Origin of the sequence: Cedecea sp. P7760, from assembly GCF_013386425.1 — a bacterium.
In the GTDB taxonomy this organism is placed as follows: Bacteria; Pseudomonadota; Gammaproteobacteria; order Enterobacterales; family Enterobacteriaceae; genus Cedecea; species Cedecea selenatireducens.
Window position 1 is genome coordinate 1 of record NZ_JACARU010000003.1, and the last position, 57,671, is coordinate 57,671.

General features: G+C 55.5%; 45 protein-coding genes (1 of these 45 running past the window's edge). 34 read left to right on the plus strand and 11 right to left on the minus strand.

The window, feature by feature from the left end; all coding sequences use genetic code 11:
• The first annotated feature begins 905 nt into the window (after positions 1-905).
• From lrhA to nuoN, 14 genes are all read left to right on the plus strand, one after another.
• Positions 906-1,841: a transcriptional regulator LrhA gene (gene lrhA, locus HX778_RS00515; RefSeq protein WP_038480858.1), complete on the plus strand. Its 936-nt coding sequence runs from the start codon at positions 906-908 to the stop codon at positions 1,839-1,841.
• A gap of 631 nt (positions 1,842-2,472) precedes the next feature.
• Positions 2,473-2,919 (plus strand): NADH-quinone oxidoreductase subunit NuoA, encoded by a 447-nt coding sequence (gene nuoA, locus HX778_RS00520; RefSeq protein ID WP_038480861.1) that lies wholly within the window; start codon positions 2,473-2,475, stop codon positions 2,917-2,919.
• 15 nt (positions 2,920-2,934) lie between these two features.
• Positions 2,935-3,609: an NADH-quinone oxidoreductase subunit NuoB gene (gene nuoB / locus HX778_RS00525; RefSeq protein WP_008459774.1), complete on the plus strand. Its 675-nt coding sequence runs from the start codon at positions 2,935-2,937 to the stop codon at positions 3,607-3,609.
• Positions 3,610-3,695: 86 nt separating this feature from the next.
• The gene (nuoC, locus tag HX778_RS00530; protein WP_144244065.1) at positions 3,696-5,507 is read left to right on the plus strand and encodes an NADH-quinone oxidoreductase subunit C/D; all 1,812 of its coding nucleotides are present in this window, start codon (positions 3,696-3,698) and stop codon (positions 5,505-5,507) included.
• A gap of 2 nt (positions 5,508-5,509) precedes the next feature.
• A complete protein-coding gene (gene nuoE, locus HX778_RS00535; protein WP_008459776.1) occupies positions 5,510-6,010 on the plus strand; it encodes an NADH-quinone oxidoreductase subunit NuoE in 501 nt (166 codons plus the stop codon).
• Positions 6,007-7,353 carry an NADH-quinone oxidoreductase subunit NuoF gene (nuoF, locus tag HX778_RS00540; RefSeq protein ID WP_038480868.1) on the plus strand — a complete coding sequence of 449 codons (1,347 nt, stop codon included), beginning with the start codon at positions 6,007-6,009 and terminating at the stop codon, positions 7,351-7,353. Before nuoE ends, nuoF begins: the two co-directional genes overlap by 4 nt.
• A 128-nt stretch (positions 7,354-7,481) precedes the next feature.
• Entirely contained in the window at positions 7,482-10,205 is a 2,724-nt protein-coding gene (gene nuoG, locus HX778_RS00545) for an NADH-quinone oxidoreductase subunit NuoG (protein ID WP_176981051.1), read from the plus strand.
• Entirely contained in the window at positions 10,202-11,179 is a 978-nt protein-coding gene (nuoH, locus tag HX778_RS00550) for an NADH-quinone oxidoreductase subunit NuoH (protein WP_038480872.1), read from the plus strand. The genes nuoG and nuoH overlap by 4 nt, the downstream gene beginning before the upstream one ends.
• 14 nt (positions 11,180-11,193) lie before the next feature.
• On the plus strand, positions 11,194-11,736 hold the full coding sequence (nuoI, locus tag HX778_RS00555; RefSeq protein WP_016537431.1) for an NADH-quinone oxidoreductase subunit NuoI: 543 nt from the start codon (positions 11,194-11,196) through the stop codon (positions 11,734-11,736).
• Between the two features lie 10 nt (positions 11,737-11,746).
• On the plus strand, positions 11,747-12,304 hold the full coding sequence (gene nuoJ / locus HX778_RS00560; RefSeq protein WP_176981052.1) for an NADH-quinone oxidoreductase subunit J: 558 nt from the start codon (positions 11,747-11,749) through the stop codon (positions 12,302-12,304).
• The gene (nuoK, locus tag HX778_RS00565; RefSeq protein WP_008459783.1) at positions 12,301-12,603 is read left to right on the plus strand and encodes an NADH-quinone oxidoreductase subunit NuoK; all 303 of its coding nucleotides are present in this window, start codon (positions 12,301-12,303) and stop codon (positions 12,601-12,603) included. Before nuoJ ends, nuoK begins: the two co-directional genes overlap by 4 nt.
• Positions 12,600-14,441, plus strand: a complete 1,842-nt coding sequence (gene nuoL / locus HX778_RS00570) for an NADH-quinone oxidoreductase subunit L (RefSeq protein ID WP_154188118.1) — start codon at positions 12,600-12,602, stop codon at positions 14,439-14,441. The genes nuoK and nuoL overlap by 4 nt, the downstream gene beginning before the upstream one ends.
• Positions 14,442-14,561: 120 nt before the next feature.
• Positions 14,562-16,091, plus strand: coding sequence for an NADH-quinone oxidoreductase subunit M (nuoM, locus tag HX778_RS00575; protein WP_038480887.1), 1,530 nt, complete (start codon positions 14,562-14,564; stop codon positions 16,089-16,091).
• Between the two features lie 6 nt (positions 16,092-16,097).
• Positions 16,098-17,555, plus strand: a complete 1,458-nt coding sequence (gene nuoN, locus HX778_RS00580; RefSeq protein WP_038480890.1) for an NADH-quinone oxidoreductase subunit NuoN — start codon at positions 16,098-16,100, stop codon at positions 17,553-17,555.
• Between the two features lie 55 nt (positions 17,556-17,610).
• Here nuoN and HX778_RS00585 read toward each other — a convergent pair whose 3' ends face one another.
• Entirely contained in the window at positions 17,611-18,513 is a 903-nt protein-coding gene (locus HX778_RS00585; RefSeq protein WP_038480892.1) for a LysR family transcriptional regulator, read from the minus strand.
• A gap of 113 nt (positions 18,514-18,626) precedes the next feature.
• On the opposite strand from HX778_RS00585, the gene HX778_RS00590 reads away from it, so the two are divergent.
• The 9 genes from HX778_RS00590 (at position 18,627) to menE (ending at position 27,455) form a co-directional block, all read left to right on the plus strand.
• The gene (locus HX778_RS00590) at positions 18,627-19,484 is read left to right on the plus strand and encodes an NmrA family NAD(P)-binding protein (protein ID WP_176981053.1); all 858 of its coding nucleotides are present in this window, start codon (positions 18,627-18,629) and stop codon (positions 19,482-19,484) included.
• Positions 19,485-19,521: 37 nt separating this feature from the next.
• Positions 19,522-19,971 (plus strand): GNAT family N-acetyltransferase, encoded by a 450-nt coding sequence (locus tag HX778_RS00595; protein ID WP_154188114.1) that lies wholly within the window; start codon positions 19,522-19,524, stop codon positions 19,969-19,971.
• 67 nt (positions 19,972-20,038) lie between these two features.
• A complete protein-coding gene (gene elaB, locus HX778_RS00600) occupies positions 20,039-20,335 on the plus strand; it encodes a stress response protein ElaB (protein ID WP_176981054.1) in 297 nt (98 codons plus the stop codon).
• 111 nt (positions 20,336-20,446) lie between these two features.
• Complete coding sequence (gene menF, locus HX778_RS00605; RefSeq protein WP_038480904.1) at positions 20,447-21,748, plus strand: isochorismate synthase MenF; 1,302 nt, start codon at positions 20,447-20,449, stop codon at positions 21,746-21,748.
• Positions 21,749-21,830: 82 nt separating this feature from the next.
• Positions 21,831-23,501 (plus strand): 2-succinyl-5-enolpyruvyl-6-hydroxy-3-cyclohexene-1-carboxylic-acid synthase, encoded by a 1,671-nt coding sequence (gene menD / locus HX778_RS00610; protein WP_176981055.1) that lies wholly within the window; start codon positions 21,831-21,833, stop codon positions 23,499-23,501.
• Positions 23,498-24,271 (plus strand): 2-succinyl-6-hydroxy-2,4-cyclohexadiene-1-carboxylate synthase, encoded by a 774-nt coding sequence (gene menH, locus HX778_RS00615; protein WP_176981056.1) that lies wholly within the window; start codon positions 23,498-23,500, stop codon positions 24,269-24,271. Before menD ends, menH begins: the two co-directional genes overlap by 4 nt.
• A gap of 9 nt (positions 24,272-24,280) precedes the next feature.
• Positions 24,281-25,138, plus strand: coding sequence for a 1,4-dihydroxy-2-naphthoyl-CoA synthase (gene menB, locus HX778_RS00620; protein ID WP_038480914.1), 858 nt, complete (start codon positions 24,281-24,283; stop codon positions 25,136-25,138).
• Positions 25,138-26,103, plus strand: coding sequence for an o-succinylbenzoate synthase (gene menC, locus HX778_RS00625; RefSeq protein ID WP_176981057.1), 966 nt, complete (start codon positions 25,138-25,140; stop codon positions 26,101-26,103). The genes menB and menC overlap by 1 nt, the downstream gene beginning before the upstream one ends.
• Positions 26,100-27,455: an o-succinylbenzoate--CoA ligase gene (gene menE, locus HX778_RS00630; protein WP_176981058.1), complete on the plus strand. Its 1,356-nt coding sequence runs from the start codon at positions 26,100-26,102 to the stop codon at positions 27,453-27,455. Before menC ends, menE begins: the two co-directional genes overlap by 4 nt.
• A gap of 13 nt (positions 27,456-27,468) precedes the next feature.
• On the opposite strand, the gene katA is transcribed toward menE, so the two are convergent.
• Positions 27,469-28,917: a catalase KatA gene (katA, locus tag HX778_RS00635; protein ID WP_038480923.1), complete on the minus strand. Its 1,449-nt coding sequence runs from the start codon at positions 28,915-28,917 to the stop codon at positions 27,469-27,471.
• Between the two features lie 264 nt (positions 28,918-29,181).
• Between katA and HX778_RS00640 the strand changes: the two genes are divergently transcribed.
• Together HX778_RS00640 and HX778_RS00645 are read left to right on the plus strand one after the other, a co-directional pair.
• Entirely contained in the window at positions 29,182-29,724 is a 543-nt protein-coding gene (locus tag HX778_RS00640; RefSeq protein WP_176981059.1) for a YfaZ family outer membrane protein, read from the plus strand.
• A gap of 95 nt (positions 29,725-29,819) precedes the next feature.
• Positions 29,820-31,016 (plus strand): nicotinamide mononucleotide deamidase-related protein YfaY, encoded by a 1,197-nt coding sequence (locus tag HX778_RS00645; RefSeq protein ID WP_176981060.1) that lies wholly within the window; start codon positions 29,820-29,822, stop codon positions 31,014-31,016.
• A gap of 3 nt (positions 31,017-31,019) precedes the next feature.
• Here HX778_RS00645 and glpC read toward each other — a convergent pair whose 3' ends face one another.
• From glpC to glpA, 3 genes are read right to left on the minus strand one after another with little or no spacing between them, the layout of a single operon-like run.
• Positions 31,020-32,222 carry an anaerobic glycerol-3-phosphate dehydrogenase subunit GlpC gene (gene glpC, locus HX778_RS00650; protein ID WP_038480932.1) on the minus strand — a complete coding sequence of 401 codons (1,203 nt, stop codon included), beginning with the start codon at positions 32,220-32,222 and terminating at the stop codon, positions 31,020-31,022.
• Complete coding sequence (gene glpB / locus HX778_RS00655; protein ID WP_176981061.1) at positions 32,209-33,474, minus strand: glycerol-3-phosphate dehydrogenase subunit GlpB; 1,266 nt, start codon at positions 33,472-33,474, stop codon at positions 32,209-32,211. The genes glpC and glpB overlap by 14 nt, the downstream gene beginning before the upstream one ends.
• Complete coding sequence (gene glpA / locus HX778_RS00660; protein WP_176981062.1) at positions 33,471-35,081, minus strand: anaerobic glycerol-3-phosphate dehydrogenase subunit A; 1,611 nt, start codon at positions 35,079-35,081, stop codon at positions 33,471-33,473. The genes glpB and glpA overlap by 4 nt, the downstream gene beginning before the upstream one ends.
• 262 nt (positions 35,082-35,343) lie before the next feature.
• On the opposite strand from glpA, the gene glpT reads away from it, so the two are divergent.
• Both glpT and glpQ read left to right on the plus strand, forming a co-directional pair.
• Positions 35,344-36,696, plus strand: a complete 1,353-nt coding sequence (gene glpT / locus HX778_RS00665; protein ID WP_038480941.1) for a glycerol-3-phosphate transporter — start codon at positions 35,344-35,346, stop codon at positions 36,694-36,696.
• A gap of 10 nt (positions 36,697-36,706) precedes the next feature.
• Entirely contained in the window at positions 36,707-37,771 is a 1,065-nt protein-coding gene (gene glpQ / locus HX778_RS00670) for a glycerophosphodiester phosphodiesterase (RefSeq protein ID WP_038480944.1), read from the plus strand.
• A gap of 40 nt (positions 37,772-37,811) precedes the next feature.
• Here the strand turns inward: glpQ and yfaE are convergent, their stop codons facing one another.
• From yfaE to ubiG, 4 genes are all read right to left on the minus strand, one after another.
• Positions 37,812-38,066: a class I ribonucleotide reductase maintenance protein YfaE gene (yfaE, locus tag HX778_RS00675; RefSeq protein ID WP_038480947.1), complete on the minus strand. Its 255-nt coding sequence runs from the start codon at positions 38,064-38,066 to the stop codon at positions 37,812-37,814.
• 3 nt (positions 38,067-38,069) lie between these two features.
• On the minus strand, positions 38,070-39,200 hold the full coding sequence (gene nrdB, locus HX778_RS00680) for a class Ia ribonucleoside-diphosphate reductase subunit beta (protein ID WP_038480950.1): 1,131 nt from the start codon (positions 39,198-39,200) through the stop codon (positions 38,070-38,072).
• A 103-nt stretch (positions 39,201-39,303) separates the two neighbouring features.
• Positions 39,304-41,589 carry a class 1a ribonucleoside-diphosphate reductase subunit alpha gene (gene nrdA / locus HX778_RS00685; RefSeq protein WP_038480953.1) on the minus strand — a complete coding sequence of 762 codons (2,286 nt, stop codon included), beginning with the start codon at positions 41,587-41,589 and terminating at the stop codon, positions 39,304-39,306.
• A gap of 355 nt (positions 41,590-41,944) precedes the next feature.
• Positions 41,945-42,664 (minus strand): bifunctional 2-polyprenyl-6-hydroxyphenol methylase/3-demethylubiquinol 3-O-methyltransferase UbiG, encoded by a 720-nt coding sequence (gene ubiG / locus HX778_RS00690; RefSeq protein ID WP_176981063.1) that lies wholly within the window; start codon positions 42,662-42,664, stop codon positions 41,945-41,947.
• Between the two features lie 160 nt (positions 42,665-42,824).
• On the opposite strand from ubiG, the gene gyrA reads away from it, so the two are divergent.
• On the plus strand, positions 42,825-45,461 hold the full coding sequence (gyrA, locus tag HX778_RS00695) for a DNA topoisomerase (ATP-hydrolyzing) subunit A (RefSeq protein WP_038480959.1): 2,637 nt from the start codon (positions 42,825-42,827) through the stop codon (positions 45,459-45,461).
• Between the two features lie 288 nt (positions 45,462-45,749).
• Entirely contained in the window at positions 45,750-48,602 is a 2,853-nt protein-coding gene (gene rcsC, locus HX778_RS00700; RefSeq protein ID WP_176981064.1) for a two-component system sensor histidine kinase RcsC, read from the plus strand.
• 66 nt (positions 48,603-48,668) lie between these two features.
• Here the strand turns inward: rcsC and rcsB are convergent, their stop codons facing one another.
• Both rcsB and rcsD read right to left on the minus strand, forming a co-directional pair.
• On the minus strand, positions 48,669-49,319 hold the full coding sequence (rcsB, locus tag HX778_RS00705) for a response regulator transcription factor RcsB (protein ID WP_038480967.1): 651 nt from the start codon (positions 49,317-49,319) through the stop codon (positions 48,669-48,671).
• A 16-nt stretch (positions 49,320-49,335) separates the two neighbouring features.
• Positions 49,336-51,996, minus strand: coding sequence for a phosphotransferase RcsD (rcsD, locus tag HX778_RS00710; protein ID WP_176981065.1), 2,661 nt, complete (start codon positions 51,994-51,996; stop codon positions 49,336-49,338).
• A gap of 837 nt (positions 51,997-52,833) precedes the next feature.
• On the opposite strand from rcsD, the gene HX778_RS00715 reads away from it, so the two are divergent.
• The 5 genes from HX778_RS00715 to HX778_RS00735 form a co-directional block, all read left to right on the plus strand.
• On the plus strand, positions 52,834-53,928 hold the full coding sequence (locus HX778_RS00715; protein ID WP_038480972.1) for a porin OmpC: 1,095 nt from the start codon (positions 52,834-52,836) through the stop codon (positions 53,926-53,928).
• Between the two features lie 281 nt (positions 53,929-54,209).
• Positions 54,210-55,256 (plus strand): FAD:protein FMN transferase ApbE, encoded by a 1,047-nt coding sequence (gene apbE, locus HX778_RS00720; RefSeq protein ID WP_176981066.1) that lies wholly within the window; start codon positions 54,210-54,212, stop codon positions 55,254-55,256.
• Positions 55,257-55,329: 73 nt separating this feature from the next.
• Complete coding sequence (gene ada, locus HX778_RS00725) at positions 55,330-56,403, plus strand: bifunctional DNA-binding transcriptional regulator/O6-methylguanine-DNA methyltransferase Ada (protein ID WP_081948201.1); 1,074 nt, start codon at positions 55,330-55,332, stop codon at positions 56,401-56,403.
• Positions 56,403-57,044 carry a DNA oxidative demethylase AlkB gene (gene alkB / locus HX778_RS00730; RefSeq protein WP_038480981.1) on the plus strand — a complete coding sequence of 214 codons (642 nt, stop codon included), beginning with the start codon at positions 56,403-56,405 and terminating at the stop codon, positions 57,042-57,044. Before ada ends, alkB begins: the two co-directional genes overlap by 1 nt.
• Positions 57,045-57,127: 83 nt before the next feature.
• Positions 57,128-57,671: the beginning of a multidrug ABC transporter permease/ATP-binding protein gene (locus tag HX778_RS00735; protein ID WP_176981067.1), read on the plus strand. It continues 1,103 nt past the right edge of the window; the window shows 544 of its 1,647 coding nt (coding positions 1-544); its start codon is at positions 57,128-57,130; its stop codon lies beyond the right edge, outside the window.

Genomic DNA, 57,671 nt, shown 5'->3' on the forward strand with positions numbered 1-57,671 from the left:
AAGAAATGCAATTTATCTTTACAGAACAATGTATAAGCGATATGGCATTTTATAAAAATAGAAAAACAAAATAACTTATAATTTGATTTTTGTTAGCATTATTAACTGCCTTGTTCTTTGTGAATGATGCTATTCACTGCCTCTGGCGCTTTCCTGAGTGAGAGGTGCTGCTGGCGTAAGTCGGTTGTCGACAAACATAAGGAAAAATTAATATTCATGGCTGAAACATTAAGAGATTAATGACAGGTTAGTTAAAGAGATGTATATCAAAAGGCTGGCTGGTGTAATAGATAAATACCTGGGCAATTATTAAGGGTCTTTTATTATAGCTTGTGGGTGACTTCAAAAAACGTTGTGAATAATCAACAAGCGGGGAACCACAAAAAGAGAATGAGATCAGATAATCAGCAATAAGTGTTATAAAACATAGTGTTTTAATGTAAGATAGACTACGAAAAATGGTAGGTTTTTGATGCCGATGAGGCACGTCAGTCCTGTGTCTTAGCCGGCGTTGTTAAATATTACTATTATTATTCAACTGGTTGTGTGGTCAGGCCGGTTTATGCCTCCCGTCGTGTTTCAACCCGTTAAATAATCATATAAAAGCTTATTAAAAGTCGTTTCTTGAACCTGATTTACAATTATTACCCAGTTTTAAAATACTGAACTGGTACGATGAGTCGGTGATTTGTATCTTATCCTGACCTGAATAATATCCCATTGGGTCATGTTTCAGATAATTGAGCATGTCCGGGAATAAAAAAATAACAAACAGAAGCGCCGCTAACGTATGGCGGCCAGGACTACCGGAGACATTCGGTAAAAGGAATTGCTTTATCTCTTTGATAAATCATAGCAATACAACCAGGGCAGACTCGAAAGAGCAACCTATTAGTGAATAAATTATGATTAACGCAAATCGTCCGATACTGAACCTCGACCTCGATCTGCTGAGGACATTCGTTGCGGTCGCCGATCTCAATACCTTTGCCGCCGCGGCGGCTGCGGTGTGCCGCACTCAATCCGCTGTAAGCCAACAAATGCAGCGCCTTGAGCAATTAGTCGGGAAAGAGCTTTTTGCACGACATGGCCGTAATAAACTGCTAACCGAGCACGGTATTCAACTGCTGGGTTACGCGCGTAAAATCCTTCGCTTCAATGATGAAGCCTGCTCTTCGCTGATGTTTAACAACCTGCAGGGGTCGTTAACGCTCGGCGCGTCCGATGAAACGGCGGATACCATTTTGCCGTTCCTGTTAAACCGCATCAGCTCGGTGTATCCGAAGCTGGCGCTGGACGTGAGGGTAAAGCGCAATCCGTTCATGATCGAAATGCTTAATCAGCATGAGGTCGATCTGGTGGTGACGACGTCCAATCCTTCTAACTTCGATTCGGTTGTGCTGCGAACCTCGCCAACGCTTTGGTACTGTGCAGCCGATTACGTTTTCCAGAGTGGGGAATCTTTGCCTCTGGTGATGTTGGACGATCCGAGCCCGTACCGCGATATGATGATAGAGCATCTTGATGCCAGCCAGACACCGTGGCGCATTTCATATGTTGCTTCCACGCTGGCGGCCGTACGTGCGGCAGTGAAAGCCGGGCTGGGCGTTACGGCAAGGCCTGTGGAAATGATGAGTCCTGAGCTTCGCGTTCTGGGGGCTTCGGAAGGGCTGCCGGTGCTTCCTGAAACCCAATATCTGCTGTGTAAAAACCCGGAAAGCGGCAATGAGCTGGCGCAGGCTATTTTCAGTGCGCTTGCGACGCCGACGAATCCATACCGGTTTGCGGCAGTGGGAAGTGAAGGCGACGATACGCTGCTGGTAGAAGGGGATTTTGAGTAGCCCCAGGTCGTTTAGTTAGTAACAAAATATTAAATGTAGAAAATGGGTCATTGGTGGTTTTTTTTGCGCCAATGGCCCATTTTTTATGCCTGATTTTTGCTATAGCACACAGCTCTTCATATTCTCTAATAAATTCAATGTATTAGTGAATTTCTGAATTTTGCGTATTTTATGTACAAAAACTTCGCGCAAAGGCCAGGTAATGTTAAAAAACGCATAACAATGTTGCTTCTTTTTGAAGTGGATTAACAAAAGCGTGTCTCAGATCAAGAAAATACTCCCTCTTGGGGGGAGGAATAGTTGAGATTTCCTGCCAAAATATAGGGGCTGTTTATTTTTTCACACGGAACGGACACGATTCACCCTCATCAAAATCTGGTCTTTACGCGAGTGCTGATGAGTTTTAACGCATTAAATGTTAATGAGTTGCTGTCGGTGTAAATTAATGTGTGGATACTTTTGTTAAAGTTGACAAAAGGTTATAGAAAGGAGTAAAAAACCCCATCAATTGGCTGCCTAAGCATTATTTCCGGTAGTTATTGTACGGTTGATTGTTCCTCCCCATGAATCGATGTGGCGTTCATCTGCCAACAAGAGCAGAGACTTTGGCGCCACTTTTGATGAGTAAGCAATGAGTATGTCAACATCCACTGAAGTTATCGCTCATCACTGGGCGTTCGCTGTCTTTCTTATTGTCGCCGTTGGCCTGTGCTGTCTGATGCTTGTCGGGGGCTGGTTCCTTGGCGGAAGAGCTAAGGCACGGCACAAAAACACCCCCTTCGAGTCGGGTATCGACTCCGTTGGTACGGCACGTCTTCGTCTCTCCGCCAAGTTTTACCTGGTCGCCATGTTCTTCGTTATCTTTGACGTGGAAGCCTTGTATCTCTACGCGTGGTCAACTTCTATCCGTGAAAGCGGCTGGATTGGCTTCGTCGAGGCCGCAATTTTCATTTTAGTGTTACTGGCTGGTCTGGTTTATCTGGTGCGCATCGGTGCGCTGGATTGGACTCCTGCGCGTTCGCGTCGTGAGAAAATGAACCCGGAAACCGACAGTCTCACTAACCGTCATACGCAGTAACAGCGAGGCAATAAGATGGACTATACGCTCACCCGCATAGACCCCAACGGTGAGAATGACCGTTATCCCCTGCAAAAGCAGGAGATCGTAACCGATCCCCTCGAACAAGAGATTAACCGCAGCGTTTACATGGGCAAGCTTGAGCATGCCATGCACGATGTGGTGAACTGGGGTCGTAAAAACTCAATCTGGCCATACAACTTTGGCCTTTCCTGCTGCTACGTAGAGATGGTGACGTCGTTTACCGCTGTGCATGACGTGGCGCGTTTCGGTGCAGAAGTTTTACGTGCTTCTCCTCGTCAGGCTGACCTGATGGTTGTGGCCGGTACCTGCTTCACCAAAATGGCTCCGGTAATCCAGCGCCTTTACGATCAGATGCTCGAACCTAAATGGGTTATTTCCATGGGTGCCTGCGCGAACTCTGGCGGCATGTACGACATCTATTCTGTTGTTCAGGGCGTCGACAAATTTATCCCGGTTGATGTTTACATTCCTGGCTGTCCACCGCGCCCGGAAGCGTACATGCAGGCGCTGATGCTGTTGCAGGAATCGATCGGTAAAGAGCGTCGCCCGCTATCGTGGGTTGTTGGCGATCAGGGTGTTTACCGCGCCAACATGCAGTCCGAGCGCGAGCGTAAGCGCGGCGAACGTATTGCCGTCACTAACCTGCGGACGCCAGACGAGATTTAATTAGCGCCTGCGGTCAGTGAGCGTCTTTGTATATCAATACTATAAAAGCAAAGGCACTGAACGCAGTCACCACAGAACCATTTGCAATGGTGAGAACTATGACCGATTTAACCGCGCAAGACGCCGCTATGCCAGCCTGGCAGACAAGGGATCACCTGGATGATCCGGTCATTGGCGAATTGCGTAACCGTTTTGGGCCGGATGCCTTCACCGTTCAGCCAACCCGCACCGGGGTACCCGTAGTCTGGGTTAAGCGCGAACAGTTACTGGAAGTGGTCGATTTCCTTAAGAAATCACCAAAACCCTACGTTATGCTGTTCGACCTGCATGGCATGGATGAGCGTCTACGCACACACCGCAACGGTTTACCGGCTGCGGATTTTTCCGTTTTCTACCACCTGATGTCCATTGAACGCAATCGCGACATCATGCTCAAGGTGGCGTTATCTGAAAACGATCTGAACCTGCCGACGCTGACGAAAATCTTCCCGAACGCCAACTGGTACGAGCGTGAAACCTGGGAGATGTTTGGCATCACCTTCAACGGCCACCCGCACCTGACGCGCATCATGATGCCGCCGACCTGGGAAGGCCACCCGCTGCGTAAAGACTACCCGGCGCGCGCCACCGAATTCGATCCGTTTATCCTGACTAAACAGAAAGAAGATCTGGAAATGGAAGCGCTGACCTTCAAGCCTGAAGAGTGGGGCATGAAGCGCAGCAGCGAGCATGAAGACTTCATGTTCCTGAACCTGGGGCCAAACCACCCCTCCGCACACGGTGCTTTCCGTATCATCCTGCAGCTGGACGGCGAAGAGATCGTCGACTGCGTACCGGATATCGGCTACCACCACCGTGGCGCAGAGAAAATGGGTGAGCGTCAGTCCTGGCACAGCTACATTCCGTATACCGACCGTATCGAATACCTCGGCGGCTGCGTCAACGAAATGCCTTACGTGCTGGCGGTAGAAAAGCTGGCCGGCATTGTGGTGCCGGAACGCGTTGAAGTTATCCGCGTTATGCTCTCCGAGCTTTTCCGCATCAACAGCCACCTGCTGTACATCTCTACCTTTATTCAGGACGTCGGCGCCATGACCCCGGTGTTCTTCGCCTTTACCGATCGTCAGAAAATCTACGATCTGGTGGAAGCGATTACCGGTTTCCGTATGCACCCGGCCTGGTTCCGTATCGGCGGCGTTGCACACGACCTGCCGAAGGGCTGGGAGCGGCTGCTGAAAGAGTTCCTCGAGTGGATGCCGAAGCGCCTGGATTCCTATGAGAAAGCCGCGCTGCGCAACACCATTCTGAAGGGCCGTTCTCAGGGCGTTGCTGCCTATACCGCGAAAGAAGCGCTGGAGTGGGGCACCACCGGTGCTGGCCTGCGTGCCACCGGTATCGACTTCGACGTGCGTAAGGCTCGTCCTTACTCTGGCTACCAGAACTTCGACTTCGAAGTGCCGGTCGGCGGCGGCATCAGCGACTGCTACACCCGCGTCATGCTGAAAGTTGAAGAGCTTCGCCAGAGCCTGCGCATCCTTGAGCAGTGCCTGAAAAATATGCCAGCCGGCCCGTTCAAAGCGGATCACCCGCTGACCACGCCGCCGCCGAAAGAGCGCACGCTGCAGCATATCGAAACCCTGATCACTCACTTCCTGCAGGTTTCGTGGGGCCCGGTTATGCCGGCCAACGAATCCTTCCAGATGATTGAGGCAACGAAAGGGATTAACAGTTACTACCTGACCAGTGACGCTAGCACCATGAGCTACCGTACCCGTATTCGTACCCCGAGCTTTGCGCACCTGCAGCAAATTCCGGCGGCGATCCGAGGCAGCCTGGTTTCTGACCTGATTGTCTATCTGGGTAGTATCGATTTTGTAATGTCTGATGTGGATCGCTAACTATGCACGATAACCAACAAAACCAGGCTGAGGCTTTTGAGCTGAGTGCGGCAGAGCGTGAGGCGATTGAGCACGAAAAACACCATTACGAAGATGCCCGTGCGGCCTCTATCGAAGCGCTGAAAATCGTTCAGAAACAGCGCGGCTGGGTGCCGGATGGTGCTATTTACGCTATCGCTGACGTGCTGGGTATTCCGGCAAGCGACGTAGAAGGCGTGGCGACATTCTATAGCCAAATCTTCCGCCAGCCGGTCGGCCGTCACGTGATTCGCTACTGCGACAGCGTGGTGTGCCATATCACCGGCTACCAGGGCATTCAGTCGGCGATTGAAGCCAAACTGAACATCAAACCGGGCCAGACCACGTTTGACGGCCGCTTCACCCTGCTGCCAACCTGCTGTCTGGGCAACTGCGACAAGGGGCCGACCATGATGATTGATGAGGACACTCACAGCCATCTGACGCCGGAAGCCATCCCTGACTTGCTGGAGCAGTATAAATGAAGACGATTATTCGTACTGCCGAAACGCATCCGCTGACCTGGCGTCTGCGTGATGACAAACAGCCTGTCTGGCTCGACGAATACCGCAGCAAAAACGGCTATGAAGGCGCGCGTAAGGCGCTGACCGCCATGGCACCGGATGAAATCGTTAATGCGGTAAAAGACGCCGGCCTGAAAGGGCGCGGCGGCGCGGGCTTTTCCACCGGTTTGAAGTGGAGCCTGATGCCAAAAGACGAGTCCATGAACATCCGTTACCTGCTGTGTAACGCCGATGAAATGGAGCCGGGCACCTATAAAGACCGCCTGCTGATGGAGCAACTGCCGCACCTGCTGGTGGAAGGCATGCTGATCTCCGCCTTTGCGCTTAAGGCTTACCGTGGCTACATCTTCCTGCGCGGTGAGTACATTGAAGCGGCCGTTCATTTGCGCCGCGCAATCGCTGAAGCCACCGAAGCGGGCCTACTTGGCAAAAATATTCTGGGTTCCGGGTTCGACTTCGAGCTTATCGTGCACACCGGGGCAGGGCGTTATATCTGCGGTGAAGAAACTGCGCTGATTAACTCCCTCGAAGGTCGCCGTGCGAACCCTCGTTCTAAGCCACCGTTCCCGGCATCAAGCGGCGTATGGGGTAAACCGACCTGTGTAAACAACGTCGAAACCCTGTGTAACGTGCCTGCGATTCTGGCTAACGGCGTTGAGTGGTACCAGGGCATTGGTGGCGGCATGAGTAAAGATGCCGGTACCAAGCTGATGGGCTTCTCCGGCCGCGTTAAAAACCCTGGCGTCTGGGAATTACCTTTCGGGACAACCGCCCGCGAGATCCTGGAAGAATACGCCGGCGGCATGCGTGATGGCCTGAAGTTTAAAGCCTGGCAGCCGGGTGGCGCGGGGACAGACTTCCTGACGGAAGCGCACCTCGATCTGCCGATGGAGTTTGAAAGTATTGGTAAAGCAGGCAGCCGTCTCGGTACGGCGCTGGCAATGGCGGTTGACCATGAAATCGGTATGGTGCCGCTGGTGCGTAACCTGGAAGAGTTCTTTGCCCGTGAATCCTGCGGCTGGTGTACACCGTGCCGCGATGGTCTGCCGTGGAGCGTAAAAATTCTGCGCGCGCTGGAGCGTGGCGAAGGGCAGCCGGGGGATATCGAAACCCTCGAGCAGCTGTGCCGCCACCTGGGACCGGGTAAAACCTTCTGTGCCCACGCGCCGGGTGCCGTAGAGCCATTGCAGAGTGCGATTAAATATTTCCGCGACGAATTCGAAGCAGGCATTGCCAAACAGGATTACGGGAATCTGCGTGCCATTAATGGCATTCAGCCGAACCTGTTAAAAACGCGCTGGTGATATCGCCCCCCACCCCGGCCCTCTCCCCTAAGGGGCGAGGGAGAAAGCGAAATCGGGTGAGGGTGCATTGCACAAGAATTTTTGATTAACGCCTGAAGTTATTCAGGCCAACTGGAAGCATGCTGACTATGGCTACGATTCATGTAGACGGCAAAGAATACGAGGTCAATGGGGCAGACAACTTGCTAGAAGCTTGTCTCTCCCTCGGTCTTGATATTCCTTATTTTTGCTGGCATCCGGCGCTGGGCAGCGTCGGTGCTTGCCGCCAGTGTGCGGTGAAGCAATATCAGAACGCGGAAGACACCCGTGGGCGCCTGGTGATGTCCTGTATGACACCGGCCTCCGACGGGACCTTCATCTCTATTGATGATGGCGAAGCGAAACAGTTCCGTGAAAGCGTTGTGGAGTGGTTGATGACTAACCACCCGCACGACTGTCCGGTCTGTGAAGAGGGCGGTAACTGCCACCTGCAGGATATGACCGTCATGACCGGTCATAGCTTCCGTCGCTATCGCTTTACCAAGCGTACTCACCGCAACCAGGATCTCGGTCCGTTCATCTCTCACGAAATGAACCGCTGTATCGCCTGTTACCGCTGCGTGCGTTACTACAAAGACTACGCTGACGGTAAAGATCTGGGCGTTTACGGCGCGCACGACAACGTCTACTTCGGTCGCCCGGAAGACGGCACGCTGGAAAGCGAGTTCTCCGGTAACCTGGTAGAAATTTGCCCGACCGGCGTATTCACCGACAAAACGCACTCCGAGCGCTACAACCGTAAATGGGATATGCAGTTCGCACCGAGCATCTGTCAGCAGTGCTCGCTGGGCTGTAACACCAGCCCGGGTGAACGTTACGGTGAGCTGCGTCGTATCGAAAACCGCTACAACGGCACCGTGAACCACTACTTCCTGTGTGACCGCGGCCGCTTCGGTTACGGTTACGTCAACCTGAAGGACCGTCCGCGTCACCCTATTCAGCGCCGTGGCGATGACCTCATTACCCTGAACGCCGAGCAGGCGATGCAGGGCGCTGCGGATATCCTGCGTCAGTCGAAGAAAGTGATCGGCATCGGTTCTCCGCGTGCGAGCGTGGAAAGCAACTTCGCTCTGCGTGAGCTGGTTGGGGCCGACAACTTCTACACGGGCATTGCGGCCGGTGAGCAGGCTCGCCTGCAGCTGATGCTGAAAGTGCTGCGTGAAAGCGGCGTTCATACTCCTGCTCTGCGTGAAATCGAATCTTATGATGCGGTGCTGATTCTGGGCGAAGATGTTACCCAGACCGGCGCTCGTGCTGCACTGGCCATTCGCCAGGCGGTAAAAGGGAAGGCGCGTGAAATGGCGGCGGCACAGAAAGTTGCTGACTGGCAGATCGCCGCAATCCTGAACATCGGTCAGAACGCTAAGCACCCGCTGTTTGTCACCAACGTGGACAGCACCCGCCTGGATGATATCGCCGCATGGACTTACCGCGCGCCGGTTGAAGATCAGGCTCGTCTTGGTTTTGCGATTGCCAATGCGCTGGACAGCAACTCTCCGGCCGTTGAGCTGGACCGCGACCTGAAGAATAAAGTCGACGTCATCGTTCAAGCCCTGGCCGGCGCGAAGAAGCCGCTGATTGTTTCCGGGACTAACGCCGGTAGCGAAGCGGTAATTCAGGCTGCGGCCAACGTGGCTAAAGCGCTGAAAGGCCGCGGTGCGGACGTCGGCGTAACCATGATTGCCCGTGCGGTTAACAGCGTTGGCCTCGGCATGATTGGCGGCGGTTCTCTGGAAGAAGCCCTGAGCGAGCTGGAAAGCGGTGCTGCCGATGCGGTAGTGGTGCTGGAAAACGATCTGCATCGCCATGCTTCAGCCGCCCGCGTAGATGCTGCGCTGAGCAAAGCTCCTCTGGTGATGGTTATCGACCATCAGCGTACGGACATCATGGACAAAGCCCATCTGGTCCTGTCCGCGGCGAGCTTCGCTGAAAGCGACGGTACGGTCATTAACAACGAAGGTCGCGCCCAGCGCTTCTTCCAGGTTTATGACCCGGCTTACTACGACACCAGCGTAACGATGTTCGAAAGCTGGCGCTGGCTGCACTCGCTGCACAGCACCGTGCAGAGCCGCGACGTTGACTGGACGCAGCTAGACCACGTGATCGACGCCTGCGTGAAGGCATTGCCTCAGATGGCCGGTATCAAAGAAGCCGCGCCTGATGCTTCCTTCCGTATCAAAGGCCAGAAGCTGTCTCGTTCTCCTATCCGTTCGAGCGGACGTACCGCCATGCGCGCCAACATCAGCGTGCATGAACCGCGTCAGCCACAGGATAAAGACACGATGTTCGCCTTCTCTATGGAAGGGAACAACAGCCCGCTGGCCGACCGTCAGCAGATTCCGTTTGCCTGGGCTCCAGGCTGGAACTCCCCGCAGGCATGGAACAAATTCCAGGCTGAAGTGGGCGGCCATCTGCGTCACGGCGATCCGGGCGTACGCCTGATTGAAGCCTCTGAAACGGGTCTGGATTACTTCACTTCCGTGCCGGATACCTTCCACGCGGAAGAGGGCAAATGGCGCATCGCACCGTACTACCACCTGTTTGGTAGCGACGAGATGTCCCAGCGCTCTCCGGTATTCCAGAAGCGTATGGTTGAGCCGTACATCAAGCTGAACCCGGCCGATGCCGCGAAGCTTGGCGTTAACGCCGGGAGCCTGATCTCCTTCAGCTACGAAGGCCAGACGCTGAGTCTGCCGCTGCAGCTGTCCGAAGGTTTGGTTGCAGGGCAGGTAGGTCTGCCGATGGGGATGCCGGGGATTGCGCCAGTGCTTGCCGGTGCTCGTCTTGAAAATCTGCAGGAGGCTGCGCAATGAGCTGGCTGACACCGGAAGTTATCGACATTCTGCTGAGCATCCTCAAAGCGGTTGTCATTCTGCTGGTCGTGGTGACCTGTGGGGCATTCATGAGCTTCGGCGAACGCCGTCTGCTCGGTCTGTTCCAGAACCGCTATGGACCGAACCGCGTAGGCTGGGGTGGTTCACTCCAGCTGGTTGCGGACATGATCAAGATGTTCTTTAAAGAGGACTGGATCCCTAAGTTCTCTGACCGCGTGATATTTACTCTTGCGCCAATGATCGCGTTCACCTCGCTGCTGCTGGCCTTTGCCATTGTGCCGGTCAGCCCAAGCTGGGTGGTTGCGGATCTGAACATCGGGATCCTGTTCTTCCTGATGCTGGCGGGCCTGGCGGTTTACGCCGTGCTGTTCGCCGGCTGGTCCAGTAACAACAAATACTCCCTGCTTGGTGCGATGCGTGCTTCCGCGCAGACCCTGAGCTATGAAGTGTTCCTGGGGCTTTCCCTGATGGGCGTGGTGGCGCAGGCCGGTTCCTTTAATATGGCCGACATCGTCAACAACCAGGCCAATCTGTGGAACGTTATCCCGCAGTTCTTCGGCTTCGTGACCTTCGCGATTGCCGGCGTTGCGGTTTGCCACCGTCACCCGTTTGACCAACCGGAAGCCGAGCAGGAACTGGCCGATGGTTATCACATCGAATATTCCGGTATGAAGTTCGGTCTGTTCTTCGTTGGGGAATACATCGGCATCGTCACCGTGTCTGCGCTGATCGTGACGCTGTTCTTTGGTGGCTGGCATGGCCCGTGGTTACCGCCGTTCATCTGGTTCGCGCTGAAAACCGCGTTCTTCATGATGATGTTCATTTTGATTCGCGCCGCACTGCCTCGTCCGCGTTATGACCAGGTGATGTCCTTCGGTTGGAAAGTTTGCCTGCCGCTGACGCTTATCAACTTGCTGGTGACCGCCGCGGTCATTCTTTACCAGGCACCATAAGGGGTGAAAAAACCATGACATTGAAAGAGTTAGTGGTTGGTTTCGGCACCCAGGTACGCAGTATCTGGATGATCGGCATGCACGCTTTCGCCAAGCGCGAAACCCGCATGTATCCGGAAGAACCAGTGTATCTGCCGCCGCGCTACCGTGGCCGTATCGTGCTGACGCGCGACCCGGACGGTGAAGAGCGCTGCGTAGCCTGTAACCTGTGTGCGGTAGCCTGCCCGGTAGGCTGTATTTCCCTGCAGAAAGCCGAGATGCAAGACGGTCGTTGGTATCCGGAGTTCTTCCGTATCAACTTCTCTCGCTGCATCTTCTGCGGCCTGTGCGAAGAAGCCTGCCCGACCACCGCGATTCAGCTTACCCCGGACTTCGAACTGGGTGAGTACAAGCGCCAGGATCTGGTGTACGAGAAAGAGGATCTGCTGATTTCCGGTCCGGGCAAATACCCGGAATATAACTTCTACCGGATGGCAGGTATGGCAATCGACGGCAAAGATAAGGGCGAAGCGGAAAACGAAGCCAAGCCTATCGACGTCAAAGGCCTGTTACCTTAAGGAGTCAGGAATGGAATTCGCTTTTTATATCTGCGCCATTGTGGCCGTCCTGACGACCCTTCGGACGATTACTCACACCAATCCGGTGCATGCGCTGCTGTACCTGATCATCTCGCTGCTGGCGATCTCCGGGGTGTTTTTCTCCCTGGGGGCTTACTTCGCCGGTGCGCTGGAGATAATCGTCTACGCCGGGGCTATCATGGTGCTGTTCGTCTTCGTGGTAATGATGCTTAACCTCGGTAACGCGGTTCAGCAGCAGGAGCGCGAATGGCTGAAGCCGCAGCTGTGGATCGGGCCTGGTATCCTGTCTGCAATCCTGTTGGTGGTTCTGATTTACGCAATCCGCACCGTTAACGACCAGGGTATTGATGGTACTTCCATCGATGCGAAGCAGGTCGGTATCGCGCTGTTCGGGCCTTATGTTCTGGCGGTGGAGCTGGCCTCCATGCTGCTGCTGGCGGGCCTGGTCGTTGCGTTCCACCTGGGTCGTGAAGACCGTGTCGGCGAGGTGCTGAGCAATCGCCCTGCTGATATGGCCGTGAGAAGAAAAACGGAGGAGAACGTATGATCCCGCTGCAACATGGACTGATCCTCGCCGCCATTTTGTTCGTGCTGGGACTGACCGGTCTGGTCATTCGCCGCAACCTGCTGTTCATGCTGATCAGCCTGGAAGTGATGATTAACGCCGCCGCGCTGGCCTTCGTGGTTGCCGGCAGCTACTGGGGCCAGGCTGACGGTCAGGTGATGTATATACTCGCGATTAGCTTAGCTGCTGCCGAAGCCAGTATTGGCCTCGCGCTGTTACTGCAGCTCCATCGTCGTCGCCAGAATCTGAATATCGATTCAGTAAGTGAGATGCGTGGATGAACCTTCTCTGGTTAACCATTGTTCTGCCATTGATTGGCTTTTTACTGTTGGCATTCTCCCGCGGCCGCTGGTCAGAAAACCTGTCCGCAACCATCGGGATGGGCTCAGTAGGTCTGGCGGCGGTTGTCACCGCTATTGCCGGGGTTGATTTCTTTAACAACGGGCAGCAGGCGTTTACTCAGCCGCTGTGGACCTGGATGGCGGTCGGTGACTTTAACATCGGCTTCAACCTGGTGCTGGACGGCCTGTCCCTGACCATGCTTTCCGTGGTTACTGGCGTCGGCTTCCTGATCCACATGTTCGCTTCCTGGTACATGCGCGGCGAAGAGGGTTATTCCCGCTTCTTCGCCTACACCAACCTGTTCATCGCCAGCATGGTGGTTCTGGTTCTGGCCGATAACCTGCTGCTGATGTATCTCGGCTGGGAAGGCGTGGGCCTCTGTTCTTACCTGCTGATCGGTTTCTACTACACCGATCCGAAGAACAACGCGGCGGCTATGAAAGCTTTCGTGGTTACCCGCGTGGGGGACGTGTTCCTGGCCTTTGGCCTGTTCATTCTCTACAACGAGCTGGGTACGCTGAACTTCCGCGAAATGGTTGAGCTGGCGCCGCAGCACTTTGCTGCCGGTAACCAGATGCTGACCTGGGCAACCCTGATGCTGCTGGGCGGTGCGGTCGGTAAATCTGCACAGCTTCCGCTGCAAACATGGCTGGCGGATGCGATGGCGGGTCCAACCCCTGTTTCTGCGCTGATTCACGCGGCGACCATGGTAACCGCGGGCGTGTATCTGATTGCCCGTACCCACGGCCTGTTCCTGATGACCCCGGAAATTCTGCATCTGGTGGGTATCGTTGGTGCCGTTACGCTGGTGCTGGCAGGCTTTGCTGCGCTGGTACAGACCGACATCAAACGCGTACTCGCTTACTCCACCATGAGCCAGATTGGCTACATGTTCCTGGCGCTGGGCGTGCAGGCCTGGGATGCGGCAATCTTCCACCTGATGACCCACGCGTTCTTTAAAGCGCTGCTGTTCCTGTCATCCGGCTCGGTGATTCTGGCGTGCCACCACGAGCAAAACATCTTCAAGATGGGTGGCCTGCGTAAGTCCATTCCGCTGGTGTATGTCTGCTTCCTGGTCGGGGGCGCGGCGCTGTCCGCTCTGCCGCTGATTACCGCAGGCTTCTTCAGTAAAGATGAGATTCTTGCCGGTGCAATGGCGAACGGCCACATCAACCTGATGGTTGCGGGCCTGGTCGGGGCGTTCATGACCTCGCTGTACACCTTCCGCATGATTTTCATCACGTTCCACGGCGAAGAAAAAATTCACGCTCACGCAGGGAAGGGGATTACCCACCACCTGCCGCTGGTTGTTCTGCTGGTACTGTCCACCTTCGTTGGCGCCATGATTGTGCCACCGCTGCGCGGCGTCCTGCCGGAAACCACTGAACTTGCGCACGGCAGCGTGCTGACCCTGGAGATCATCTCCGGCGTCGTCGCCATTGCCGGTATCCTGATTGCCGCCTTCCTGTGGCTGGGCAAACGTACTCTGGTGACGTCGCTTGCGAACAGCGCACCGGGGCGTTTCTTCGGTACCTGGTGGTTCAATGCCTGGGGCTTCGACTGGCTGTACGACATGATTTTCGTCAAGCCGTTCCTCGGCATTGCGTGGCTGCTGCGTCGTGACCCGCTGAATGCGCTGATGAACATTCCGGCCATTCTTTCCCGCTTTGCTGGCCGCGGCCTGCTGGTGAGCGAGAACGGTTACCTGCGCTGGTATGTTGCGTCAATGAGCATCGGGGCCGTTGTGGTACTCGGCCTGCTGCTGGTTCTGCGTTAACAGGATTTCTTCCATCCCCCTCTCTCTGATGAGAGAGGGTCGGAGCGAGGTTTATTCCTCCTCTGGCGCTGGGAAGTGAGCGATGTTTAAGAATTATTTTGACTTAGGGACTCAAACGCCATGCTATTACCCTGGCTAATACTAATCCCCTTTATCGGCGGCTTCTTCTGCTGGCAGACCGAACGCTTCGGCGTGAAAGTGCCTCGCTGGATAGCGCTGATTACCATGGGGCTGACACTGGCACTCTCTCTGCAATTGTGGTTGCAGGGTGGCTACTCACTGACGCAGGCGGCGGGTTTGCCGCAGTGGCAGTCAGAATTTGTTCTGCCGTGGATCCCACGTTTTGGCATTGAAATTCACCTGGCGCTCGACGGTCTGTCGCTGCTGATGGTAGTGCTGACCGGCCTGCTCGGCGTGCTGGCGGTACTTTGTTCCTGGAATGAAATCGAAAAATATCAGGGCTTCTTCCACCTCAACCTGATGTGGATCCTCGGTGGCGTTATCGGCGTGTTCCTTGCCATCGACATGTTCCTGTTCTTCTTCTTCTGGGAAATGATGCTGGTGCCGATGTACTTCCTGATTGCACTGTGGGGCCACAAAGCCTCCGACGGGAAGACGCGTATTACCGCCGCAACCAAGTTCTTCATCTATACCCAGGCGAGCGGCCTGGTGATGCTGATAGCTATCCTTGGCCTGGTGTTTGTGCACTACAACGCGACCGGCGTGTGGACCTTCAACTACGAGCTGCTGCTGAAAACGCCGATGTCCCACGGCGTACAATGGCTGCTGATGCTGGGCTTCTTTATCGCCTTCGCGGTGAAAATGCCGGTGGTTCCGCTTCACGGCTGGCTGCCGGATGCACACTCTCAGGCACCAACGGCAGGTTCCGTTGACCTGGCGGGTATCTTGCTGAAAACCGCAGCCTACGGCCTGCTGCGCTTCTCTCTGCCGCTGTTCCCTGAAGCGTCCGCAGAGTTCGCGCCAATCGCCATGTGGCTGGGCGTCATCGGCATCTTCTACGGCGCGTGGATGGCCTTTGCTCAGACCGACATTAAACGCCTGATTGCTTATACCTCCGTTTCCCACATGGGCTTCGTGCTGATTGCTATCTACACCGGCAACCAGCTGGCTTACCAGGGCGCGGTGATTCAGATGATTGCCCACGGTCTGTCCGCAGCGGGTATGTTCATCATCTGTGGTCAGCTTTATGAGCGTCTGCACACCCGTGATATGCGTATGATGGGCGGTCTGTGGAACAAAATTAAATGGCTGCCGGGCCTGTCGATGTTCTTCGCTGTTGCCACCCTCGGGATGCCGGGGACCGGTAACTTCGTTGGTGAATTCATGATTCTGTTCGGCAGTTTCCACGTTGTGCCGGTCATTACCGTGATTTCAACTTTCGGTCTGGTCTTCGCCTCCGTTTACTCCCTGGCGATGTTGCACCGCGCTTACTTCGGTAAAGCTAAGAGCGAAATCAGCGATAAACAGCTGCCTGGCATGTCCATGCGCGAGTTCTTTATCATTCTGTTGCTGGTGGTGCTGTTAGTCCTGCTGGGCTTCTTCCCGCAGCCGATTCTGGATACTTCGCATTCTGCGATGAGCAATATTCAGCAGTGGTTTACCAGTTCACTTTCTACTACAAGGCCGTAATTCGCCATGACAATAACTCCTCAACATTTGATCGCGCTGCTACCGCTGTTGATCGTCGGATTGACGGTGGTGGTTGTGATGCTCTCCATTGCGTGGCGACGCGACCATTTTCTGAATGCTACGCTGTCGGTTATCGGCCTTAACGCCGCGCTGATTTCACTGTGGTTTGTCGGTCAGGCAGGGGCGATGGACGTCACCCCGCTGATGCGCGTTGACGGCTACGCCATGCTCTACACCGGGCTGGTGCTGCTGGCGAGCCTGGCGACCTGTACCTTTGCTTACCCGTGGCTGCAGGGCTACACCGACAACCGCGAAGAGTTCTACCTGCTGGTGCTGATTGCTGCCCTCGGCGGCATCCTGCTGGCTAACGCGAACCACCTCGCGGCGCTGTTCCTCGGCATTGAGCTGATCTCTCTGCCGCTGTTCGGCCTGGTCGGCTATGCCTTCCGCCAGAAGCGTTCTTTGGAAGCAAGCATCAAGTACACCATTCTGTCAGCGGCGGCATCGTCCTTCCTGCTGTTCGGTATGGCGCTGGTTTACGCCGAGTCCGGTAGCCTGTCGTTTGTTAGCCTCGGTAAGAGCCTGGCGGACAACATGCTGCACGAACCTCTGCTGCTGGCGGGTCTGGGCCTGATGATTGTCGGTCTTGGCTTCAAGCTGTCTCTGGTGCCGTTCCACCTGTGGACCCCAGACGTTTACCAGGGCGCACCTGCTCCGGTCTCCACCTTCCTGGCGACAGCCAGCAAAATCGCCATTTTTGGCGTGGTGATGCGTCTGTTCCTCTACGCGCCTGTGGGCAACAGCGAAGCGGTTCGTGTGGTGCTGGGTATTATCGCCTTCGCCTCCATCCTCTTCGGTAACCTGATGGCGCTGAACCAGTCCAACATCAAGCGCCTGCTGGGCTACTCTTCCATCGCACACCTCGGTTACCTGCTGGTGGCGCTGATTGCGCTGCAAACCGGCAATATGTCGATGGAAGCGGTAGGGGTTTATCTGGCCGCTTACCTGTTCAGCAGCCTGGGGGCGTTCGGCGTGGTTAGCCTGATGTCCAGCCCGTACCGTGGCCCGGATGCCGACTCACTGTTCTCCTATCGTGGTCTGTTCTGGCACAAGCCGGTGCTTTCTGCGGTAATGACCGTGATGATGCTTTCCCTGGCGGGTATTCCAATGACCCTGGGCTTCATCGGTAAGTTCTACATCATCGCAGTCGGCGTTCAGGCCCACCTGTGGTGGCTGACCGGTGCAGTGGTACTGGGCAGCGCCATCGGCCTTTACTACTATCTGCGCGTGACCGTGAGCCTGTACCTGAGCGCACCTCAGCAGCTTAACCGTGATACCCCATCTAACTGGGCGTTGACCGCGGGCGGCGTGGTGGTGCTGATTTCTGCCCTGCTGGTGCTGCTGCTGGGTGTTTATCCGCAGCCGCTTATTAGCCTGGTGCAGTTAGCGCAGCCGCTGATGTAATCGGGTTTACAAAACCTTTCAAAAACCGCCACTTGCTGGCGGTTTTTTTATGGGCTCAGCCTTTGGCCAGCTCGAGGATAAAATCCAGAAAACAACGGGTTCGTGCGGCGGGGTTGATACGTGAAGGGTAATAAGCATAAAGCGGGAAGCGCTCGTCCGGCCAGTCGGGAAATAAATCTACCAGTTGTCCCTTTTTCACCAACTCGTCGGAGCCGAACGTCATCATCTGGGCGATCGCATGGCCGCTGAGGCAGGCTTCATGCAGCGTCCGGGCGTCGTTTAACGTCAGGCGCCCGTTCACCGGCACTTTAATTACCTCTCCCTTGCGGTGAAACTCCCACTCAAACGGCCTGCCGGTTTCCGGATCGCGGAAATGAATGCAGGTGTGCGACAGCAATGCCTGCGGCGTCTCGGGGCGGCCATAGCGCTCCAGGTAAGCAGGAGCGGCAACCGTCATGATGCGTGTTTCCAGCAGCTTACGCGCTATCAGCGTGCTGTTGCGCGGTACGCCAAAGCGGATCGCGAGATCGAAACCGTCGCCAATCATATCTCCCAGCCGATCTCTGGTCACCAGATCGAGTTCGAGATCCGGGTAGCGGGACATAAACGTTTCCAGTTGAGGCCCCAAAATCAGGCTGGAAAAGAACGGATCGATATTCACCCTGAGCCTGCCGGTAATAGCCTTCGTTGAGAGCGATGCTGTACTGGTCACGTCCTCCAGCGCGGCCAGCAGCGGCAGGACCTGGCGGTAAAACTCTTTGCCTTCTGTCGTCAATGACACCGCGCGGGTGGTGCGGTCAAAGAGTCGGATGCCGAGGCGTTTCTCGAGCCTGGCAATCGCCCGGCTGACCCCCGGTGGCGACATATTGATCACTTCGGCAGCGGCGGCAAAAGTGCCGCTTTCTACCACGGCGGTAAACACGGACAGGCCGTCAAATGCCCGATCGTTGAAAATCATATTAGTGCTCCGCAGTCATCAGTGAATTGTCTATGGTGCCATCGATACAACATAGCCGGATCCGCATAATGCCGTCCACACCCTGTGGTGGGATTTGAAACTGGAGAAACAGTATGTTCGCAATTACGGGTATTACCGGACAGGTTGGTGGTTCACTGGGCAAAGCTTTGCTTGCTCAGGGGCATGAAATTCGTGCTGTGGTTCGCACAGAAGCTAAAGGGCAGCCCTGGGCGCAGCAGGGTGCTGACATTGCGCTGGCAGAAATGCACGAGGGTGAAGCGCTGGCAAAAGCGTTTTCCGGGGTCGAGGCGGTCTTTATCCTGCTGCCGCCGGTGTTCGATCCGTCGGGGGATTTTGCCGAGCCGCGCGCCAATATTAATGCAATAAAGCAGGCTCTGCAGGCGGCATGTCCGCAACACGTGGTCTGCCTTTCAACCATCGGAGCGCAGGCCACTCAGCCAAACCTGCTGAACGCATTAGGATTGATGGAAAAAGAGCTCACGGATGTTTGTGATTCCGTCGTATTCCTTCGCGCGGGCTGGTTTATGGAGAACTTTCTCTGGGATGTGGAAAGCGCCAAAGAGACCGGGATTATCTACAGCCACCTGCAGCCGCTGGAGCGGGCTATCCCGATGATTGCGACAACGGATATCGCCGCGCTTGCTGCTGAACTGTTGACTCAGCCAGAACCAGGAACCCGCATTGTGGAGCTGGAAGGGCCGCAGCGTTACAGCCCACAGCTGGCAGCCGAAGCGTTCTCTCAGGTTCTGGGGCGTTCGGTGACGGTGAAAGCGGTGCCTCGTGAAAACTGGGCGGCGGATTTCCTGGCCCAGGGCATGAGAAACCCGCTCCCGCGCATGCAAATGCTGGACGGCTTCAACGAAGGCTGGATCGATTTCGCCGGGGAAACGGTGAAAGCTGCCACACCTCTGGAAACTGTGCTAAAACAGTTGCTTGAGCGTCATCAATAACCCATCAGGTGGCGCCTGAATCAAAAGGAGTTTTTCAATGCTTAACTGGCAGGATTTACACCATTCTGAGCTGAGCGCCACCGATCTTTATGCCCTTCTGGCCCTGCGCTGTGAAGTCTTTATTGTTGAGCAGCGCTGCGCTTATCTTGATGTTGATGGTGAGGATCTGGTGGGAGAGAACCGCCATATTCTCGGCTGGCGGGATGGCAAGTTAATTGCCTATGCCCGCATTCTTAAAAGCGACAACGAACTGGAGCCGGTGGTCATTGGCCGCGTCATTGTGGATGCATCCGTCCGCGGTGAAAAGCTTGGCCAGCAGCTCATGACCCAGGCGCTTGCTGCCTGTCAACGTCAGTGGCCTGACAGGGCTATTTACCTGGGCGCTCAGGCACATTTGCAGGCGTTTTATGCCCAGTTTGGTTTCCATCCGGTCACCGAAGTGTATGACGAAGATGGCATCCCGCACGTTGGCATGGCTAATCGATAGCAGGCGAAACCCGTTCAGGTTGTCTATAGTTAGCGGACGAGAAATTTTTTAACACGGAGAAAAAGGTATGCAACCGTATGAATCTCGTCTCGATGATGACCTTGCGCTGTTAAGCGACACGCTTGAAGAGGTCCTTCGTTCCTCCGGCGATCCGGCTGACCAAAAATACATTGAGCTAAAGGCGAAAGCGGAACAGGCGCTGAACGACGTGAAAGAACGCATCAGCAACGCGTCGGACAACTACTATTACCGCGCCAAAAAGGCGGTTTACCGTGCTGATGATTACGTGCACGAAAAACCGTGGCAGGGCATTGGCATCGGCGCTGCGGTAGGGCTGATGATTGGGCTTTTACTCCGCCGATAAAGTTGATTTCGCCTGCAAACGGCAAATAAAGAATCTTACCCCCTGGGTAGGATTTTTTTTTGCTGTAACGACCACGTATAATCAGGGGTTTTTACGGAGCGTGAGGTAAACGTGAATTCAGTAGCCGTAGCACTGCAGCAAATGCAGCAGGAATTAGCAGGAGAATTTGCGGATGCGCCGGGCCTTCAGCGCCTGTGCGTGCCGGTCACGCTGAGTGACGCCTCCGATCCTCTCGCCTGGCTAACTGCCCAATCGCTCTATCCTCAATTTTACTGGCAGCAGCGCAGCGGTAACGAAGAGGTTGCCGCGCTGGGCGCGTTGCTGAGTTTTTCTGCCCTGGAAGAAGCTCAGACATTTTTACAGTCTCACCCGGAACAGCCTTTTCTGCGCGTCTGGGGGCTAAATGCTTTCGACCCGGCTCACGGCTTCCTGTTTCTCTCGCGTGTGGAATGGCGACGCGTAGGCGGGGAGGCATATCTTTGGCTGCATCTCTACAGCGAAACCTCTCTGAAGCAGGATGCTTTAGCCGCCGCGGCGTTTATTGAACAGCTTCTGCCGGCGAAACTCCTCCCGCAGCTAAACCTCAAATGCCTGGGGGAAACCCATCTCCCGGAACAGCCTGAATGGCACCGCCTGGTAGACCAGGTTGTGAGCGCTATTAGCCAGGATGAACTGGATAAAGTCGTGCTGGCTCGGGCTACCGACCTGGCGTTTTCTTCTCCGGTTTCTGCCGCAGGGTTTATGGCCGCAAGCCGCAGGGTGAACCTGAACTGCTACCATTTTCTGATGGCGTTCGATGCGAAAAACGCGTTTCTGGGCTCCAGCCCGGAGCGCCTGTGGCGAAGAATCGACGATGCGCTGCGTACCGAGGCGCTGGCGGGCACGGTGGCTAACCACGCCGACGACGCTCAGGCCGCGAAGCTAGGCCATTGGCTGCTAAAAGATGACAAAAACCAGCGTGAAAATATGCTGGTGGTAGAAGACATCTGCCAGCGGCTACGGGATGCGGTTGGCGCGCTGGACGTGCTGCCCCCGCAGGTAATGCGGCTGCGCAAGGTTCAGCATCTTCGCCGCTGCGTCTGGACGCAGCTCAAGCGTCAGGACGATGCGCTTTGCCTCCATCAGCTACAGCCAACCGCGGCGGTGGCGGGCCTGCCGCGCGAACTTGCCCGCGCATTTATTGCCGCGAACGAGCCTTTTGAGCGTGAATGGTATGCAGGCTCGGCAGGCTACCTGTCCCGCCATCAAACGGAGTTCTGCGTAGCGCTGCGCTCGGCGAAAGTAAGCCACACCGGCGTTCGTCTTTATGCCGGGGCAGGCATCGTCGCCGGCTCTGTGGCCGCAGAAGAATGGCAGGAAATTGAAAACAAAGCGGCTGGATTGAAGACGCTGCTGGTTGGCGGCGGTAACTGAATAATCTATTCACGACGCAAATCAATTTAACTCTTTCCATAGTATTTATAATCAATAGTCGAAATTGACTGCGGACAATATTATGTCGATAAGCTCATTTAACCGCCGCTGGGCGGGCGTCATACTCGAAGCGTTGACCCGGCATGGGGTGCGGCACGTGTGCATCGCGCCCGGCTCCCGCTCCACGCCGCTGACCCTCAGCGCGGCGGATAACCGCAGTTTCATTTGCCACACCCATTTTGATGAACGCGGCCTTGGCCATCTGGCGCTCGGGCTGGCAAAAGCCAGCGGCGAGCCGGTGGCGATCATCGTCACTTCCGGCACCGCCGTCGCCAACCTTTATCCCGCCGTGATAGAAGCCGGACTGACCGGCGAAAAACTGATTTTACTGACGGCCGACCGCCCGCCGGAGCTTATCGACTGCGGCGCAAACCAGGCGATTCGCCAGCCGGGGCTGTTCAGCTCCCATCCTTCAGCTGCGCTTAACCTGCCTCGCCCGACTCCCGATATTCCCGCCAGTTGGCTGGTGTCTGCGGTCGACAGCGCCGTCGGCCAGCTCAGCGGTGGCGCACTGCACATCAACTGCCCGTTTGCCGAGCCGCTTTACGGCGCGCCTGATGATACCGGCCTTGACTGGCAAAACCGGCTGGAAAGCTGGTGGGAAGGCAACGCTCCCTGGCTGCGTGAAGCCCACGAAAATGTCGTGCTAAAGCAAAGAGACTGGTTCTTCTGGCGGCAAAAACGGGGCGTAGTGGTTGCCGGGCGGCTTTCAGCCAGCGAAGGCGAACAGGTTGCGGCCTGGGCACAAATGCTCGGCTGGCCGCTTATCGGTGATGTGCTTTCGCAAACCGGCCAGCCGCTGCCGTGTGCGGATCTGTGGCTAAGCAATAGCCAGGCCGTTGCCTGCCTGGAGCAGGCGCAAATAGTCATTCAGTTTGGCGGCAGCCTGACCGGGAAACGCGTGCTTCAGTGGCAGGCAGCCTGTCGGCCGGAAGAGTACTGGCTGGTCGATGAGCAGCCAGGACGCCTTGACCCTGCCAGCCATCGTGGCCGCCGTCTGGTTGCCAACGTTGAAGCGTGGCTGGAAAAACATGCGGCTGAAAAACGGCTTCCCTGGGCCGAAGAGCTAACGTCTCTTGCCTGGCAAACGCTGGAAAAGGTTGAGCAAGGCACGGGTGAATTTGGCGAGGCACAGGTTGCCCAGCGCCTGCCGCAGCTGCTGCCGGAAGGCGGCCAGCTGTTTGTGGGCAACAGTTTAATTGTTCGCTTGATTGACGCCTTCGCGCAGCTCCCGGTGGGCTACCCGGTTTACAGCAACCGGGGCGCGAGCGGTATTGACGGCCTGCTTTCTACTGCAGCAGGCGTTCAGCGTGCTACGGCGCGCTCCACTCTCGCAATAGTCGGCGATATTTCTGCCCTTTATGACCTTAACGCGCTGGCATTGTTGCGCCACGCATCGGCGCCGTTTGTGCTGCTGGTGGTCAACAACAACGGCGGCCAGATCTTCTCGCTTCTGCCAACGCCTGCCGAAGAGCGCGAACGTTTTTATTGTATGCCGCAAAACGTGAATTTCTCCCATGCCGCCGCCATGTTTGGGCTGGGTTATCAGAACCCAGAAAACTGGCAGGCGCTGGAAGAGGCTGTTCGCCGGGCCTGGCTGCGCCCTGGTGCAACGGTGATTGAAATCACCGTGCCGGAAACCGACGGGGCCCAAACGCTCCAGCACCTGCTGGCCCAGGTTAGCCAGGTATGATCCTTCATGCCGTGCCGCATTTGGGCCACCGTTCAACTCTGCCGTGGATCGTCTGGCTGCACGGTTTTCTTGGCAGTCATCAGGAATGGCAGGAGTTTGAGCCGCATTTTCCTGACTGGTCACAGCTCAGGATAGATCTGCCCGGCCACGGCGGTTCCGCCGACGTCCGCGTCCAGAACTTTGCCGGGGTTGATAGCGCGTTACGAAATACCCTCAAACATCACGGCATCGACAGCTATTGGCTCGTCGGCTATTCACTTGGCGGGCGAATCGCCATGTATCACGCCAGTCGGCCAGAGTCGAAGGGCCTGCGTGGGCTGGTCGTTGAAGGTGGCCATCCCGGTTTAAACGGCGAAGCAGAACGCGAGGCGAGGGCGCTGAGCGATTCCCATTGGGCACAGCGGTTGATGCATGAAAACTTTCAGGCCGTGCTTAACGACTGGTACCAGCAGCCGGTCTTCCGTTCGTTAAGCCGCGAGCAGCGCGCTGAATTAGTTGCCCTGCGTGTGCAAAACAATCCGCAGGCGTTGGCCCGAATGCTTGAGGCGACTTCGCTTGCCTCCCAGCCTGATTTACGTGAGCCGCTGAGCCGGCTAGCCGTTCCTTTTCATTATTTATGCGGCGAGCGAGACGAAAAGTTTCGCGCCGTTGCCGCAGAGCTTCGCTGCTCTTTGGCACTGATTTCTGGCGCCGGGCATAACGCACATCGGGAAGCTCCCGCTGCGTTTAGTTCCGCGCTCCTGACCCTCTTTCGTCACTATGACCTGTAAGGATCTCTCATGATTTATCCTGATGAACAAATGCTTTACGCCCCGGTTGAATGGCTGGATTGCTCTGAAGGCTACACCGATATTCGCTACCATAAATCCAGCGACGGTATCGCCAAAATCACCATTAACCGCCCGGAAGTGCGTAATGCATTTCGTCCGCTGACCGTCAAAGAGATGATCAACGCCCTGGCCGACGCTCGCTATGACGACAATATCGGCACCATTATTCTGACCGGCGAAGGTGAAAAAGCCTTCTGTGCGGGCGGCGACCAGAAAGTGCGCGGCGACTACGGCGGCTATCAGGACACAAGCGGCGTTCATCACCTGAACGTGCTCGACTTCCAGCGTCAAATCCGCACCTGCCCTAAACCTGTTGTGGCGATGGTGGCCGGCTTTTCCATCGGCGGCGGCCATGTGCTGCACATGATGTGTGACCTGACTATCGCTGCTGAAAACGCCGTCTTTGGCCAGACTGGCCCGAAAGTAGGCTCTTTCGACGGCGGCTGGGGGGCTTCCTACATGGCACGTATCGTTGGTCAGAAAAAGGCTCGCGAAATTTGGTTCCTGTGCCGCCAGTACGATGCAAAAGAAGCGCTCGATATGGGGCTGGTGAATACCGTTGTGCCGATTGCTGACCTGGAAAAAGAAACCGTGCGCTGGTGCCGCGAGATGCTGCAAAACAGCCCGATGGCGCTGCGCTGCCTGAAAGCGGCGCTGAATGCCGACTGTGACGGCCAGGCCGGGCTACAGGAGCTGGCGGGGAACGCCACCATGCTGTTCTATATGACCGAGGAAGGTCAGGAAGGCCGCAACGCGTTTAACCAGAAACGTCAGCCGGACTTCAGCAAATTTAAACGGAATCCGTAATGCGCCGCGCGGCGCTGTGGCGCTTTCAAATCCCTATGGAGGCAGGCGTTGTGCTACGTGACCAGCGCCTCAAATTCAGAGAGGGCCTGCTGGTGCGGCTGACGCCGGGCGAGAGCACCGGATGGGGGGAAATATCTCCTCTACCTGGCTTTAGCGGTGAAAACCTCGCGGAAGCTCAGGCGCAGGCTGAGCGCTGGCTTGAACAATGGGTAGCCGATGAGTCGACTCCGCTGCCCGAGCTGCCGTCCGTCGCGTTCGGCCTGAGCTGCGCGCTGGTTGAAGCTAGCGGCACGCTGCCGCAGCCTGCGGACTACCGCGCGGCTCCGCTGTGTACCGGCGATCCTGACGAGTTGATTCTTGCGCTGGCGGCGATGCCTGGCGAAAAAGTGGCCAAGGTCAAAGTCGGCCTGTACGAAGCCGTGCGGGACGGCATGGTGGTTAATCTGCTGCTTGAGGCCGTGCCTGAACTGCATTTGCGTCTTGATGCCAACCGCAGCTGGACGCCGCTTAAGGCACTGCAGTTCGCTAAATACGTTAATCCTGATTACCGTTCGCGCATCGATTTTATCGAAGAACCGTGCAAAACCCGCGAGCAGTCTCGCGAGTTCAGTCGGGAAACGGGGATTGCAATTGCCTGGGACGAGAGCCTGCGAGAGAGTGATTTCGTTTTCGCCGCAGAGCCGGGCGTTTCGGCAGTGATTATCAAACCGACGCTAACCGGAAGCCTGGATAAAGTGCGTGAGCAGGTCACCTCCGCGCACAAATTAGGGTTAAAAGCGGTGATCAGCTCCTCCATTGAGTCGAGCCTGGGGCTGACCCAGTTGGCTCGCATCGCCGCCTGGCTGACGCCGGGAACCCTGCCGGGGCTGGATACTTTGTCGCTGATGCAGACACAGCTTGAGCGCAGCTGGCCGGGAAGCCCGCTGCCTTGCATAAGCGCCAGTCAGCTTGAGCGTATTCGATGAGCTTTACCGACTGGCCGTGGCGTCACTGGGCAAACGTCCGGGGCGCAAACGTCGCGCTCCGCCTCGATGATGAACGCTTAACCTGGCCAACCCTGTGTCAGCGCGTGGACGCGCTGGCGGGGGGCTTCCACCTGCAGGGTGTAAAAGAAGGCGATGGCGTTGCGCTGAAAGCGAAAAACGGCCCGCAAACGCTGCTTGCCTGGCTGGCGCTATTGCAGTGCGGTGCACGCGTTTTGCCGCTTAACCCACAGCTGCCTGATAGCCTGCTGGCACAGCTCCTGCCGTCGATGACGCTGGGCTACGGCATCACCTTAACCGACGTTTGTCCGGTCCCTGGCTTAACGCCGCTGCGGCTGGTGGATGCCGCGCCCTGGTGCGAAAGCTGGCGGCCGTCACGGCTGGCGTCAATGACGCTCACTTCCGGTTCAACCGGGTTACCCAAGGCCGCTGTGCATACATTATCCGCTCACCTCGCCAGCGCGGCGGGTGTGCTGTCGAGGATGGATTACGGCGCCGAAGATAGCTGGCTCTTGTCGTTACCGCTGTTCCACGTTTCCGGCCAGGGGATACTCTGGCGCTGGCTGCATGCCGGTGGGCAGCTGAAGGTTTCTTCTGCGCAGTCGATAAGCGAAGCCTTGCGGGAGTGCAGCCATGCCTCGCTGGTGCCGACTCAGCTGTGGCGGCTGCTGGAACAACGGCGGTCCCTGGCGCTGCGTGAAGTGCTGCTTGGCGGGGCAGCCATCCCCGTTGAACTGACGCAGCAGGCAGAAGCCCGCGGCGTGCGCTGCTGGTGTGGCTATGGCTTAACCGAGCTGGCTTCGACGGTCTGTGCGAAACGTGCCGACGGGCAGCCTGACGTTGGCGAACCGCTGCCGGGGCGGGAGGTGAAAATCGTCGATGAAGAAGTGTGGATCCGTGCGGATAGCCAGGCCAGCGGCTACTGGCGGGACGGGCAGCTTGTTCCGCTGGAGAATGAATACGGCTGGTTTGCTACCCGTGACCGGGGCGTTTTGCAGGCGGGACGCCTGACGATAATCGGACGCCTTGACAACCAGTTCTTCAGCGGCGGGGAAGGTATTCAGCCGGAAGAGGTGGAGCGGGTCATTGCGACACATCCTGCGGTACAGCAGGTGTTTGTGGTGCCCGTGGATGACGCTGAGTTTGGACAGCGGCCGGTTGCCGTTGTCGAGACTAATGCGGGATGTGATTTTAACGAGATTGCCGCCTGGCTTGACGGAAAGTTGCCCCGTTTTCAGCGGCCAGTGCGTTGGTTAACGCTGCCGCAGCCGCTAAAACAGGGCGGGATTAAAATCTCCCGCCGCAGGCTGATAGAGTGGGCTGCAGGGGCATAACCCCTGCAATATTTTACCTGTCGTTCTTAAGCGCTTTGAGTGCGTTAGCCACTCCCGCGCCGTATTCAGGATGAACCTGGCTGAACAGGCAAATCTGTCGCGCCTGAATACTTTCCGGCACGTCTTTCATCTCTCCGGCGATACGCGCAAACATGCGCTGATGCTCCTCATCGCTCAGCAGGTTGTACAGCGCCCGTGGCTGACTGAAATAGTCGGTATCTTCGCGATGGTTCCAGTGGTCGGCCGCGCCTTCAAGGCTTAGCGGCGGCTCGCTGAAATCTGGCTGCTCCTGGAAAACGTTGAAGCTGTTTGGCTCGTAGGTTGCGCCGTTGCCGCTGTTGTCGTCCACGCGCATTGCGCCGTCGCGGTGATAGTTATGGAACGGGCATTTTGGCGCATTCACCGGGATCTGATGATGGTTCACGCCAAGGCGATAGCGGTGCGCATCTCCGTAGGAGAACAGGCGGCCCTGCAGCATTTTATCCGGGGAGAAGCCAATGCCGGGTACCACGTTTGCCGGAGACATTGCCGCCTGTTCGACATCCGAGAAGTAATTTTCAGGGTTGCGATTCAGTTCGATATACCCGACCTCCATCAGAGGGTAGTCACCGTGCGGCCAGACCTTGGTCAGATCAAACGGGTTGTACGGTGTTTTTGACGCTTCGGCTTCCGGCATAATCTGAATGAACAGCTTCCAGCGTGGGAAGTCACCGGCCTCAATGGATTCGTACAGATCGCGCTGCGAGCTTTCGCGGTCTTCAGCGATGATTTTTCCCGCTTCTTCGTCCATCAGGTTCTCAATGCCCTGTTGGGTTTTAAAGTGGAATTTCACCCAGAAACGCTCGTTGTCTTTATTGATAAAACTAAAGGTATGACTGCCAAAGCCGTGGATATGGCGATAGGAACTCGGCAGGCCGCGATCGCTGAAATCAATGGTCAGTTGGTGAAGCGATTCCGGCAGATGCGAGAAGAAATCCCATTTATAGGTCGGGTTACGCAGGTTGGTGCGCGGGTCGCGTTTTACGACGTGGTTCAGGTCCGGGAACTTGAGCGGATCGCGGAGGTAGAATACCGGCGTGTTGTTACCCACCAGGTCCCAGTTGCCTTCCTCTGTATAGAATTTCATGGAAAAACCGCGGATATCGCGCTCGGCGTCGGCGGCGCCACGTTCACCGGCAACGGTGGAGAAACGCATAAACATTTCGGTTTTTTTGCCGACTTCCGAAAAGAGTTTTGCTCGGGTGTAGCGGGTGATGTCGTGAGTAACGGTAAAATGGCCGAAAGCGCCAGAACCTTTGGCGTGCATACGGCGCTCGGGAATAACCTCCCGGTCGAAATGCGCTAACTTTTCAAGAAACCAGACGTCCTGAAGCAGCATAGGGCCACGCGGGCCTGCGGTAGCGACGTTGTTGTTATCGGCAACGGGTGCGCCTGCGGCGGTGGTTAATCCTTTCTTGCTCATCAATGCCTCCCTAAGACCTGGGTCAAGTGGTTACAGAAAATGTTAAATATAGACCATATTTATAATGTGACTACATTCATTGCCGGAACACTGTTGCACTTTCCGCCGTCGTGGTTCATTGATCTTGTCCCCGGAAATGGTGTCTTTTCATTTCCTTACACTCAAGGAAATATTGGCATTTTCTAACGCGTTAATAAGATAATGCGCCACGCCATCCAATGGCGTTTTCAAGGGCAGCCCTTTTTCTTTTTCAGGAACCAAGGAATGAATAAATTACTTTTAGCCGGCGGCGCGGGTTTGCTGCTGGTTTCTGCAGGTGCCAGCGCGATTGGCGTGAGTGCTGAAGTCGGCAAGGAATACACTAATCTCGGCGTGGGTTTTGGCACCGAAAGCAGCGGCATTGCGGTAACCGGTAACTACGCGCACAACGACGACAACGGCGATGCCGTGGGTCTTGGCCTCGGCTTTAATATTCCTCTGGGGCCGATGATGGCAACCGTGGGGGGGCGTGGCGTTTACCTGCATCCAAAAGATCGCAAAGAAGGTTATGCGGTTGCGGCCGGCGGCGGCCTGAAATGGCCAATTACGCCTGATATTGCGGTGTTTGGCGATTACTACTACTCGCCAGATTCGCTGTCCAGCGGCGTGAAGGACTATAAAGAAGCAAGCGCAGGCGCAAGCTGGAACTTTATGCGTCCGTTCTCGGCTCAGGTGGGCTACCGTTACATCAGCCTTGGCGGCAAAGACGGTGACCGGACCGATACCGTTGCCGACGGTCCGTATGTGGGCGTCAGCGCCAGCTTCTAATTTCTTCCAGCGCGACGCTTCTGTTGCGCTTTTTCTTCCCGCCCGTTGTTCCCGTCTGCGCTATAGTGGGGCGTTCCCTTGCTGCGGAGTAGAAGATGTTAAAAGTAGAAATGCTGTCGACCGGTGACGAAGTGCTGTACGGGCAAATTACCGATACCAATGCAGCCTGGCTTGCCGATTATTTCTTTCACCAGGGTTTACCGATGTCGCGCCGTAATACGGTGGGCGACAGCCTTCCTGACCTGATTGCCATACTGCAAGAGCGCAGCCACCAGGCCGACGTACTGATTGTTAACGGCGGTCTGGGGCCCACAAGCGATGATTTAAGCGCGCTGGCGGCGGCTACCGCTGCGGGCGTTGAGCTGGTTGAGCATGCCGAATGGCTAGCCTGGATGGAGCAGTTTTTCGCCGAGCGTGGGCGAGTGATGGCCCCGAGCAACCGCAAGCAGGCACAAATTCCGGCCAACAGCGAAATGATCGACAACCCCGTGGGCACTGCCTGCGGTTTTGCAATGACCTTAAACCGCTGCCTGATGTTCTTCACGCCCGGCGTGCCATCAGAATTTAAGGCGATGGTAGATAAAGAAATTATGCCCCGGCTGCGCACGCGTTTTACGCTCCCTGAACCTCCAATATGCCTGCGTTTAACCACCTTTGGGCGCTCCGAAAGCGAGCTGGCGCAATGTCTTGATCCGCTGACGTTGCCGGAGAATGTGGTGATGGGGTATCGCTCGTCTATGCCGATTATCGAGCTTAAGCTCACCGGCCCGGCCAGCCAGCGTGAGGCGATGGAAGCGGTATGGCCAGAGGTGCGCCGTGTCGCCGGTGATAGCCTGATTTTTGAAGGAACCGAAGGGCTTCCGGCGCAAATAGCCCGCCGCCTCGCCGAGCGTTCACTGACTATCGCCGTGAGCGAACAGTTTACCGGCGGCCTGCTGGCGCTACAGCTGACAAGGGCGCAGGCTGCGCTGAAAGCTAGCCGTGTTTTACCGCAGGAGGCTGGCACGCTGGCGGAAGCGCTGAAGGCCAGCGCAGATCTGCGCCAGAGCCAGCAAAGCGGCGTGGCTCTGGTTATTGCCGGTGAGGAAGAGAGGCAAATCAACTTTGCTCTCTCCACGCCGGACGGCACCTTTGGCCTTGGCGTGAAGTTTGGTACCAGCCGCCATGCGCTGGCCATTCGTCAGGAAGTGTGCGCCATGATGGCGCTTAACGTGCTGCGTCGCTGGCTCAACGACCAGCCGCTGGAAACCGAGCACGGCTGGATTAAGGTTGTGGAATCAGCCAGCCTCTAAGCATCAGGCGAGCGCCCGTGCCAGCAGCGTAATCGGGTGCTCGCAGCGTTTGCTGGTGGACATCTCTATCTGCCATTTACAGGTTTCACAGTCGGTGACTACCAGGTCAACGCCGCTCTCTTCTATCTGCTGGAACAGCGGCGCGCCGATACGCTGGGAGGTCGGATAGTTTTCTTTTTTAAACCCATAGGTGCCGGCGATGCCGCAGCATTGGGAGTCCAGCATCACCAGCTCCACGCCGGGAATTCGGCGCAGCAGCTCAACGGAGTAAAGCGTCCAGCCCATTTTTTCCATATGACACGGCGTATGGTAAGCGATGCGAAGCGGCGTATTTTTTAGCGCTAATGTTCTGCCATCCTCTTCCAGAAGTTTCCAGATATAGCGGGTTGCCAGCTCAATGTGATCGCGGATCGGCGTGGTATCAACGCCGAGAATGTGCGGGTATTCATCGCGCAGGGTGAAGGTGCAGGTCGAAGAAGTTGCCACGACCGGTAGCCCGCGCTGAATAACCGCTTCTTCAAGCGAACTGGCATTTACCGCCGCCTGTTTTTTTGCCTTTTCAATAAAGCCGTTGGCGATGAGCGGTACGCCGCAGCACTTCTCTCTTTTCAGTAACTGAACGCCGATGCCCATCGCGTTAAGCACTTTAACCATATCTTTGCCGAGCTGGGGATGGTTGTAGTTCACGAAGCAGCCGTGGAAGAACGCGACCTGCTGCGGGAAGGTGGCCTGGCGCGCCGCCTGGCGTCGATACCACTGGCGGAAGGTGCCGAAGGAGTATTTGGGCAGTTCGCGGTGGGAATCAATGTTGAGCGCTTTATCCAGCAGCTTACGTACGGGCTTCATGCCGGTGGTGGCATTGACCAGCGGGGCAAAAGGCGTGGAGAGCGTGCCCATTAAATCGGTATGGCTGAGAATCGCGTCGCGCAGGGAAGGTTTATGCTCACCGTATCTGGCACGCGCCCGCTGGATGATGTCGCCAATTTTGACCTCGGACGGGCAGGAGACTTCGCAGCGTTTGCAGTTGGTGCAGTACTTCAGCGCGTCGTCATACAGCGAGGGATCTTTTAGTCTCAGCCTTTCGCCGTCGGGCCCGGCCTGTTTTGGCCCCGGATATTCCGGGCGTACGCGGCTAACCGGGCAGGCTGTGGTGCAGACCGTGCATTTAATACAGCTTTCAAAGCTGGTTTCATCAAGCAGGTTCATGGCAAGCCTCCGCGGCAGCAAGGATTTGTTCGGCAACACAGAGCGCCGTGAGCATAGAAACACCGGCCCCGCATCCTTGCTGGATGGGGTTAAAACCGCCCAGCACAGAGCCAATGGCATAAAGATTTCGCGTGTGTTCACCGTCATGGCTCGGCTGAAGCCGGGTATTCACTTTTAGCCCAAACTGCAGCCAGGGCTGAGGCGTAAAGAAATCGGTCTCACTCCATGAGGCGCGATCCCCCGGTACCTCCACGTCCAGCCCGAAGATAGGCTCAAAAACTCGCTGCCTGTCAGCTTCCAGCCCGCCGCTGAAAAAGCTTCCGCTGGCCAGAATGACATGACGGGTACGTAACGGAACTTCACGGTGATTTTTGGTGAACAGGGCGTTGATGCAGCCTCGTTCTAACTGAGCGCCGATGACGGTGTCTCCCGGCATGATAAGCCCGCCGAGGGATTGAAAGCGGCGGCGAAGCGCATTGTGGAGCCTCATTCCAGGTACAGAGGGCGGCAGGGTTGGGAGCAGTTTTACCGGCACGTTTAGCGCCTGCTGCAGGGCTGAAACCGTACTCTCTTCCAGACCGAAACAGGCGGGAAGGATCATCGCTTCACCGCTGCCCAATAGCAGCCTGAGTTCATCCACCAATGCCTGGTGATTTTCCGGCAGATCCAGCACCCGGGCGATGTTTACGGCGCGAAACTCGCTTGGGTTATCACGTAATACGTCAAGCACGGGTAAGGTGAGTTCGGCGACGTGTGCGGCACAGCCCGAGGACGAAAGCGAACCGGCCACCAGCTCTGCCTGAAAGTCCAGAAAACCTGCGATATTAATTACCGTCACTTTTTGCCACGGCAGTGGAGCCTGAGGCACCTCCGGCGGGCTTAGCCAGCAGGCTCTTTGCTTACCCAGCGGGGTGATTCTCAGGTGGTTTTGGCGATAATGGCCCGTCAAGGGGATGCCAGCCCTTGCCAGCAGTTGTTCGCTTTCTGCGGCAAAAGCCAACACGCTTTCTTTGCCCATCAGGCTGTAGGGATGTTGGGGGGCCTGTTCAGCCAGGCTTTCCAGCGCGGCCTCAGGCTCCTGAACCGGGCTGCCGTCCGGCAGCGCCGAGAGCAAATCCAGCGAGCCGGAAGAGAAGTGCAGGGCGCTTTGCCCGCGGCTGACGATAGCGCAGCGTTGCCCGTTTTCCGCCAGCTTTATGCCTGCGGTCAGTCCGGCCAGGCCGCTGCCGATGATGATAGTGTCGAATTTCATCCCTGTTCTCCGTTATCCAGGCCGCACAATCCCTGGTAAACCCAGGTGGTAAATTCGCTTTCGCGCAACGCATTTCCCCAGGCTATCGGGCGGACGCCTTTCCAGCGTTCGTTGAGGAAGTGGGAAAGCTGTTCCAGAGATTGTGCCGGTGTGGTGAGCTGGAAGCGCTGCAGCAGGCCCGCGGCACGGCAGGCGCAAAGTTCGCCCTGGCAGGTACCCATGCCCACACGCGTTCTGCGGCGTAAATCACCCAGGCTTTTTACGCCGAGGGCGTCGATGGCATAGCGAACCTCACCGGAGGTGACGGCTTCGCATTCGCAAACCAGGCTGTTGCTAAGCCGGCTGTTATTCAGCAGGCGGGTAGCGCGATCGCCGTGCCGCCAGACGGCCGACCCGCGAATCGTAGGCGGTAAGGAGATAACTTTGCCCAGCGTTTGCTCTGCCGTTTGTTCGGATCCCGGCAGCGGCGTCGAAGCTGTGGAGCAGGGGATATTGTTCCCAAGCCGCTCGCAAACCAGGTCGGTGGCCCATTCCGCCATCAGGCGGTAGGTCATGAGTTTGCCGCCGGTAATGGTGATAAAGCCGTCCATACCGTCGCGTTTTGCGTGATCCAACAGCACAATCCCACGGCTGACGCTGCGCCCCGTCGGATCGTTATCGCTGGCGACCAGAGGCCTGACGCCTGCGTAGGCCCGAAGAATGCGGGTTCGGCCCAGTACCGGAGCCAGTTTTTCACCTTCACGGATCAGAATATCTACCTCATCCGGCGTGACGGACATATTGTCAATCTGGTCGTAGTCAATGTGCGTGGAGGTGGTGCCAATAAGCGAGATGGTGTCGCCGGGGACAAGGATATCGGCGTCTGCCGGTTTACGGCAGCGGTTGATGACCATGTTATTGATTCTGTGGCCGAGGATCAGCAGCGCGCCTTTAGCCGGGAACATTTTTACGTTGAGATCGGCGTATTCCGCGATGCGTTGCCCCCAGATACCCGCAGCATTAACCACCATAGGCGCGCGGAATTCTCCTGCTTGCCTGGTGAGATGATTGAATACGCGCACGCCGCAAACCCGGGAGCCTTCGCGAATCAGGCCGGTGATTTCGCAGCCTGTCAGAACTTCAGCCCCGTGTTCCTTCGCATCGAGCATATTGGCTGCGGTCAGGCGGAAAGGATCGACCGTCCCGTCCGGCACGCGAACGGCACCGATTAACGTTGGGTTTGCGGACGGCTCCAGCCGCAGCGCTTCTTTGGGATCAAGCGCTTGTGCATCGATACCGGCCTGGCGACAGGCGGTGATAAATCCGCTTTGAAACGCGAGATCGTCTTCCGGAAGGGTGATAAACAGGCCGTCCGTAGGTTCGATGCAGTGGCGGGCGATGCGCCGCAGAATGCGGTTTTCTTCGATACACTCTTTTGCGGATTCACCGTCGGTGACCGCATAGCGAGCGCCGCTGTGGAGCAGGCCATGATTGCGGCCCGTCGCGCCTGTAGCGATGTCATGGCGCTCGAGCAGCAGCACTTTCAGTCCGCGTCGGGCGCAGTCGCGCGCGATCCCGGCGCCGGTTGCTCCTCCGCCGATAATAATCACGTCCGTTTCTCTGCTCACATGGCGTTCCTTTTATCCCTTCTTTATTTACCGTTATTCAGCCATAAATAAAGTACGAAATGTTTGATTGCGAGCAAATTCGAGCAATAAACGAAAGTTATTCATGACGAAATGCACCTTTTCGCCTTTTTGTAATAAAAATGTAACATTGTGTGCGATGTTTCACAGTAAATACGCGCATAGATAACTAACATGCGCTCGCAAAAGAACATTTGGCGGGAGCCGCTTGCTCCCGCTGAACACCAACGCCACGGAGGCTCGTATGTTAAGTATCTTCAAACCCGCCGCGCATAAGACGCGTTTGTCAGAGGAGCAGATAGATCCGACCTATCGCCGCCTGCGCTGGCAAATTTTCATGGGTATCTTCTTCGGTTATGCGGCTTACTATCTGGTAAGGAAAAACTTCACCCTTGCGATGCCGTATCTGGTGGAGCAGGGCTTCTCCCGCGGCGATCTCGGTTTTGCACTTTCCGGGATTTCGATTGCCTACGGATTTTCGAAATTCATCATGGGATCGGTCTCTGACCGTTCGAATCCGCGCGTTTTCCTGCCTGCCGGGTTGATTCTCGCCGCCGCCGTCATGCTATTTATGGGCTTTGTGCCGTGGGCAACGTCCAGCATCGCCGTGATGTTTGTGCTGCTGTTCGCCTGTGGCTGGTTCCAGGGCATGGGGTGGCCGCCGTGTGGGCGCACCATGGTGCACTGGTGGTCGCAGAAGGAGCGTGGGAGCATTGTTTCCGTCTGGAACTGCGCCCATAACGTGGGCGGTGGTCTTCCTCCACTGCTGTTCCTGTTGGGCATGGCGTGGTTTAACGACTGGCATGCGGCGCTGTATATGCCTGCTTTTGCGGCGATCGTTGTGGCGATTATTGCTTTCGGTTTGATGCGTGATACGCCGCAATCCTGTGGCCTGCCGCCGATTGAAGAGTACAAAAACGACTACCCGGACGATTACAGTGAGAAAGCGGAAGAAGAGCTGACGGCGAAGCAGATCTTCATGAAGTATGTCTTCCCGAACCGCCTGCTGTGGTACATCGCCATTGCCAACGTGTTTGTCTATCTGCTGCGCTACGGCATTCTGGACTGGTCGCCAACTTACCTGAAAGAAGTGAAGCACTTCGCGCTGGATAAATCCTCGTGGGCCTACTTCCTTTATGAGTACGCGGGTATCCCCGGCACGCTGCTTTGCGGCTGGATGTCGGACAAGGTATTTAAAGGTAACCGTGGCGCAACCGGCGTGTTCTTCATGGTGCTGGTGACAATTGCCACCGTGGTTTACTGGCTCAACCCGCCGGGCAATCCGGGCGTGGACATGGCCTGTATGATTGTTATCGGCTTCCTGATTTATGGCCCTGTGATGCTGATTGGCCTGCATGCGCTGGAGCTTGCCCCGAAGAAAGCCGCAGGCACGGCGGCGGGCTTTACCGGACTGTTTGGCTACCTGGGCGGCTCGGTCGCGGCCAGCGCCATTGTCGGCTATACCGTGGACTTCTTCGGCTGGGACGGCGGCTTTATCGTGATGATTGGCGGCAGCGTTTTGGCCGTGCTGCTGCTGATTGTGGTGATGATTGGCGAGCGTAAGCATCGCGATGAAAAATTGTTGAAGAACGGCTAAGGGGAGCAGAATGAAACTGATGGCAAAATCCTTACTGGCGGGCGTGGTGCTGGTGGCGACCAGCAGCGTATTCGCCCAGACCACGGACAAAATAGTGATTGCCCACCGGGGTGCCAGCGGCTATCTGCCTGAGCATACGTTGCCGGCAAAAGCGATGGCCTACGCTCAGGGCGCGGACTACCTTGAGCAAGATCTGGTGATGACCAAAGACGACAGGCTGGTGGTGCTTCATGACCACTATCTGGACAGGGTGACCGACGTCGCGAAGCGCTTCCCGGACCGTGCACGTAAAGATGGCCGCTACTACGCCATCGACTTTACGCTGGCGGAAATCAAGTCCCTCAGGTTCACCGAAGGTTTTGATATCGTTGACGGCAAGCAGGTGCAGACCTATCCGGGGCGCTTCCCGATGGGCAAATCCGACTTCCGGGTGCACACCTTTGAAGAAGAAATCGAGTTTGTTCAGGGGCTGAACCATTCCACCGGCAAGAACATCGGCATTTATCCTGAGATAAAAGCGCCGTGGTTCCACCATCAGGAAGGGAAGGATATCGCGGCGAAAACCCTCGAGGTGCTCAAGCGATACGGCTACACCGGCAAGCAGGATAAGGTTTATCTCCAGTGCTTTGACGCCGCAGAGCTTAAGCGCATTAAAAACGAGCTTGAGCCGAAAATGGGCATGAACCTTAATCTGGTGCAGCTTATCGCCTATACCGACTGGAATGAGACTCAGGAAAAACAGCCGGACGGCAAGTGGGTGAACTACAGCTACGACTGGATGTTTAAGCCTGGCGCGATGAAGCAGATAGCCCAGTATGCCGACGGTATCGGCCCGGACTACCACATGCTGGTGGAGAAGGCATCAACCAAAGGCAAAGTGAAGCTCAGCGATATGGTAACCGAAGCGCACGCCAGCAAACTGACGGTGCATCCTTATACGGTGAGGGCGGACGCGCTGCCGGACTACGTCAGCGATGTGAATCAGCTGTATGACGTGCTGTACAACAAAGCCGGCGTGGACGGGCTGTTTACCGACTTCCCGGACAAAGCTGTGCGGTTTCTTAATAAGCCGTAATCATTAATGAAAAAGGCCGCATTCGCGGCCTTTTTAACAACTACATCTCGATTTCTATATCGCCCCGGGCCTTGCAGCAGCAGGGGAGAATTTCACCGGGCTGGATAAACGCCAGGGGCTCGGTCAGCCACTGCACTTCACCCGCCAGCAGCCGGGTGCGGCATGAGCCGCAATAGCCTTCCCGACACTGATACTCTACGCAGACTTTGTGGGACTCCAGCGCCGCCAGTAGCGAAGGGTGTTCCTCTTCGCTCATCAGCTGCGCGCCGGTAATGCTGAGCGTGATACGGCTCATTGCTTACAGCTGGAAGTTGCTCAGATCGTCGGTATCGACTTCCGAGTCAATCTGGCCCACCAGATAGGAGCTGACTTCAACTTCCTGCGGGGCAACCTGCACGTTATCGGACACCAGCCACGCGTTGATCCACGGAATCGGGTTAGAACGGGTCTGGAACGGCAGGTCGAGGCCCACGGCCTGCATGCGGATGTTGGTGATGTACTCCACATACTGGCAGAGGATGTCTTTGTTCATCCCAATCATCGAGCCGTCGCGGAACAGGTATTCGGCCCACTCTTTTTCCTGCTGGGCGGCCAGCACGAACAGGTCGTAGCATTCCTGACGACATTCAACGGCGATTTCCGCCATTTCGGGATCGTCTTCTCCGCTGCGCAGCAGGTTCAGCATATGCTGAGTGCCGGTCAGGTGCAGGGCTTCATCACGGGCAATCAGCTTGATGATTTTGGCGTTACCTTCCATCAGTTCGCGCTCGGCGAAGGCGAAGGAGCAGGCGAAGCTTACGTAGAAGCGAATCGCTTCCAGGGCGTTAACGCTCATCAGGCAGAGGTACAGCTGTCGTTTCAGCGCGCGCAGGTTCACGGTAACGGTTTTGCCGTTCACGTTGTGCGTGCCTTCGCCCAGCAGATGCCAGTAGCTGGTCATCTCAATCAGGTCGTCGTAGTAGCCAGAGATGTCTTTGGCGCGCTTGAGGATTTCCTGGTTGGTCACGATATCGTCGAAGACAATCGCCGGATCGTTCACGATGTTGCGGATGATGTGGGTGTAGGAGCGAGAGTGAATGGTCTCGCTAAACGCCCAGGTTTCGACCCAGGTTTCCAGTTCAGGAATAGAAATCAGCGGCAGCAGCGCAACGTTCGGGCTGCGGCCCTGGATGGAGTCAAGCAGCGTCTGGTACTTCAGGTTGCTGATGAAGATGTGTTTCTCATGCTCCGGCAGCGCCTGGAAGTCGATACGGTCGCGGGAGACGTCCACTTCTTCCGGACGCCAGAAGAAGGAGAGCTGCTTTTCAATCAGCTTTTCGAAGATGTCGTATTTCTGCTGGTCGTAGCGCGCCACGTTAACCGACTGGCCAAAGAACATAGGCTCGGCGAGCTGATCGTTTTTCGTCTGTGAAAAAGTAGTGTAAGCCATTTATTTGTATTCCATAATTTTTTCCCCTCACCCTGACCCTCTCCCAAAGGGAGAGGGAACTGGCCCGGTGCCGGGAGAAACAGAGGTGAGGGAAAAACGAAAATCAGATTTTACATGCACCGCTTTCGCAGCCATCGTCCTGGATGGAAGGAGCCAGGTCATCCTGAGTATCTTCCGCGCCGTCGCGGGTGTTTTGATAGTACAGGGTTTTCACGCCGAATTTATAGGCGGTGAGCAGATCCTTCAGCAACTGCTGCATCGGCACTTTGCCCGACGGGAAGCGCGTTGGATCGTAGTTGGTGTTGGCAGAGATCGACTGGTCGATAAACTTCTGCATCAGGCCAACCAGCTGCAGATAACCGTCGTTGCTCGGCATTTCCCACAGCAGCTCGTAGTTGTTTTTCAGCGCTTCATAATCCGGCACGACCTGGCGCAGGATCCCGTCTTTCGACGCTTTAATGCTGATGTGGCCGCGCGGCGGCTCAATGCCGTTGGTGGCGTTAGAGATCTGCGAGGAGGTCTCAGACGGCATCAGGGCAGAAAGCGTGGAGTTGCGCAGGCCGTGAGTTTTGATGGACTCACGCAGGCCTTCCCAGTCCAGATGCAGCGGCTCGTTGCTGATAGCATCCAGGTCTTTCTTATAGGTATCGATCGGCAGAATGCCTTTCGCATAGGTGGTTTCGTTGAACCACGGGCAGGCGCCTTGCTCTTTCGCCAGCTCGTTTGAGGCTTTCAGCAGGTAGTACTGAATCGCTTCGAAGGTCTTGTGCGTCAGGTTGTTTGCGCTGCCGTCAGAGTAACGCACGCCGTGCTTCGCCAGATAGTAGGCAAAGTTAATCACCCCGATACCCAGCGTACGACGACCCATTGCGCCGCGTTTCGCCGCCAGAATTGGGTAATCCTGATAGTCGAGCAGGGCGTCGAGGGCGCGTACCGCCAGCACGGCCATCTCTTCCAGGTCTGCCAGGCTTTCGATCACGCCAAGGTTGAACGCGGACAGCGTACACAGGGCAATTTCGCCGTTTTCATCGTTCACGTCGTCCAGCGGTTTGGTCGGCAGGGCGATTTCCAGGCACAGGTTTGACTGGCGTACCGGCGCAATCGCCGGATCGAACGGGCTGTGGGTGTTGCAGTGGTCAACGTTCTGGATGTAGATACGGCCGGTAGAGGCGCGTTCCTGCATCATCAGAGAGAACAGCTCGACCGCTTTCACGCGCTGTTTGCGGATGCTGTCGTCTTTCTCGTACTTGGTGTAGAGGCGCTCGAACGCATCCTGGTCAGCGAAGAAAGCATCATACAGCCCCGGCACGTCAGACGGGCTGAACAGAGTGATCTCTTCGCCCTTCAGCAGGCGGGTGTACATCAGCTTGTTGATCTGTACGCCGTAGTCCATGTGACGCACGCGGTTGCCTTCTACGCCACGGTTGTTTTTCAGCACCAGCAGGCTTTCAACTTCCAGGTGCCACATTGGGTAGAACAGGGTGGCAGCCCCGCCGCGCACGCCGCCCTGAGAGCAGGACTTCACCGCGGTCTGGAAGTGTTTGTAGAACGGGATACAGCCGGTGTGGAACGCTTCCCCGCCGCGAATCGGGCTGCCCAGCGCACGAATACGGCCGGCGTTGATGCCGATGCCTGCGCGCTGAGAAACATACTTCACGATAGCGCTGGAGGTGGCGTTGATTGAATCCAGGCTGTCGCCGCACTCGATCAGGACGCAGGAGCTGAACTGGCGAGTAGGGGTGCGCACGCCGGACATGATTGGCGTAGGCAGAGAAATTTTGAAGGTGGAAACCGCGTCATAGAAACGCTTAACGTAGCTGAGGCGGGTTTCACGCGGGTAGCCGGAGAACAGGCAGGCGGCGACCAGAATATACAGGAACTGCGCGCTCTCGTAGATTTCGCCAGAGACGCGGTTCTGCACGAGGTATTTACCTTCGAGCTGTTTAACGGCCGCGTAGGAGAAGTTCATATCACGCCAGTGATCGATGAAATCGTTCATCTGCTCGAACTCTTCTTCCGTGTAGTCTTCCAGCAGGTGACGATCGTATTTGCCCAGCTCAACCATTTTCACAACCTGATCGTAAAGCTTCGGTGGCTCAAACTGGCCATAAGCTTTTTTACGCAGGTGGAAAATCGCCAGGCGTGCGGCAAGGTACTGGTAATCCGGTGCGTCACGGGAAATCAGGTCGGCGGCAGCCTTGATGATGGTTTCATGAATGTCAGAGGTCTTAATGCCGTCATAAAACTGGATATGGGAACGCAGCTCAACCTGAGAAACGGAGACGTTGTTCAGCCCTTCAGCGGCCCAGTCGAGTACTCGATGAATTTTATCCAGATTGATGCGCTCTTTGCTGCCATCGCGTTTTGTAACCAGCAGACTCTGATTCATGTGAGTTTTACCTGTCCGTGAGATGAGTTTTCCCCTGATTTATGCACATTTGCCAGCCTGTGACTAACTCTGTGGATAAATACTATATATAGGGGGTGGGTGACAAAATGGTCACTAGATGGTGAGTATTCTAGTAAGGAATCCGTTCAGTACAAGTATTGATTTCATCAATAAAATGAGGTTCCCCAGGGCGCTTTTTTCGTAAGTCCACGTCACGTAAGGCTTGAGGGAATTGTCAATGGGATGCAAAAAAAATGAAAATTTTGATCGGGTGCTGATTTCTTAAACTTCATCGATAATTGCGCAACGATTCTGGCGCAATTATCGATAATCAATCCTTATACGATATGCCGATTTATGCTTCAGTATGCAGCATATAATTAACATCTACCCCTGGGCCGAGCTTGAACACATTGGTGACGGGGTTGAAATGTAAGCCGGTCATGTGGCGCTCGCGGAGAGGGGTTTCATCCACCCAGCGTAACAGCTCGGCGGGCTTGATGAACTTTTTAACATCGTGCGTGCCTTTCGGCACCATGCGCATCACATACTCAGCGCCGACGACGGCCATCAGCCAGGCTTTGCCGTTGCGGTTGATGGTAGAGAAGAAAACGTGGCCGCCGGGTTTAACCAGGCGAGCACAGGCGTGGACCACCGACTGCGGGTCAGGGACGTGCTCCAGCATTTCCATGCAGGTCACAACGTCATACTGCCCGGCGTGTTTAGTCGCGTGTTCTTCGACCGTCTCCTGGACGTAATTGACCTTAACGCCGCTTTCCAGCGCGTGCAGGCGGGCAACCTGCAGCGGTTCAAAGCCCATGTCCAGGCCGGTGACGTTAGCGCCTTCACGCGCCATGCTCTCCGCAAGAATGCCGCCGCCGCAGCCAACGTCGAGAACGGTTTTGCCGAACAGCCCACCGGCGCGCTGGTTGATATAGCCTAAACGCAGCGGGTTGATGCGGTGCAGCGGCTTAAATTCACCTTCCAGATCCCACCAGCGGGAAGCGACAGCTTCAAATTTGGCGATTTCCTCGTGGTCGACGTTCTGCGTAACCGGTTGGTTTTCAGCATTCATTACAGCGGTGACTCCTTGCAGATGTTAAGGCAGGCAGTATATCAGGCTAACGGCGTGAATAAAGCGCCGACAATTGCGTTCAGGTTTCCCCACACAGGGCCGGATGTGTTATAATTTGCGACCTTTGAATCCGGGAAAACAGTAGAGGGATAGCGGTTACATGAGCGACCTTGCCAGAGAAATTACGCCGGTCAACATTGAGGAAGAGCTTAAGAGCTCGTATCTGGATTATGCGATGTCGGTTATTGTCGGCCGCGCACTGCCAGATGTCCGAGATGGACTTAAGCCGGTACACCGTCGCGTACTATACGCGATGAACGTATTGGGCAATGACTGGAACAAAGCATACAAAAAATCCGCCCGTGTTGTTGGTGACGTAATCGGTAAATATCACCCCCATGGTGATACCGCGGTTTACGACACCATCGTCCGTATGGCACAGCCATTTTCCCTGCGTTACATGCTGGTCGACGGCCAGGGTAACTTCGGTTCCGTAGACGGCGACTCCGCCGCGGCGATGCGTTATACGGAAATCCGTATGTCGAAAATCGCCCACGAACTGATGGCAGACCTGGAAAAAGATACGGTTGATTTCGTCGATAACTACGACGGCACCGAAAAAATTCCGGACGTCATGCCAACCAAAATTCCTAACCTGCTGGTAAACGGTTCATCCGGTATCGCAGTTGGGATGGCGACCAACATTCCGCCACACAACATTACCGAAGTCATCAACGGCTGCCTCGCGTATATCGAAGACGAGAACATCAGCGTTGAAGGCCTGATGGAGCACATCCCTGGCCCGGACTTCCCGACTGCCGCTATCATTAACGGCCGCCGCGGTATTGAAGAAGCCTACCGTACCGGTCGCGGTAAAATTTATATTCGTGCCCGCGCCGAAGTAGAAGCGGATGCGAAAACCGGCCGCGAAACTATCATCGTTCATGAAATTCCTTATCAGGTGAACAAAGCTCGCCTGATCGAGAAAATCGCCGAGCTGGTGAAAGACAAACGTGTAGAAGGCATTAGCGCCCTGCGCGATGAGTCTGACAAAGACGGTATGCGTATTGTTATTGAGATTAAGCGCGACGCCGTTGGTGAAGTGGTGCTCAATAACCTTTACTCCCAGACCCAGCTGCAGGTTTCCTTCGGTATCAACATGGTGGCACTGCACCATGGTCAGCCGAAGATAATGAACCTGAAAGATATTCTTTCTGCTTTTGTGCGTCACCGTCGCGAAGTGGTTACCCGTCGTACCATTTTCGAACTGCGTAAAGCGCGCGATCGTGCCCATATCCTCGAAGGTCTGGCGATCGCCCTGGCGAACATCGACCCGATCATTGAGCTGATTCGTCACTCGCCAAATGCCGCAGAGGCAAAAGCTGGCCTGATTGCTCGTTCGTGGGATCTGGGTAACGTTGCCGCGATGCTGGAACGTGCCGGTGACGACGCCGCGCGTCCTGAGTGGCTGGAGCCCGAGTTTGGTATCCGCGACGGCCAGTACTTCCTCACCGAGCAGCAGGCTCAGGCGATTCTGGATCTGCGTCTGCAGAAACTGACCGGCCTCGAGCACGAAAAACTGCTCGACGAGTATAAAGAGCTGCTGGAGCAGATAGCCGAACTGCTGCATATCCTGGGCAGCGCAGAGCGCCTGATGGAAGTTATCCGTGAAGAGCTGGAAGCGATGCGCGATCAGTTCGGCGACAACCGCCGCACCGAGATCACGGCTAACACCGCGGATATCAACATTGAAGACCTGATCAACCAGGAAGACGTGGTGGTCACCCTGTCTCACCAGGGCTATGTGAAGTATCAGCCGCTGACCGATTATGAAGCGCAGCGCCGTGGTGGCAAAGGCAAGTCAGCCGCACGTATTAAAGAAGAAGACTTTATTGACCGCCTGCTGGTGGCCAACACCCATGACACGATCCTGCTGTTCTCCAGCCGTGGTCGCCTGTACTGGATGAAGGTTTATCAGCTGCCGGAAGCGAGCCGTGGCGCACGTGGTCGCCCAATTGTGAACCTGCTGCCGCTTGAGCAGGACGAGCGCATCACCGCGATTCTGCCGGTGCGCGAGTACGCAGAAGGCATCAACGTGTTCATGGCGACCGCAAGCGGCACCGTGAAGAAAACCGCGCTGACCGACTTCAGCCGTCCACGTTCTGCGGGCATCATCGCCGTTAACCTCAATGAGGGTGACGAGCTGATTGGCGTTGATTTAACCAACGGCAGCGATGAAGCCATGCTGTTCTCGGCGGCGGGTAAAGTGGTGCGCTTCAAAGAAGACGCCGTTCGTACCATGGGCCGTACCGCAACGGGCGTTCGCGGTATCAAGCTTGCCGGTGACGATAAAGTCGTTTCCTTGATCATTCCACGCGGTGAAGGCGCGATTCTGACCGTGACTCAAAACGGCTACGGTAAACGTACCGCTGCGGCAGAATACCCAACCAAGTCTCGTGCAACGCAGGGCGTTATCTCCATCAAAGTAACCGAGCGCAACGGCAGCGTTGTTGGCGCGGTGCAGGTGGAAGATACCGACCAGATCATGATGATCACCGATGCCGGTACGCTGGTGCGTACTCGCGTGTCTGAAGTCAGCGTGGTTGGGCGTAACACCCAGGGCGTCATCCTCATCCGTACCGCGGAAGACGAAAACGTTGTGGGTCTGCAGCGCGTAGCTGAGCCTGTGGACGACGAAGATCTGGACAGCATCGACGGCAGCGTCGCGGAAGGGGACGATGAAATCGCTCCGGAAGCGGATACTGAAGATGATGCCGCGGACGACGCGGACGAATAATCCGGAATAGTCTGTAAATAAAGGGCCGCATTTGCGGCCTTTTAACGTTCTGACAGTAAAGGAATAAGCGTGGTTATTCCTTTACTGTGGTTATCTGAAGAAAATCAATGAATTGATTTCCCTGGTTTATTTGCAACTGCTCTCTGGAAGAACGATGCTTGTCTAAGCACAGTTCTGTATCTGGAAGGCCGCTTTTGCGGCCTTTTTTGTTTGCCGTTGCGGGCCAGGGGTTTTGCGGCTACCTTAAGCGCATCTCTATTTACTCTCTCGCGTACCGCCAGGCTTAATTTGAAATATCTCGTCTCTTTTCGAAGCACCCTTAAAATTTCGCGTTACCTGTTCAGGGCGTTAGCGCTGCTGCTCTGGCTGCTGATCGCGCTGTTTTCCGTGTTTTACATCGTTAACGCGCTGCACGATAAAGAGTCGGAGATTCGTCAGGAATTTAACATCAGCTTTGACCAGGCCCAGCGCTATATCCAGCGTACCTCGGACGTGGTGAAAGAGCTGAAGTACATTGCTGAGAACCGCCTTACCGCGCCAAATGGCGTCCTGCCGCCGCTCGAACAAAGCGCCGATAAAACCGATGCGCCAACGTTTATGCCGCTGTTCCCGGACTCGGACTGCTCGGCGGTCAGCGCGACGTGGCGAAGTTCGCTGCAGTCTCTTTCATGGTTCCTGCGCTACTGGCGCGATAACTTCTCAGCGGCCTACGATCTCAACCGGGTATTTCTGATTGGCGGCGATAATTTGTGTATGGCGGACTTTGGGCTGCGTGATATGCCGCTGGAGCGGGAGAGCGCGCTGAAAACGCTGCACGAGCGCATTATGAAATACCGCACCGCGCCGCAGGATGAACGAGCCAATAGCATCTACTGGATTGGGCAGGGGCCGCGCGCCGGTATTGGTTATTTTTATACCCTGACGCCGGTTTATCTGGCGACCCGCCTGCAGGCGCTGCTGGGCATTGAGCAAACGGTACGCATGGAGAACTTCCTGACGCCGGGCACGCTGCCCATCGGGGTGACCATTCTGGATGAAAACGGTCATCCATTAATTTCTCTGACCGGCCCGGAATCTCGTATTGAACCTGAAAGCCGCTGGATTCAGGACCGCTCCTGGTTTGGCTACACCTCGGGCTTTAAAGCGCTGGTATTGAAGAAGAATCTGCCGCCGTCGTCGCTGAGCGTTATCTATTCCGTTCCCGTTGACCTGGTGCTGGAAAGCATCAGGATGCTGATCCTCAATGCCGTGTTACTCAACGTGCTGGTCGGGATTGTGCTGTTTACCCTGGCACGCATGTATGAACGCAGGATTTTTATCCCTGCCGAAAGCGATGCCCAGCGGCTGGAGGAGCACGAGCAGTTCAACCGGAAAATTGTCGCGTCTGCGCCGGTGGGTATCTGTATCCTGCGAACGCAGGACGGTACCAATATTCTGAGTAACGAACTGGCGCACAATTACCTCAATATGCTGACCCACGAGGACAGGCAGCGGCTGACGCAGATTATCTGCGGTCAGCAGGTTAATTTTGTCGATGTGGTGACCAGCAATCATACCAATCTGCAGATTAGCTTTGTGCATTCGCGCTACCGCAATGAGAACGTGGCGATTTGCGTGCTGGTTGACGTGAGCGCCCGCGTGAAGATGGAAGAATCGCTGCAGGAGATGGCTCAGGCGTCCGAGCAGGCCAGCCAGTCGAAGTCCATGTTCCTTGCCACCGTCAGCCACGAACTGCGTACGCCGCTGTACGGCATTATCGGTAACCTCGATCTGCTGCAAACGAAAGAGCTGCCGAAGGGCGTCGACAGGCTGGTCACGGCAATGAATAACTCCTCCAGCCTGCTGCTTAAAATCATCAGCGACATTCTCGACTTCTCAAAAATTGAGTCCGAGCAGCTGAAAATTGAGCCTCGCGAGTTTTCACCGCGCGAGGTGATGAGCCACATTACCGCCAACTATCTGCCGCTCGTGGTTCGTAAGCAGCTTGGGCTTTACTGCTTTATCGACGACGACGTACCGCTAACCCTGCAGGGTGACCCGATGCGGCTGCAGCAGGTGATTTCTAACCTGCTTAGCAACGCGATTAAGTTCACCGATATTGGCTGTATCATCCTGCATGTTTCCGTTAACGGAGACTACCTGAGCTTCCGGGTTCGCGATACCGGGGTGGGGATCCCGACCAAAGAAGTCACCAGGCTGTTCGATCCGTTCTTCCAGGTCGGTACCGGCGTGCAGCGCAATTTCCAGGGAACCGGGCTGGGACTGGCGATTTGCGAAAAGCTTATCAGCATGATGGACGGTGATATCTCCGTGGATACCGAAGCGGGAATGGGGAGCCAGTTTACGGTTCGCATCCCGCTGTATCAGGCGCAGTTTGCGCCGAAGAATAACGTCGAAGGGTTGGCGGATAAGCGCTGCTGGCTGGCGGTTCGCAATGATTATCTCAGCAGCTATCTGGAATCTCTGCTGGTGAAAAATGGGCTACAGGCTCACTTCTGGTCGGGCGAAACGCCGGGCAGCGACGATATTCTGATCACCGATGACAATCTTTCTGCTCCGTGGGGCGGACGGGCGGCAATTGTCTTCTGCCGTCGCCATATCGGAATTCCCGTTGAATTTGAGCCTGGCCGTTGGGTCCACAGCGTAGCCGCGCCTCACGAGCTTCTACCTCTGTTGGGGCGGATTTACAGTATTACCGTAGACGTGCCGGGCAGCTCTCCTGCGCTGACGGCGGCGAGCGAAATCAGCGAGCAGAACGACGATATGATGATTCTGGTGGTTGACGATCATCCGATTAACCGTCGCCTGCTGGCGGATCAGCTTGGATCGCTCGGTTACCAGTGCAAGACGGCGAACGACGGCATCGACGCGCTTAACGTGCTCAGCAAAAACCATATTGATATTGTGCTGAGCGACGTCAACATGCCGAACATGGACGGCTATCGCCTGACCCAGCGCATTCGTCAGCTGGGGCTGACGCTGCCGGTCATCGGCGTGACGGCCAATGCGCTGGCGGAAGAGAAACAGCGGTGTCTGGAGTCCGGCATGGACAGCTGCCTGTCTAAACCGGTGACGCTCGACGTTATTAAACAGACGCTGGCGGTTTATACCGCTCGCGTTCGCAGTACCCGTAATGCCTGATAATTCGGTACCATAAAAAAAGCCCCGCGGTTAAATGCGGGGCTTTTTTTCATGCAGATGCGCTAATTACTCTTTGTCCGCTGGCGTCAGGCTCACGGAAGAAAGGTAGTTCAGCAGCGCAATATCGTTTTCCACACCCAGCTTCATCATCGCTGATTTCTTCTGGCTGCTGATTGTTTTGATGCTGCGGTTCAGCTTGCGGGCAATTTCGGTCACCAGGAAACCTTCTGCGAACAGGCGGAGGACTTCACTCTCTTTCGGAGAAAGACGCTTGTCGCCATAGCCGCCGGCGCTGATTTTTTCCAGCAGGCGAGAGACGCTCTCCGGCGTGAATTTTTTACCTTTCTGCAGGGCGGCGAGCGCTTTAGGCAGATCGGTTGGGGCGCCTTGTTTGAGGACGATCCCTTCGATGTCCAGATCCAACACCGCGCTAAGGATAGCCGGGTTGTTGTTCATGGTCAGCACAATGATCGACAGATCCGGGAAGTGACGCTTGATGTATTTAATCAGCGTAATGCCGTCGCCGTATTTGTCGCCCGGCATGGAAAGATCGGTGATTAAAACATTGGCTTCAAGCTTTGGTAAGTTGTTAATAAGCGCCGTGGAGTCTTCGAATTCACCGACAACATTCACCCATTCGATCTGCTCCAGAGACTTACGAATGCCGAACAGAACAATCGGATGGTCGTCAGCAATAATTACGTTCATATTGTTCATCTAATAGGCTACCTTGCTACAGCAGACTTTTGACATAAGCATCAATGTCGCTGATATATTTTTGTATGTTTGGAGCGTCACTTTCACGAATGTGGTGCTCCAACGTTTCACATAACTGTTTGCCGGGCACCAGATTCAGCATCGCAAACACGCCTTTCAGGCGGTGCGCTGTCTGAGCCAGAGCGGCAAAGTCGCCCGCTGCAGATTCAGTATACAGCCTGGTAACATCTTCCGGTACCGTGTCGACAAACAGCGCGTAATAACCGCTGGCGTGCAGCTGAGCGTTTTCATCGCCGCCCAGAGGCGAGTCCGGCGTATCTTCCTCCGCCAGTTGGTTTTCAATCAGCTGCAGAACGGCATCCTGCATCGCATTGCTGATATTAAAGTTGACCCGGAACTGGCCTGGGGCGATTTTCCGCATCCCGTTTTCATCATCGCTTAAAAGCAAGCCCGAAGCAGTAAGATTAGACGGATTATCAGTGAGGAAGATATCAAAGTCTTGACTCGCCAGTCTTTCGTCCGGGGAAATACAGTTTGCGCCCCAGTTTTCCAGCATTCTGGTCACAATGGTACGCACCTCATTGGAGGTGATATCCAGCATTGCCACGACATCATCCAGCAGTTTTTCTTCCTGCATCTCCGCCTGGGGCTCAGCGGCCATTCTGATGTGTAAATTATAGCGCGTGCCGATGTCCGGGCGCGTTTTGATGTTCAGGTGGCCACCGAGCTTGCGCGCAAGGCGATCGCAGAGATAAAACGCGAGACCATTGGCCTGGCCGTAGCGGTCTTCACTTGTCTCGTTAAGGAACGGGAAATGCAGATTATCCACTTCTCCGTTGCCGATCCCGTTGCCGGTATCAAGCACACGGAACAGCAGGCGATCCGGCCCGGCTTCCTCTTCGCTGATTTCAAGCGTAATTTTGCCAATCTGCGTGGTCGTCACCGAGTAATGCAGCAGGAGTTCCAGAATTTTTCGCAGCACGTCTTTGTCGCCGTGGCGTTTTTCATCGGCCGGCAGGTTGTTGTTGATGAGCAGCTGTAGCCCTTTACGCTTGATAATCGGCAGCATCGACAGCGCCACTTCATCGACAAGCGACTGGATGGAAAACTCGCTGGCCTGGGTTTTCCAGCTGTCTGCTTCCAGCATATTCAACAACTGAATTTCATCGACCAGGCGCACAATAGTCTGTGCATCGTTCGAGAGCTGCAGGTGTTTATCGTCGTTAATTTCTGCCGCATGTTCGGCCAGCTGCTTAACCGGAAGCTGTAGCGCCTCGCCAATGTGCTGCATAAAGGCGGCGCGGCCCTGCTGGTTTTTCTCATACAGGCGCTGGGCCTGCTTGAGCTTCTTGTTTACCAGAATTTCACGATCCTGATCGCGGATAACAAAAATCTGCGTGCGCGGCGCTATCTGGCTGCGAAACTGGCGAATCTCATACAGCTCATTATTTACCGTGGCCTGAATAACGCCCTGGTGCTGATCCGCCATCGAAATGATGTTTTGCAAGTTCAGATGGGGCAGCAGGTGGTCGGCAATTTTGTTGCTTATTACCGTGCGATTGGCATCGAGGTCGTGGACCAGCAGGCCAAGCGGCAGGATGGCCACGATCTCTTCGTTTAGCGCCCGCAGGATTTGTAGCTCACCGTTACCCGGATTGCTTTCGGTCTGGCGCTGGGGCTGCTGGCGGAAGGTCGCGAAGCCAAAAACGGCTAACCCGAGCAGCGCAATGTTCAGCAGCAACGGCAGAAGAATGTTTTGCAGCGTATCCATCATCAGCGTACCAAACGGTACCTTCCACACCAGTTGGAGCTGAGTTGTGGCCACCGGTGCGGTGATTTCAATCCGGGCGCTATTAAAATTAATGCTCACGCTGTCCGGATCGTCTTTATCCGTTGCCGTAGCGGCGGCCCGCTGGCGCTCATCTGGCTCGAGCTGGAAGCTGTCCAGCGACATTGTCGGTGGAATAAGATCGTTAATAGGCAAATCAAATGCGACCACGGTGGCCAGATGCCCAGGCTGATTAAAGGTGGTTCGAAGCGTGAAGTAATGGCCGTTTTGCCAGTTTAGCTTGCGCAGCGAAGAGAAACTTTCGCGCTCGTCCAGGGCATTGGCCTGCTGCAGCATCTCTGCCCGGCGTGAGTCCACGATGGTACCAACGCCAGAGTCTTTAAAGCCGGAGGAGAGATCTTTTAGCGGCAGGGTAGAGACCAGGATCATGCTGTTGTCCTGGCCGTTCAGGTAGTACATCGACCAGGGGCTGTTCTCCGCGCCCCAAAGCGTGTCCAGGTAGCCGGATATCCGCTGCGTCATTTCCAGCGTAGAGCTGTCATGGGAGCCAAAGATCAGCGCTTCGGTTTTGCTGCGTGGCTTGTCGAGGTAATACACGTCCTGGCGCAGGCGGGTTTCCTGCAGGTTTTCCCCAGAGGCCGCAGGCGCGGTGGCAATATTGTCGTAGATTTGCCACGTCGCATAGCGATAGGTTTCTACCCGCTTATGCAGGGCATGCGTGATGTCGACAATCTGATAGCTTTTGTCCTTCAGCCAGGCATTAACGGCGCTTTGCACCAGCACGCCCATGGAGACGAGCAGTACGATGGTCAGCAGCAAAAAGAAGCGCGTAATGTTGCCGGGGAACAGTGAGAACTTATTTAGCGACGTATTTTCAGACTGGCTCATTGTATGTAGGTAACCCGGCGAAGCCTCGCCAATCCTGGATGATAGATAGCCCAACTGATTGCGTGGGCCGTTTAGCCTTAGCGTCTTCGCGCCGGCAGACGCTAAGAATACCTTTATATGGCGATACAGTCAGCAATCTGACGCAGTATAGGGGGTTCTCAGGCGTTTTTCAGGTGACTGATTATTAGGATAAATCCTTAAATAAGAATTTACGTTAAGTTACTGAGAGAGATTTGTACAGTTGGGGAAGATTTGTACAGCTATTTGTGGCGAACGCAGAGAGGCAATAAAAGGCTGTTTTTAAGAATCATCTGGGTTGTGCATGAAATATGGAGAAAAAAAGCAGATTGATTAATTAACAGACGTTACAAATTGCATCGGTAGCAGGAGAATATTAAAGTTGTGTAAAGAAGGGCAAAAAAAAACCGGATGCGAGCATCCGGCACTAATAGGGGTAAACGGACATTCAGATTCGAATGACGGTAATAAATAAAGTTAATGATGATAGCGAGAGTGATTTTATCGCTGAAAGTAAGAAAAAAATTATCATTCAGTGCTACTTTTTTATTTTTGGTTTAACTTATTGTTTTTAATGCATTGTTATTATTTTTTGATTATTCATGCTTATATTTTTAGCTATTCGTGCTAAAAAAAGTTCCCTCTGATTTACATTTGGATACATCTATATTGATAAATGAAACATCTATATAGTTTTCGTATCATATTCTCGTTGGATTATTCAGCCTTTGTTTTGGACAATGAATTTGCCGACTGATTAGAGGGTTAATCAGTAAGCAGTGGTAAATAAAATAAGGCATATAACAGAGGGTTAATAAGATGAAAGTTAAAGCACTATCCCTTCTGGTACCGGCTCTGCTGGTAGCAGGCGCTGCAAATGCAGCCGAAATTTATAACAAAGACGGCAATAAATTAGACCTGTACGGTAAAGTTGATGGTCTGCACTATTTCTCCAATGATAAAAGCGCTGACGGCGACCAGACTTACGTTCGCTTCGGCTTCAAAGGCGAAACTCAGATCAACGACCAGCTGACCGGTTACGGCCAGTGGGAATACAACGTTCAGGCGAACAACACTGAAAACTCAAGCGATCAGGCCTGGACTCGTCTGGCGTTTGCTGGTCTGAAGTTCGGTCAGGCGGGTTCTTTTGACTATGGTCGTAACTACGGCGTTGTTTACGACGTTACTTCCTGGACTGACGTTCTGCCAGAATTCGGTGGCGATACCTACGGTGCTGATAACTTCATGCAGTCTCGTGCAAACGGCGTTGCAACCTACCGTAACACCGACTTCTTCGGTCTGGTTGATGGCCTGAACTTTGCTCTGCAGTATCAGGGTAAAAACGGCAGCGCTAGCGGTGAAGGTTCTACCAACAACGGTCGTGGCCTCCTGCGTCAGAATGGTGACGGCTTCGGCGGCTCCCTGACCTACGATCTGGGTGAAGGTTTCAGCCTGGGTTCAGCAATTTCTAGCTCTAAACGTACTACCGATCAGAACGCCGCTGGCGTACTGGGTCACGGTGATGACGCCACTACCTACACCGGCGGTCTGAAATACGACGCTAACAACATCTATCTGGCATCTCAGTACACCCAGACCTACAACGCAACTCGCGCTGGTAGCCTGGGCTTTGCTAACAAAGCACAGAACTTCGAAGTTGTTGCTCAGTACCAGTTCGACTTCGGTCTGCGTCCATCCGTGGCTTACCTGCAGTCTAAAGGTAAGAACCTGGAAGGCTACGGCGACCAGGATCTGCTGAAATATGTTGATGTTGGCGCGACTTACTACTTCAACAAAAACATGTCCACCTACGTTGACTACAAAATCAACCTGCTGGACAAAAATGACTTCACTCAGGCTGCCGGCATCGGTACCGATGACGTTGTGGGTGTAGGCCTGGTTTACCAGTTCTAATCTCAGTCAAAATGACAAAGGCGCCGCAAGGCGCCTTTGAGACTGCTGACAAAGTTCATTGCTATAAAAAAGTCCGAACCAAGGTCTAATAAAAACAATGAATAATGTTCTCTGGTTTGCCCCAAACGGTCGAAAACCACGTCTTTCGGCTGTTTGTCATCAATCTGAAAGGCGCCGCAAGGCGCCTTTTTTCTGTCTTAAACCTCAATGGCTCGCCGCTTGCCTCATCTCTTTTCCCCTTTTGCTGTACTCTTAGCCTCCCGAAACAGGAGAGTGACACCATGGATTTACGCCTTATTCGTCGCGGCTGCTTTGCCGTAGCCCTTATAGCCCTGGCAGGGTGCGATAACGCCCAAAACAGCGCCGCAAAGTCGGTGGTGCTGGAGGGTAAAACCATGGGGACTTACTGGCGTGTTAGCCTGGCCGACGTGGACGCCGCGCAGAAGACGACGCTGCAGAAAAAAATTCAGGCTCAGCTGGATGGCGATGACAAATTGATGTCGACCTGGAAAAAGGATTCGGCACTTTCCTTTTTTAACCAATCGACCAGTACTGAACCGTATCCGGTAAGCGAGGCGATGAGCGATATCGTCACCATGGCGCTGCGGATTGGCGCCAAAACCGACGGGGCGATGGACATTACGGTTGGGCCTCTGGTCAACTTGTGGGGATTTGGACCGGATAAACAGCCTCTGCACACCCCAAACCAGGCGCAAATCGACGCCGCGAAAGCGCTAACAGGCCTGCAGCATCTTAAGGTGGTAAATGCGGCCGGGCAGCAGTGGTTGCAAAAGGATCTGCAGGGGCTGTATGTCGATCTGTCGACTATCGGGGAAGGTTACGCCGCCGATCATCTTGCACGCCTGATGGAGCAAAATGGCATTAGCCGCTATCTCGTGTCCGTCGGCGGGGCGGTGGCCACTCGCGGGACAAATCCGGACGGCAAGCCTTGGCGCGTGGCCATTCAGAAGCCGACCGATCGGGAAAATGCCGTTCAGGCAATGGTCGATATTAACGGCCATGGGATCAGTACTTCAGGCAGCTACCGTAACTATTACGAACTGGATGGCAAACGTATCTCGCACATTATTAACCCTCAGACCGGGCGACCAATCGAGCACAAACTCGTTTCCGCGACCGTTATTGCCACCACGGCTATGGAGGCTGATGGTTGGGATACCGGCCTGATGGTACTGGGGGAAGAAAAAGCGAAGCAGGTCGCGCAGCGAGAAGGGCTGGCGGTTTATCTCATCAGCAAAGAAGGAGATGGCTTCCGCAGCTGGATGTCGCCGCAGTTCAAAACCTTCCTCCTCGACGAGAAAAATTAAAAAGCAAGAACCCGAGTTTTTCATCCGGCCCTGGCTGCCATGATGGTATCGTTAAGATAAGCATGAGGTCGTGATGATGAAACAGAACAACGGTTATATTACAGAGCAGCAACGCTGGCAGGCGGTTGAGCAGCGTGATGCCCGGGCTGACGGGCAGTTTGTCTTTGCCGTCAAAACGACCGGGATCTTCTGCCGGCCATCCTGCAGCGCCCGCCGTCCGCTGCGTGAAAATACGGGGTTCTACACTTCGCCCGAAGCGGCGCTGAAGGCCGGTTTCCGAGCCTGCAAACGCTGCCAGCCGGACAAGCTTGCCCCTGAGCTGCAGCGAGTTGCGCGCATCGAACAAGCCTGCCGCATTATTGAAGCCAGCGATTCACCTCTCACGCTTGATGAGCTGGCAGGGCAGGTTGCCATGAGCAGCTTTCACTTTCATCGACTGTTCAAAAGCGTCACCGGCGTAACGCCGAATGAATGGCAAAAAGCGCATCGTGCTCGTCGGCTGCGTGACGCGCTCGCGCAGGGAACAGAGGTAACAAAGGCCATTTTTGATGCCGGGTTTCAGTCCGGCAGCGCGTTCTACCATCAGGCTGATGCCGCGCTGGGCATGACGGCGAGCCAATACCGAAAGGGCGGGGCCCGTACGCACGTGCAGTTTGTGGTCGGCACCTGCCAATTGGGAGAGTTTCTGGTGGCTGAAAGCGAGCGGGGCATTTGTGCGATTTTGTTGGGTGAACATGCCGAAGCGCTGATAAGTGAACTCGAAACCGAGTTTCCCCGTTCACAGCTCATGCCGGGTGATGAAACGTTTGAGTCACGCGTTGCGCGGGTGATTAGTTTTATTGAGTCGCCAGGAACTGAATTTATCTTACCTCTCGACATTCGCGGCACGGCATTTCAGCAGTTGGTATGGCAGGCATTAAGAGCCGTTCCGCCCGGAGCTACCGTGAGCTACAGCGAGCTGGCGGCACGTATAGGTAAGCCCGCCGCCGTTCGTGCCGTGGCCGGTGCATGCGCGGCCAACACGCTTGCGGTCGCCATTCCCTGCCATCGAGTGATCCGCAGCGATGGTGGTTTGTCCGGCTACCGCTGGGGCGTGGAGCGCAAACGTCGGCTTCTGGAAAACGAGAAGCAAAGCCTGGAGGAATAATGCTGGATTTGTTCGCCGATGAGGCCCCCTGGGAAGAACCGCTCGCAGAAGGCGCAATTATTCTGCGCCGCTTTGCCCGGGAGGATGCCGCCGCGCTGATGGCGGCCGTTCATCAGGTATCGCAGCAGGCGCCTTTTCGCCATATGGTCACGCCCGGTGGACATACCATGTCGGTGGCGATGACCAACTGCGGCGAGCTGGGCTGGAGCACAAACCAGCACGGCTATCTCTATTCACCGAAGGACTCGCTGACCGGCCAGTTCTGGCCTCAGCTTCCCTCTCTGTTTCAGGACGTCTGCGCGCGAGCTTCGCATGCTGCGGGATACGCGGATTTTGACCCTGATGCCTGCCTGATCAACCGCTATGCGCCCGGAACAAAGCTCTCTCTTCATCAGGATAAAGACGAACCGAATCTGCGTCAGCCGATTGTTTCTGTCTCCCTGGGTTTACCTGCCGTTTTTCAGTTTGGCGGGCTACAGCGTAGCGATCCGCTGCAGCGCGTCATGCTTGAGCATGGCGACGTGGTGGTGTGGGGAGGCGCATCACGGCTTTTCTATCACGGCATTCTGCCTCTCAAACCCGGCTTTCATCCCCTTACCGACCAGTTCCGCTATAACCTGACCTTTCGCCGCGCGTCGTAAGGCAAATAAAAATAAGAATTATTCTTGCTGTGGACGGCGAGCCGTTTAAACTGCTCGCTGTTTTATTTTGCAGGTAGGGAATAATGGAGCTACTTCGTGTGGTTTATCGCCAGTATCGCTGGCCTTTTATGATGGTCATGGCGTTAAGCCTGGCAAGCGCCGCGCTGGGCATCGGCCTGATTGCCTTTATTAATCAGCGGCTGATTGAAACGCCAGATATCACCCTCGCGGTGTTGCCGGAATTTTTGGGCCTGCTTTTATTGCTGATGGCCGTGACGCTGGGCTCCCAGCTGGCATTAACTACCCTCGGTCACCATTTTGTTTTTCGCCTGCGTAGCGAGTTTATTAAGCGCCTGATGGATACCGACGTTGAGCGGGTCGAACAGCTTGGCAGCGCGGCGCTGTTGGCGGGGTTAACCAGCGATATTCGCAACATCACTATCGCTTTTGTGCGCCTGCCGGAGCTGGTGCAGGGCATTATTCTGGCTATCGGCTCTGCGGCCTATCTGGCCTGGCTCTCGCCGAAAATGCTGGGCGTCACCACCGTGTGGCTGGTGATAACCATTGTCGGTGGCTATTTGCTGGTGGCGCGGGTATACAAACATATGGCCCAGCTTCGGGAGATCG

What these genes read in the sequence shown, in the direction of transcription:
- lrhA (WP_038480858.1), top strand. Translation starts at nt 906, where the DNA reads ATGATTAACGCAAATCGTCCGATACTGAACCTCGACCTCGATCTGCTG.
- nuoA (WP_038480861.1), top strand. Translation starts at nt 2,473, where the DNA reads ATGAGTATGTCAACATCCACTGAAGTTATCGCTCATCACTGGGCGTTC.
- nuoB (WP_008459774.1), top strand. Translation starts at nt 2,935, where the DNA reads ATGGACTATACGCTCACCCGCATAGACCCCAACGGTGAGAATGACCGT.
- nuoC (WP_144244065.1), top strand. Translation starts at nt 3,696, where the DNA reads ATGGTGAGAACTATGACCGATTTAACCGCGCAAGACGCCGCTATGCCA.
- nuoE (WP_008459776.1), top strand. Translation starts at nt 5,510, where the DNA reads ATGCACGATAACCAACAAAACCAGGCTGAGGCTTTTGAGCTGAGTGCG.
- nuoF (WP_038480868.1), top strand. Translation starts at nt 6,007, where the DNA reads ATGAAGACGATTATTCGTACTGCCGAAACGCATCCGCTGACCTGGCGT.
- nuoG (WP_176981051.1), top strand. Translation starts at nt 7,482, where the DNA reads ATGGCTACGATTCATGTAGACGGCAAAGAATACGAGGTCAATGGGGCA.
- nuoH (WP_038480872.1), top strand. Translation starts at nt 10,202, where the DNA reads ATGAGCTGGCTGACACCGGAAGTTATCGACATTCTGCTGAGCATCCTC.
- nuoI (WP_016537431.1), top strand. Translation starts at nt 11,194, where the DNA reads ATGACATTGAAAGAGTTAGTGGTTGGTTTCGGCACCCAGGTACGCAGT.
- nuoJ (WP_176981052.1), top strand. Translation starts at nt 11,747, where the DNA reads ATGGAATTCGCTTTTTATATCTGCGCCATTGTGGCCGTCCTGACGACC.
- nuoK (WP_008459783.1), top strand. Translation starts at nt 12,301, where the DNA reads ATGATCCCGCTGCAACATGGACTGATCCTCGCCGCCATTTTGTTCGTG.
- nuoL (WP_154188118.1), top strand. Translation starts at nt 12,600, where the DNA reads ATGAACCTTCTCTGGTTAACCATTGTTCTGCCATTGATTGGCTTTTTA.
- nuoM (WP_038480887.1), top strand. Translation starts at nt 14,562, where the DNA reads ATGCTATTACCCTGGCTAATACTAATCCCCTTTATCGGCGGCTTCTTC.
- nuoN (WP_038480890.1), top strand. Translation starts at nt 16,098, where the DNA reads ATGACAATAACTCCTCAACATTTGATCGCGCTGCTACCGCTGTTGATC.
- HX778_RS00585 (WP_038480892.1), bottom strand. Translation starts at nt 18,513, where the DNA reads ATGATTTTCAACGATCGGGCATTTGACGGCCTGTCCGTGTTTACCGCC.
- HX778_RS00590 (WP_176981053.1), top strand. Translation starts at nt 18,627, where the DNA reads ATGTTCGCAATTACGGGTATTACCGGACAGGTTGGTGGTTCACTGGGC.
- HX778_RS00595 (WP_154188114.1), top strand. Translation starts at nt 19,522, where the DNA reads ATGCTTAACTGGCAGGATTTACACCATTCTGAGCTGAGCGCCACCGAT.
- elaB (WP_176981054.1), top strand. Translation starts at nt 20,039, where the DNA reads ATGCAACCGTATGAATCTCGTCTCGATGATGACCTTGCGCTGTTAAGC.
- menD (WP_176981055.1), top strand. Translation starts at nt 21,831, where the DNA reads ATGTCGATAAGCTCATTTAACCGCCGCTGGGCGGGCGTCATACTCGAA.
- menH (WP_176981056.1), top strand. Translation starts at nt 23,498, where the DNA reads ATGATCCTTCATGCCGTGCCGCATTTGGGCCACCGTTCAACTCTGCCG.
- menB (WP_038480914.1), top strand. Translation starts at nt 24,281, where the DNA reads ATGATTTATCCTGATGAACAAATGCTTTACGCCCCGGTTGAATGGCTG.
- menC (WP_176981057.1), top strand. Translation starts at nt 25,138, where the DNA reads ATGCGCCGCGCGGCGCTGTGGCGCTTTCAAATCCCTATGGAGGCAGGC.
- menE (WP_176981058.1), top strand. Translation starts at nt 26,100, where the DNA reads ATGAGCTTTACCGACTGGCCGTGGCGTCACTGGGCAAACGTCCGGGGC.
- katA (WP_038480923.1), bottom strand. Translation starts at nt 28,917, where the DNA reads ATGAGCAAGAAAGGATTAACCACCGCCGCAGGCGCACCCGTTGCCGAT.
- HX778_RS00640 (WP_176981059.1), top strand. Translation starts at nt 29,182, where the DNA reads ATGAATAAATTACTTTTAGCCGGCGGCGCGGGTTTGCTGCTGGTTTCT.
- HX778_RS00645 (WP_176981060.1), top strand. Translation starts at nt 29,820, where the DNA reads ATGTTAAAAGTAGAAATGCTGTCGACCGGTGACGAAGTGCTGTACGGG.
- glpC (WP_038480932.1), bottom strand. Translation starts at nt 32,222, where the DNA reads ATGAACCTGCTTGATGAAACCAGCTTTGAAAGCTGTATTAAATGCACG.
- glpB (WP_176981061.1), bottom strand. Translation starts at nt 33,474, where the DNA reads ATGAAATTCGACACTATCATCATCGGCAGCGGCCTGGCCGGACTGACC.
- glpT (WP_038480941.1), top strand. Translation starts at nt 35,344, where the DNA reads ATGTTAAGTATCTTCAAACCCGCCGCGCATAAGACGCGTTTGTCAGAG.
- glpQ (WP_038480944.1), top strand. Translation starts at nt 36,707, where the DNA reads ATGAAACTGATGGCAAAATCCTTACTGGCGGGCGTGGTGCTGGTGGCG.
- yfaE (WP_038480947.1), bottom strand. Translation starts at nt 38,066, where the DNA reads ATGAGCCGTATCACGCTCAGCATTACCGGCGCGCAGCTGATGAGCGAA.
- nrdB (WP_038480950.1), bottom strand. Translation starts at nt 39,200, where the DNA reads ATGGCTTACACTACTTTTTCACAGACGAAAAACGATCAGCTCGCCGAG.
- nrdA (WP_038480953.1), bottom strand. Translation starts at nt 41,589, where the DNA reads ATGAATCAGAGTCTGCTGGTTACAAAACGCGATGGCAGCAAAGAGCGC.
- ubiG (WP_176981063.1), bottom strand. Translation starts at nt 42,664, where the DNA reads ATGAATGCTGAAAACCAACCGGTTACGCAGAACGTCGACCACGAGGAA.
- gyrA (WP_038480959.1), top strand. Translation starts at nt 42,825, where the DNA reads ATGAGCGACCTTGCCAGAGAAATTACGCCGGTCAACATTGAGGAAGAG.
- rcsB (WP_038480967.1), bottom strand. Translation starts at nt 49,319, where the DNA reads ATGAACAATATGAACGTAATTATTGCTGACGACCATCCGATTGTTCTG.
- rcsD (WP_176981065.1), bottom strand. Translation starts at nt 51,996, where the DNA reads ATGAGCCAGTCTGAAAATACGTCGCTAAATAAGTTCTCACTGTTCCCC.
- HX778_RS00715 (WP_038480972.1), top strand. Translation starts at nt 52,834, where the DNA reads ATGAAAGTTAAAGCACTATCCCTTCTGGTACCGGCTCTGCTGGTAGCA.
- apbE (WP_176981066.1), top strand. Translation starts at nt 54,210, where the DNA reads ATGGATTTACGCCTTATTCGTCGCGGCTGCTTTGCCGTAGCCCTTATA.
- ada (WP_081948201.1), top strand. Translation starts at nt 55,330, where the DNA reads ATGATGAAACAGAACAACGGTTATATTACAGAGCAGCAACGCTGGCAG.
- alkB (WP_038480981.1), top strand. Translation starts at nt 56,403, where the DNA reads ATGCTGGATTTGTTCGCCGATGAGGCCCCCTGGGAAGAACCGCTCGCA.